Source organism: Pseudomonas canadensis (genome assembly GCF_030980095.1).
In the GTDB taxonomy this organism is placed as follows: domain Bacteria; phylum Pseudomonadota; class Gammaproteobacteria; order Pseudomonadales; family Pseudomonadaceae; genus Aquipseudomonas; species Aquipseudomonas canadensis.
On sequence record NZ_CP133298.1, the window covers coordinates 6223422 to 6280636 of the forward strand.

Annotated in this window: 51 protein-coding genes (2 of these 51 cut by a window edge); 25 read left to right on the top strand and 26 right to left on the bottom strand. The window is 61.8% G+C overall.

Annotated features, from left to right (window positions below):
• A protein-coding gene (locus RB216_RS29040; protein ID WP_028618533.1) for a LysR family transcriptional regulator crosses the window boundary here: on the top strand, nt 1-678 show its 3' portion. Its footprint begins 297 nt before the window's first position; only the last 678 of its 975 coding nucleotides appear in the window; its start codon lies off the left edge, out of view; the stop codon is at nt 676-678.
• On the opposite strand, the gene RB216_RS29045 is transcribed toward RB216_RS29040, so the two are convergent.
• The 3 genes from RB216_RS29045 to RB216_RS29055 form a co-directional block, all read right to left on the bottom strand.
• Nucleotides 608-805, bottom strand: a complete 198-nt coding sequence (locus RB216_RS29045) for a PA3496 family putative envelope integrity protein (RefSeq protein ID WP_073860054.1) — start codon at nt 803-805, stop codon at nt 608-610. The genes RB216_RS29040 and RB216_RS29045 overlap by 71 nt on opposite strands.
• Before the next feature lie 93 nt (nt 806-898).
• The gene (gene hexR, locus RB216_RS29050; protein WP_003177007.1) at nt 899-1765 is read right to left on the bottom strand and encodes a transcriptional regulator HexR; all 867 of its coding nucleotides are present in this window, start codon (nt 1763-1765) and stop codon (nt 899-901) included.
• A 161-nt stretch (nt 1766-1926) separates the two neighbouring features.
• Nucleotides 1927-4800 (bottom strand): EAL domain-containing protein, encoded by a 2874-nt coding sequence (locus tag RB216_RS29055; protein WP_308908157.1) that lies wholly within the window; start codon nt 4798-4800, stop codon nt 1927-1929.
• Between the two features lie 247 nt (nt 4801-5047).
• Here RB216_RS29055 and uvrD point away from each other — a divergent pair, with 247 nt between their 5' ends.
• The 3 genes from uvrD (at nt 5048) to RB216_RS29070 (ending at nt 8909) form a co-directional block, all read left to right on the top strand.
• Nucleotides 5048-7231, top strand: a complete 2184-nt coding sequence (gene uvrD / locus RB216_RS29060) for a DNA helicase II (protein ID WP_028618536.1) — start codon at nt 5048-5050, stop codon at nt 7229-7231.
• Nucleotides 7232-7492: 261 nt separating this feature from the next.
• Nucleotides 7493-8365, top strand: a complete 873-nt coding sequence (locus RB216_RS29065) for a Tim44 domain-containing protein (protein WP_028618537.1) — start codon at nt 7493-7495, stop codon at nt 8363-8365.
• 136 nt (nt 8366-8501) lie between these two features.
• A complete protein-coding gene (locus tag RB216_RS29070) occupies nt 8502-8909 on the top strand; it encodes an SMI1/KNR4 family protein (RefSeq protein ID WP_028618538.1) in 408 nt (135 codons plus the stop codon).
• Nucleotides 8910-9102: 193 nt separating this feature from the next.
• On the opposite strand, the gene RB216_RS29075 is transcribed toward RB216_RS29070, so the two are convergent.
• Nucleotides 9103-10866: a cation:proton antiporter gene (locus RB216_RS29075; protein ID WP_028618539.1), complete on the bottom strand. Its 1764-nt coding sequence runs from the start codon at nt 10864-10866 to the stop codon at nt 9103-9105.
• Between the two features lie 292 nt (nt 10867-11158).
• On the opposite strand from RB216_RS29075, the gene RB216_RS29080 reads away from it, so the two are divergent.
• Entirely contained in the window at nt 11159-11635 is a 477-nt protein-coding gene (locus tag RB216_RS29080) for an acyl-CoA thioesterase (protein ID WP_028618540.1), read from the top strand.
• A gap of 140 nt (nt 11636-11775) precedes the next feature.
• On the opposite strand, the gene pdxY is transcribed toward RB216_RS29080, so the two are convergent.
• On the bottom strand, nt 11776-12648 hold the full coding sequence (gene pdxY, locus RB216_RS29085) for a pyridoxal kinase PdxY (RefSeq protein ID WP_028618541.1): 873 nt from the start codon (nt 12646-12648) through the stop codon (nt 11776-11778).
• A 117-nt stretch (nt 12649-12765) separates the two neighbouring features.
• Here pdxY and RB216_RS29090 point away from each other — a divergent pair, with 117 nt between their 5' ends.
• The gene (locus tag RB216_RS29090; protein WP_016978674.1) at nt 12766-13158 is read left to right on the top strand and encodes a DUF3301 domain-containing protein; all 393 of its coding nucleotides are present in this window, start codon (nt 12766-12768) and stop codon (nt 13156-13158) included.
• Here RB216_RS29090 and RB216_RS29095 read toward each other — a convergent pair.
• From RB216_RS29095 to dksA, 4 genes are read right to left on the bottom strand one after another with little or no spacing between them, the layout of a single operon-like run.
• Nucleotides 13152-14114: a CobW family GTP-binding protein gene (locus tag RB216_RS29095; RefSeq protein WP_028618543.1), complete on the bottom strand. Its 963-nt coding sequence runs from the start codon at nt 14112-14114 to the stop codon at nt 13152-13154. The genes RB216_RS29090 and RB216_RS29095 overlap by 7 nt on opposite strands.
• A gap of 44 nt (nt 14115-14158) precedes the next feature.
• The gene (locus tag RB216_RS29100; RefSeq protein ID WP_028618544.1) at nt 14159-14803 is read right to left on the bottom strand and encodes a DUF1826 domain-containing protein; all 645 of its coding nucleotides are present in this window, start codon (nt 14801-14803) and stop codon (nt 14159-14161) included.
• Nucleotides 14803-16011 (bottom strand): zinc metallochaperone GTPase ZigA, encoded by a 1209-nt coding sequence (gene zigA / locus RB216_RS29105; RefSeq protein ID WP_122729979.1) that lies wholly within the window; start codon nt 16009-16011, stop codon nt 14803-14805. The genes RB216_RS29100 and zigA overlap by 1 nt, the downstream gene beginning before the upstream one ends.
• 27 nt (nt 16012-16038) lie before the next feature.
• Nucleotides 16039-16443 (bottom strand): RNA polymerase-binding protein DksA, encoded by a 405-nt coding sequence (gene dksA / locus RB216_RS29110; RefSeq protein WP_028618546.1) that lies wholly within the window; start codon nt 16441-16443, stop codon nt 16039-16041.
• A 127-nt stretch (nt 16444-16570) separates the two neighbouring features.
• Here dksA and RB216_RS29115 point away from each other — a divergent pair, with 127 nt between their 5' ends.
• On the top strand, nt 16571-16939 hold the full coding sequence (locus RB216_RS29115; RefSeq protein WP_028618547.1) for a hypothetical protein: 369 nt from the start codon (nt 16571-16573) through the stop codon (nt 16937-16939).
• On the opposite strand, the gene RB216_RS29120 is transcribed toward RB216_RS29115, so the two are convergent.
• A complete protein-coding gene (locus RB216_RS29120; RefSeq protein ID WP_028618548.1) occupies nt 16936-18138 on the bottom strand; it encodes an N-acetylmuramoyl-L-alanine amidase in 1203 nt (400 codons plus the stop codon). The two genes, RB216_RS29115 and RB216_RS29120, sit on opposite strands and share 4 nt — an antisense overlap.
• Nucleotides 18139-18266: 128 nt before the next feature.
• On the opposite strand from RB216_RS29120, the gene folE2 reads away from it, so the two are divergent.
• Genes folE2 through RB216_RS29160 form a run of 8 tightly spaced genes read left to right on the top strand, consistent with a single transcriptional unit; the run spans nt 18267 to nt 24731 of the window.
• Complete coding sequence (gene folE2, locus RB216_RS29125; RefSeq protein ID WP_068937791.1) at nt 18267-19157, top strand: GTP cyclohydrolase FolE2; 891 nt, start codon at nt 18267-18269, stop codon at nt 19155-19157.
• Nucleotides 19154-19822 (top strand): metal ABC transporter ATP-binding protein, encoded by a 669-nt coding sequence (locus RB216_RS29130; RefSeq protein ID WP_068937790.1) that lies wholly within the window; start codon nt 19154-19156, stop codon nt 19820-19822. Before folE2 ends, RB216_RS29130 begins: the two co-directional genes overlap by 4 nt.
• Nucleotides 19822-20688: a metal ABC transporter permease gene (locus tag RB216_RS29135; RefSeq protein ID WP_028618551.1), complete on the top strand. Its 867-nt coding sequence runs from the start codon at nt 19822-19824 to the stop codon at nt 20686-20688. Before RB216_RS29130 ends, RB216_RS29135 begins: the two co-directional genes overlap by 1 nt.
• A gap of 11 nt (nt 20689-20699) precedes the next feature.
• Complete coding sequence (locus tag RB216_RS29140; protein ID WP_122686995.1) at nt 20700-21593, top strand: metal ABC transporter substrate-binding protein; 894 nt, start codon at nt 20700-20702, stop codon at nt 21591-21593.
• Nucleotides 21590-22003, top strand: coding sequence for a phosphoribosyl-AMP cyclohydrolase (gene hisI / locus RB216_RS29145; RefSeq protein ID WP_122686994.1), 414 nt, complete (start codon nt 21590-21592; stop codon nt 22001-22003). The genes RB216_RS29140 and hisI overlap by 4 nt, the downstream gene beginning before the upstream one ends.
• Nucleotides 22000-22560 (top strand): gamma carbonic anhydrase family protein, encoded by a 561-nt coding sequence (locus RB216_RS29150; RefSeq protein WP_028618554.1) that lies wholly within the window; start codon nt 22000-22002, stop codon nt 22558-22560. Before hisI ends, RB216_RS29150 begins: the two co-directional genes overlap by 4 nt.
• A gap of 3 nt (nt 22561-22563) precedes the next feature.
• Nucleotides 22564-23901, top strand: a complete 1338-nt coding sequence (locus tag RB216_RS29155) for a dihydroorotase (protein WP_028618555.1) — start codon at nt 22564-22566, stop codon at nt 23899-23901.
• A gap of 11 nt (nt 23902-23912) precedes the next feature.
• A complete protein-coding gene (locus RB216_RS29160; protein ID WP_028618556.1) occupies nt 23913-24731 on the top strand; it encodes a His/Gly/Thr/Pro-type tRNA ligase C-terminal domain-containing protein in 819 nt (272 codons plus the stop codon).
• On the opposite strand, the gene RB216_RS29165 is transcribed toward RB216_RS29160, so the two are convergent.
• Nucleotides 24715-25236: a DUF3617 domain-containing protein gene (locus RB216_RS29165; protein ID WP_016978689.1), complete on the bottom strand. Its 522-nt coding sequence runs from the start codon at nt 25234-25236 to the stop codon at nt 24715-24717. The two genes, RB216_RS29160 and RB216_RS29165, sit on opposite strands and share 17 nt — an antisense overlap.
• Before the next feature lie 131 nt (nt 25237-25367).
• On the opposite strand from RB216_RS29165, the gene cls reads away from it, so the two are divergent.
• The gene (gene cls / locus RB216_RS29170; protein ID WP_068937786.1) at nt 25368-26807 is read left to right on the top strand and encodes a cardiolipin synthase; all 1440 of its coding nucleotides are present in this window, start codon (nt 25368-25370) and stop codon (nt 26805-26807) included.
• Between the two features lie 121 nt (nt 26808-26928).
• On the opposite strand, the gene cfaB is transcribed toward cls, so the two are convergent.
• The 8 genes from cfaB to hflK (RB216_RS29210) all read right to left on the bottom strand — a co-directional run bounded on the left by cfaB (nt 26929) and on the right by hflK (RB216_RS29210) (nt 36079).
• Complete coding sequence (gene cfaB, locus RB216_RS29175; RefSeq protein WP_028618558.1) at nt 26929-28113, bottom strand: C17 cyclopropane fatty acid synthase CfaB; 1185 nt, start codon at nt 28111-28113, stop codon at nt 26929-26931.
• Between the two features lie 87 nt (nt 28114-28200).
• Nucleotides 28201-28989, bottom strand: coding sequence for an HvfC/BufC N-terminal domain-containing protein (locus RB216_RS29180; protein ID WP_028618559.1), 789 nt, complete (start codon nt 28987-28989; stop codon nt 28201-28203).
• On the bottom strand, nt 28980-29825 hold the full coding sequence (gene bufB / locus RB216_RS29185) for an MNIO family bufferin maturase (protein WP_305383308.1): 846 nt from the start codon (nt 29823-29825) through the stop codon (nt 28980-28982). The genes RB216_RS29180 and bufB overlap by 10 nt, the downstream gene beginning before the upstream one ends.
• 63 nt (nt 29826-29888) lie before the next feature.
• Complete coding sequence (bufA2, locus tag RB216_RS29190; RefSeq protein ID WP_028618561.1) at nt 29889-30140, bottom strand: BufA2 family periplasmic bufferin-type metallophore; 252 nt, start codon at nt 30138-30140, stop codon at nt 29889-29891.
• Between the two features lie 118 nt (nt 30141-30258).
• A complete protein-coding gene (locus RB216_RS29195) occupies nt 30259-32145 on the bottom strand; it encodes a cation-translocating P-type ATPase (protein ID WP_308908158.1) in 1887 nt (628 codons plus the stop codon).
• Nucleotides 32142-33176 (bottom strand): protease modulator HflK, encoded by a 1035-nt coding sequence (gene hflK / locus RB216_RS29200; protein WP_068937783.1) that lies wholly within the window; start codon nt 33174-33176, stop codon nt 32142-32144. Before hflK (RB216_RS29200) ends, RB216_RS29195 begins: the two co-directional genes overlap by 4 nt.
• Nucleotides 33173-34162 (bottom strand): protease modulator HflC, encoded by a 990-nt coding sequence (gene hflC / locus RB216_RS29205; RefSeq protein WP_122686993.1) that lies wholly within the window; start codon nt 34160-34162, stop codon nt 33173-33175. The genes hflK (RB216_RS29200) and hflC overlap by 4 nt, the downstream gene beginning before the upstream one ends.
• Nucleotides 34163-34174: 12 nt before the next feature.
• Nucleotides 34175-36079, bottom strand: a complete 1905-nt coding sequence (gene hflK, locus RB216_RS29210; protein ID WP_236317338.1) for a protease modulator HflK — start codon at nt 36077-36079, stop codon at nt 34175-34177.
• A 186-nt stretch (nt 36080-36265) separates the two neighbouring features.
• Here hflK (RB216_RS29210) and RB216_RS29215 point away from each other — a divergent pair, with 186 nt between their 5' ends.
• Genes RB216_RS29215 through RB216_RS29240 form a run of 6 tightly spaced genes read left to right on the top strand, consistent with a single transcriptional unit; the run spans nt 36266 to nt 41947 of the window.
• Nucleotides 36266-36889: a CDP-alcohol phosphatidyltransferase family protein gene (locus RB216_RS29215; RefSeq protein ID WP_061434689.1), complete on the top strand. Its 624-nt coding sequence runs from the start codon at nt 36266-36268 to the stop codon at nt 36887-36889.
• Between the two features lie 11 nt (nt 36890-36900).
• Complete coding sequence (locus tag RB216_RS29220) at nt 36901-38649, top strand: bifunctional alpha/beta hydrolase/class I SAM-dependent methyltransferase (RefSeq protein ID WP_122686991.1); 1749 nt, start codon at nt 36901-36903, stop codon at nt 38647-38649.
• A 2-nt stretch (nt 38650-38651) separates the two neighbouring features.
• Entirely contained in the window at nt 38652-39950 is a 1299-nt protein-coding gene (locus tag RB216_RS29225) for a phosphatase PAP2/dual specificity phosphatase family protein (protein WP_308908159.1), read from the top strand.
• On the top strand, nt 39940-40383 hold the full coding sequence (locus RB216_RS29230) for a hypothetical protein (protein WP_028618569.1): 444 nt from the start codon (nt 39940-39942) through the stop codon (nt 40381-40383). Before RB216_RS29225 ends, RB216_RS29230 begins: the two co-directional genes overlap by 11 nt.
• A gap of 9 nt (nt 40384-40392) precedes the next feature.
• The gene (locus tag RB216_RS29235) at nt 40393-41013 is read left to right on the top strand and encodes a lysophospholipid acyltransferase family protein (protein ID WP_028618570.1); all 621 of its coding nucleotides are present in this window, start codon (nt 40393-40395) and stop codon (nt 41011-41013) included.
• Between the two features lies 1 nt (nt 41014).
• Nucleotides 41015-41947, top strand: coding sequence for a phosphatidate cytidylyltransferase (locus RB216_RS29240; protein ID WP_010207670.1), 933 nt, complete (start codon nt 41015-41017; stop codon nt 41945-41947).
• A gap of 97 nt (nt 41948-42044) precedes the next feature.
• Here RB216_RS29240 and RB216_RS29245 read toward each other — a convergent pair whose 3' ends face one another.
• A complete protein-coding gene (locus RB216_RS29245) occupies nt 42045-42518 on the bottom strand; it encodes an Lrp/AsnC family transcriptional regulator (protein WP_025854407.1) in 474 nt (157 codons plus the stop codon).
• Between the two features lie 135 nt (nt 42519-42653).
• On the opposite strand from RB216_RS29245, the gene RB216_RS29250 reads away from it, so the two are divergent.
• The 3 genes from RB216_RS29250 (at nt 42654) to pbpC (ending at nt 51440) form a co-directional block, all read left to right on the top strand.
• On the top strand, nt 42654-43283 hold the full coding sequence (locus RB216_RS29250; protein ID WP_308908160.1) for a LysE family translocator: 630 nt from the start codon (nt 42654-42656) through the stop codon (nt 43281-43283).
• Between the two features lie 77 nt (nt 43284-43360).
• A complete protein-coding gene (locus RB216_RS29255) occupies nt 43361-49159 on the top strand; it encodes an MG2 domain-containing protein (protein ID WP_308908161.1) in 5799 nt (1932 codons plus the stop codon).
• The gene (pbpC, locus tag RB216_RS29260; RefSeq protein WP_308908162.1) at nt 49140-51440 is read left to right on the top strand and encodes a penicillin-binding protein 1C; all 2301 of its coding nucleotides are present in this window, start codon (nt 49140-49142) and stop codon (nt 51438-51440) included. The genes RB216_RS29255 and pbpC overlap by 20 nt, the downstream gene beginning before the upstream one ends.
• Nucleotides 51441-51455: 15 nt before the next feature.
• On the opposite strand, the gene RB216_RS29265 is transcribed toward pbpC, so the two are convergent.
• From RB216_RS29265 to atpD, 6 genes are all read right to left on the bottom strand, one after another.
• Nucleotides 51456-51815 carry an avidin-fold protein gene (locus tag RB216_RS29265; RefSeq protein WP_308908163.1) on the bottom strand — a complete coding sequence of 120 codons (360 nt, stop codon included), beginning with the start codon at nt 51813-51815 and terminating at the stop codon, nt 51456-51458.
• A 60-nt stretch (nt 51816-51875) separates the two neighbouring features.
• On the bottom strand, nt 51876-53708 hold the full coding sequence (gene glmS, locus RB216_RS29270) for a glutamine--fructose-6-phosphate transaminase (isomerizing) (RefSeq protein WP_033900499.1): 1833 nt from the start codon (nt 53706-53708) through the stop codon (nt 51876-51878).
• A gap of 10 nt (nt 53709-53718) precedes the next feature.
• Nucleotides 53719-54486, bottom strand: a complete 768-nt coding sequence (locus RB216_RS29275; RefSeq protein WP_028618576.1) for a DeoR/GlpR family DNA-binding transcription regulator — start codon at nt 54484-54486, stop codon at nt 53719-53721.
• A gap of 193 nt (nt 54487-54679) precedes the next feature.
• The gene (glmU, locus tag RB216_RS29280) at nt 54680-56047 is read right to left on the bottom strand and encodes a bifunctional UDP-N-acetylglucosamine diphosphorylase/glucosamine-1-phosphate N-acetyltransferase GlmU (protein ID WP_028618577.1); all 1368 of its coding nucleotides are present in this window, start codon (nt 56045-56047) and stop codon (nt 54680-54682) included.
• Nucleotides 56048-56170: 123 nt separating this feature from the next.
• Nucleotides 56171-56587: a F0F1 ATP synthase subunit epsilon gene (locus RB216_RS29285; protein ID WP_003177061.1), complete on the bottom strand. Its 417-nt coding sequence runs from the start codon at nt 56585-56587 to the stop codon at nt 56171-56173.
• A gap of 44 nt (nt 56588-56631) precedes the next feature.
• Nucleotides 56632-57215, bottom strand: the 3' end of a protein-coding gene (gene atpD / locus RB216_RS29290) for a F0F1 ATP synthase subunit beta (RefSeq protein ID WP_010207684.1). 793 nt of this gene lie beyond the right edge of the window; only the last 584 of its 1377 coding nucleotides appear in the window; the start codon falls outside the window, past its right edge; the stop codon is at nt 56632-56634.

Here is a 57215-nt window from a genome sequence, read left to right on the forward strand (position 1 = left end):
TTGAAGCTGGCGATTGAGTCCAGCGCCAAGTACTTCGTGCCGCACCTGTTTGCCGCCTTCAAGCGCCAGCACCCGGAAGTGCAGTTACACCTCACGGTGGTGAACCGCGCCCAGGTGATCCGCAGGCTTTCGGACAATCGCGATGACTTGGTGATCATGTCCATGGTGCCTCAGGACATGGGCCTGGAATTCCTGCCGTTCCTCAACAACCCGATCGTCGCCGTGGCGCCACCCGATCACCCGCTGAGCCTGCAAGGGCCGCTGCGCCTGCAGGATCTGGAACCCTACACACTGCTAGTGCGCGAACCGGGTTCCGGTACGCGGCTGGCGTGCGAGGAGTATTTCAAGGAGAAACGCGTGCACTTCACCCAGACGGTGGAAGTGGCCTCGGCCGAGGCGCAGCGTGAGTGTGTATGCGCGGGGTTGGGCGTGGCGCTGATGACGCGTCACGCGGTCAACATGGAACTGGCCACCGGCGGGCTCAAGGAGCTGCCGGTGGAAGAGCTGCCGCTGTACCGCAGTTGGTGCCTGGTACAGGCCAAGGCCAAGCGCCTGTCACCGGTAGCCCATGCGTTCCTGGGCTTTATCCGCAGCGAAAGGGTGCAGATCAGCGCGCTGGCTGAGCGTTTCGCTGGGCAGCCGCGGGTGCCTGCCAGTGGAGTTCCGGGTAGTCACTGATGCTCTGGAGCAACTGGCGCTCCTCGCAACGGTCTTCGATTGCGCGACGGAACGCCATGCGGCGTTGGTCTTCCTGCTGACGACGGGTTTTAACGGAGCTGTTGCTGTCTTCGTAGGGCCGGGCCATTTGGAGTCTCCCAATGCGAGTGCGGGGAGTTCAGGATGGCCCTGGGCGATGACGGTTTGGCGGCGCGGGGATTACAAACTGATGAAAGTTTGATCAATCATCCAATGCTTTGACGGACTTGGGCGACAGGCGAAGGCTACGCAAACTGCGCTTCACGCTCTTGAGGTGGTTGACCAGGCTCGGCCCACGCGCCATCGCCACGCCCATCGCCAGCACGTCGATCACCACCAGGTGGGCGATGCGCGAAGTCAGTGGCGTGTAAATCTCGGTGTCTTCATGCACGTCGATCGCCAGATTGACCGTAGACAGTTCCGCCAACGGCGTCTGGCTCGGGCACAGGGTGATCAGCGACGCACCGCTTTCACGTACCAGGTTGGCGGTGATCAGCAGGTCTTTGGAGCGCCCCGACTGGGAAATGCAGATGGCCACGTCCGTAGGCTTCAAGGTCACCGCCGACATGGCTTGCATGTGCGGGTCGCTGTAGGCCGCGGCGGTGAGCAGCAAACGGAAGAATTTGTGCTGGGCATCGGCAGCCACCGCGCCCGAAGCACCAAAGCCATAGAACTCGACACGCTGGGCCTGGGACATGGCGGTCACGGCCTTTTGCAACTCCACCGGGTCGAGCTTCTCGCGCACTTCCATCAGGGTGTGCAAGGTGGTGTCGAAGATTTTCAGGCTGTAGTCGGCGACGGAGTCGTCTTCATGGATCGCAAATTGGCCGAAGCTGGCTCCAGCGGCCAGGCTTTGCGCCAGCTTGAGTTTCAAGTCCTGGAACCCGGAGCAACCAATAGCGCGGCAGAAGCGCACGATGGTCGGTTCGCTGATGCCCACGCTGTGCGCCAGGTCGGCCATGGAACTGTGCATCACAGCCGCAGGGTCAAGCAGCACGTGATCGGCAACCTTGAGTTCCGATTTGCGTAACAGGTGGCGCGACTGGGCGATATGTTGCAACAGGTTCAAAGGGCAGGACTCTTGTTATGGGCAGGGCCAGGGATGTAGCAAGCTTGTAGTTATACTACAAGAATTGTCGTTTTGCCCGTCCGACGCATCACTAAATCGCCCTGCTCCCCTTTGAATCTAAGGGCGGCCAAGTTGTAGCCACAGGGGCGCCCCAGGCATCACTAGGGAAAATCTGCATTTTTCCGTAACAAATCTGCCAGCCCTTCGGCCTGCATCGGCCGACTGATCAAATAGCCCTGCACTTCGTCACAACGCTCACCGCGCAGGAAATCCAACTGCTGCTGATCTTCCACGCCTTCAGCCACCACCTTGAGCGCAAGGCCGTGGGCCATAGCGATAATGGCGCGGGTGATAGCGGCGTCTTCACGCCCCTGGCCCAGCCCACGGATGAAGGTCTGGTCGATCTTCACGTAGTCCACGGGAATGCGCTTGAGGTAGCTGAGGGACGAATAACCGGTGCCGAAATCGTCGATCGCCAGCTTCACGCCCAGGTCCCGCAGTTGCTGGAAGGTCGCGATGATGTGTTCGACGCTGTCGAGCAATTGGCTTTCGGTCAGCTCCAACTCCAAGTACTGCGGATCCAGGCCGGTCTCTTCGAGCACCTGGCGCACCAGGCTGACCAGCTTGCCCTGGCGCAGCTGATGCACCGACAGGTTCACTGACACCCGGATCGGCGCCAGGCCCTGGCGCTGCCATTCACACGCCTGCCAGCAGGCCTCGCGCAGCACGAACTCGCCCAGCGGCACGATCAGGCCGGTCTCTTCGGCCAGGCCGATAAAGTCTCCCGGCGGCACCATGCCCCACTGCGGATGCTCCCAGCGGATCAACGCTTCAGCGGCATTCAACTTGCCGGTGGCCAGGCACAGTTTCGGCTGATAGAACACCGTGAGCTGGCGCTCCTCAATGGCTTTGCGCAAGTGGTTTTCCAGTTGCAAACGCTCCAGCGTGCTGGCTTGCAGGCTGTCGGTGTAGAACTGGAAGTTATTGCCGCCCAGGTGCTTGGCATGCTGCATGGCCATGTTGGATTGGCTGACCAGTGCGGAAATCTCCCGCGCATTGTCCGGCAACAGGCTGACGCCCATCGAGGCACTCACCACCAGCTCATGCCCTTCCACCGTCACCGGCACCCGAAGTTTGGCCAGCAGTCGCGTGGCGACCCGCGCCAGGCTCGACAGGTTGCCGTAGGCGTCGAACAGTACGGCGAACTCATCCCCGGACAGACGAGCGATAGTGTCAGCCTCGGGTAACGCATTGATCAGGCGACGCGCCATTTTTTGCAGCAGTTGGTCGGCGACTTCATGACCCAGGCTGTCATTGAGCAGCTTGAAGCGGTCGAGGTTGATGTGCAGCAGCGCCAGGCTACGCCCGCCCTGGCGGACCCGCTGGTGGGCCTCGCGCAGCCGTTCGCGGAACAGCGAGCGGTTGGCCAGGCCGGTCAATTCGTCGTAATGCGTGAGGTAGCGCATGCGCTCTTCGGACTCACGTCGCGCCGAGAGATCGGCGAAGAAGCCCACGATGTGGCTGACGTTTCCCCGGATATCGCGCACCACATTCAATTGCAGCCACTGCGGGTACAGCTCGCCGTTCTTGCGCGTTTCCACCAGCTCACCCTGCCAAGTGCCGTGGCTGAGCAACGCCTGGCGGATCACCGGGAAGTGGCGACGTGCATCGCGGCTGCTGGGCAGTTCGACCACATTGCGGCCGATCATGTCGTCGGTTTCAAAGCCGGTGACACGACTAAACGCCTGGTTGACCGCAATCAGCTTGTAGTCGGGGTCAAGGATCACGATGCCTTCGCTGGCGGCCTCGAATACCGTCGATGCCAAACGCTGCTGTTCTTCCAGGGCCTTGCCGGCAGTGATATCGCGGCGTGTACCGAGCATGCGCGTCACCCGCCCACTGGGCGCGCGCTCTACGGCGCGGCCACGGTCTTCGATCCACACCCAGTGCCCATCGCCGTGGCGCACGCGGTATTCCACCAAGTAGTCCTCGCTGCGACCCTTAAGGTGTTCCACCAAGGCACGCTTGAGCAGCGGCAGGTCTTCGGGATGCAGGCGCGGCTTGAGGTGGCTGAGCATCGCCGTGACGTATTCCGGCTCCAGGCCGAACAGTTCCTTGAGCTGCGTGTGATGGACTTCGTCGGTTTGCAGGTTCCAGTCCCACAGGCCCAACTCACTGGCCTGCAGGGCCATGGCCAGGCGCGCTTCGCTTTTATTCAGGGCCAGGCTGGCAGCGTCCAGCTCCTGGCTGCGTTGGGCCACACGGTCTTGCAGGCCGATCTGGGCTTCGCGCAGTTCTTGCTCGACCTGACGACGTTGTTCAACTTCGCGCACCAACTCCTGATTGAGCTGCTCGCTGCGCTGTTGTGCCTGTTGCAGATGCTCGATCAGCGCCTGATTCTGAAAACGGCGCAGCAGCCCGCGCTGGATCAGGCGATTGACCTGCCACGCCACCAGGCTCAAGGACGCCAGCAGGATCAGGCCAAGCACGCCCCAACCGCGCTGCTGCGGATCGCCCGTCCAGAACAAATAGACGATAGCCGGCACCAGGCACGGCAAGGCAAACGACAAGAACGCCGGCAAGCTCACGGCATAGGCCACGCTGGCCGACAGCGTCGCCGCGCCGATCAGGCCGAACACCCAGGCCTGTTGCATGAAGCTGTCCACCGGCACCAGCGCGATGGCGGCCGTAGCCAAGGTCAGGCCGCTGACGGCCGAGCCGAGCATGAACATACGCCGCCACACCGGTTGGGCCTGGCGACTGGGCATGGCCGAATCGAACGCCGCCACTTGGATCACGCGCATCGCCACCAGGGCCAGCAGCCAGACCAGCCAGATGCTGTCCAGCATGTATTGCTTGGGGTTCCACAACAGCCAGGCGCAGACCAGGCCATTGACCAGCATCAACAGGGTCGGCAGCAGCGAGCCTTGATACAGCAGGCGCGTACGCTCGACCGCCATCTCCGTGGCGTAGTGTTTGCGAAGAACCTGCGCGGGGGCCGCTGAGGGGCCGAGCAGGTCAGTGCTGAGGGTCATAGGCAGTGTTCTTATAATGGTGAGCCCGAAACGTCGACGGAGCATACACAAGCAAGCGCCTGGGCCAAACTGCTCTGCGTCATAAAAACTGCACGGTCGCGCAGCGCAAACTTCCGGGCCAGACGGCTTGAGCGAGACGCCGCGCGGGCTGTGGCCATTGACCGACCGGTCATCAGCCTGGCGGTTTTCCGTCGACCACCCGGCATTGGTATTTGCCCCACTCCCCCGGGCACCCTAGAATGCGCCGATGCGCGATGATCTCTCCCTTTTGCTGAACTCCCTCAACGATGCCCAACGCCAGGCCGTAGCGGCCCCCGTTGGCCGTCAGTTGGTCCTGGCCGGTGCTGGCTCCGGTAAAACCCGAGTGCTGGTGCACCGTATCGCCTGGTTGATCCAGGTCGAAAACGCGTCCCCGCATTCCATCCTGTCGGTGACCTTCACCAACAAGGCCGCTGCCGAGATGCGCCACCGCATCGAACAGTTGATGGGCATCAGCCCGGCCGGCATGTGGGTAGGCACCTTCCACGGCCTGGCGCACCGCCTGTTGCGGGCGCACTGGCAGGAGGCGGGCCTGGCCCAGACCTTCCAGATCCTCGACAGCGATGACCAACAGCGCCTGGTCAAGCGCGTGATCCGCGAGCTCGGCCTCGACGAACAGCGTTGGCCAGCGCGCCAGGCGCAATGGTTCATCAACGGCCAGAAAGACGAAGGCCTGCGCCCGCAACATATCCAGGCCAGCGGCGATTTGTTCCTGGCCACCATGCGCAGCATTTATGAAGCCTACGAGGCTGCCTGCGTGCGCGCCGGGGTCATCGACTTCTCCGAGCTGCTGCTGCGCGCCCTCGACCTGTGGCGCGACAACCCAGGCCTGTTGGCCCATTACCAGAAACGCTTCCGCCACATCCTGGTGGACGAGTTCCAAGACACCAACGCCGTGCAGTACGCCTGGTTGCGCCTGCTGGCCAAGGGCGGTGACAGCCTGATGGTGGTGGGCGACGACGACCAGTCGATCTACGGCTGGCGTGGCGCGAAAATCGAGAACATCTATCAGTATTCCGAAGACTTCCCGGACGCGGTGACCATCCGCCTGGAACAGAACTATCGCTCCACCGCCGGGATCCTCAAGGCCGCCAACGCCTTGATCGCCAATAACACCGGGCGCCTGGGCAAAGAGCTGTGGACCGACGGCGGCGAAGGCGAGGCGATCAACCTGTACGCCGCGTTCAACGAGCACGATGAAGCGCGTTACGTGGTGGAAACCATCGAAAGCGCGCTGAAGACCGGCTTGGCGCGCAGCGACATCGCGATTCTGTACCGTTCCAACGCCCAATCGCGGGTCTTGGAAGAAGCCTTGCTGCGCGAGCGCATTCCGTACCGCATCTATGGTGGCCAGCGCTTCTTCGAACGTGCGGAAATCAAGAACGCCATGGCTTACCTGCGCTTGCTGGAAGGCCGCGGCAACGATGCGGCGCTGGAGCGGGTGATCAACATCCCGGCGCGTGGCATCGGCGAGAAAACCGTCGAAGCGATTCGTGACCATGCGCGCCATGCCGATGTGTCGATGTGGGAAGCCATGCGCTTGCTCATCGTCAACAAAGGCCTGACCGGCCGCGCAGCCGGCGCTTTGGGCGTGTTTGTCGAGCTGATCGAGAACCTGGCGGCCAAGTGCGCGGAAATGCCGTTGCACCTGATGACCCAGACGGTGATCGAACAGTCCGGGCTGATCGCTTACCACGAAGCGGAAAAAGGCGAGAAAGGCCAGGCCAGGGTAGAAAACCTTGAAGAACTGGTGAGCGCCGCCCGTGCGTTCGAAAACACCGAGGAAGACGAGGAGCTGACCCCGCTGGCCGCATTCCTCGGTCATGCCTCGCTGGAAGCCGGCGATACTCAGGCGGATGAGCATGAAGACAGCATCCAGCTGATGACCTTGCACAGCGCCAAGGGCCTGGAATTCCCCTATGTGTTCCTGGTGGGCATGGAAGAAGGCCTGTTCCCGCACAAGATGAGCCTGGAAGAACCCGGCCGGCTTGAGGAAGAACGCCGCCTGGCCTACGTGGGCATCACCCGCGCCATGCAGAACCTGGTGATGACCTACGCCGAGACCCGACGCCTGTACGGCAGCGAGACCTACAACAAGGTGTCGCGCTTCGTACGTGAAGTGCCGAAGGGTCTGATCCAGGAAGTGCGCCTGTCCAACAGTGTCAGCCGCCCGTTCGGTGGTGGCCAGCAGCAGAGCGCCAGCACCTTGTTTGCCGGTTCCGAGATTCCGGAAACCCAGTTCAGCCTTGGCCAGCAGGTAAGGCACTCAGTGTTTGGCGAAGGCGTGATCCTCAATTTCGAGGGCGCGGGCGCCCAGGCGCGAGTGCAGGTGAATTTCGCCGAAGGCAGCAAATGGCTGATGATGGGTTACGCGAAGCTCGAAGCCATCTGAAACACTGCACCTTTATTGTAGGAGCCCGGCTTGCCGGCGATAGCGGCCTTAAGATTGCTATCGCCGGCAAGCCGGGCTCCAAAAGGTGAAGAATCGCGCCCCTCCCTTGTTTTTTACCCGCTCGGGCCAATATCTGTAATTAGTCCTACAGACCCTTCTGAATCGATCTTACGCAAAAGCCCGAAACATTATGTCGCTAGCCACTGTCACTCCACCTGTGCAACATGGCGCGCGTGCAATCCACAAATGGGAATTCCCTTTATGAAACGTTTTCTTAGCATCGCCATGGCGTTGTGCATCGGCCTGACGATGAGCATCGACGCCAACGCCAAACGCTTCGGTGGCGGCAAAAGTTCCGGTGCGGCACCGACTCACCAGACCAGCCAAATGGCTCCATCCGCCGGCGGCATGGGCGGTGCAGCCGCGACCGCAGGCGCAGCCGGTGCTGCTGGCGCCGCTGCCAAGGCCGGCGGTGCTTCGCGCTGGTTGGGCCCCCTGGCCGGTATCGCCGCCGGTGGCCTGCTCGCTTCCATGTTCATGGGTGGCGGCTTCCAGGGCATGCAGATCTTCGACATGCTGATCCTGGCGGTCATCGCCTTTGTGATCTTTCGCTTTATCGCCGCTCGTCGCCGCAAGCAGCAGGAGCACCTGGCTCCAGCCGGCGCGCCGATGCAACGTGAAGTGTTCGAGCAAAAACCAGCCATGGGTTCGATCTTCGGTGGTTCGGCAGCGCCTGCCGCGGCCCGTCCGGTGATCAACGCGCCGGCCTGGTTCAACGAAGAGCGTTTCGTCGAAGCGGCCCGTAGCCACTTCCAGTCCCTGCAGCAGCACTGGGACGCCAACGAAATGGACAAGATCGCCGAGTTCGTGACCCCGCAACTGCTGGAGTTCCTCAAGCGCGAACGTGCCGACATTGGCGATGCTTTCCAGTCGACCTACATCGACGACCTGCGCGTCCAGCTGGAAGGTGTGGATGACCGCGCCGACAAGACTATCGCCACCCTGACCTTCAGCGGTGTGTCGAAGACCTCGCGTTTCGACCAGGGCGAAGTGTTCAGCGAAAGCTGGAACATGGAACGTGCCCAGGGCGACAACCAGCCTTGGCTGGTCGCCGGTATCCGCCAGAACGGCTGATCCTTGCACGCGTGAGCAAGCAGTTACAAAAAACCCCGGACCTGTCCGGGGTTTTCTATTTCACGGTTGCACTTATAGCGAGCTACTGTATAAAACGCCCCTATAAACCGCGCCATCTAGCAAGAGGATCCCGGCCGTGGAAGAAATCATCGAACAATTGCGTGAAGCCAACGAACCGGTCCCGGTTCCTTTGGAGCTGCCTGACGAAGACCAACTGGTGGAAATCGAGGAACAACTGTTCATCGACATCCCGTTCGTCTTTCGTGAATTCCTGCTGACCGTCAGCGACGTGGTGTACGGCAGCCTGGAGCCGGTGACCGTCACCGACCCGCAATCCCACACCTACCTGCCGGACGTGGCCGCCAACGCCTGGGACGCCGGTGTTGATCGTAGCCTGATCCCGATCTGCCAGGACGGCGACGACTACTACTGCGTTGAGGAAGACGGCACTGTGGTGCTGTGGTCTGGCGAAGAAGAAATCGTCACCGAGGAAACCTGGGAATCGGTGTGGCACTGGGCGCGGGACGTCTGGCTGGAAAGCTGAGCCCTGCACCCATGGTGACCGGCTCGCTGTGGTGAGCGGGCTTGCCCCGCGCTGGGCTGCGTAGCGGCCCCATGCCTCACATCGCCAAACCTGAAAGAACGCGTCGCCTGGACTGGGGCTGCTACGCAGCCCAGCGCGAGCAAGCTCGCTCACCACAAAAAGCTCGCTCACCACAGTAAGTGGCCCGCTTACCTCAGTGTTCGGGCGTATCCTTGTGGTTATCCAGCGTCTCCAACAAGGCGACCTGCATCCGCGTATGCACGCGGATGAACCACCTCCAGAGCACCGCCGCCACTGCAGCCGTGACCACGGCGATCAGCACCAGCAACTTGTTGGTCGGCAGAATGCTGGCCGACAAGGCTGCCAATAGCAGGAAGATCACCAGCAACGAAAGAATCGGGATCAACTCCGCGATCACCCGTCGTACGCGCTGGGTATGCCGCCCGGCCATTTCCGGCTTCACACTCATCTCCGCCAACAGCATCGACAGCGCCTTGAGCTTGCGATACGCCGCGATCAGGAAGGGCAGCGACAATAGCAACGCCCCACCCCAGATCAACGCCTTCTGCCAACTTGGATCACTGATCCAGCCTTCCAGATACCCACCGATACGCGCCGCGAAAAAGCTGCCGGCAAAGAAGATCGCCACCACCAGCGCCAGGTTCACCCCGACTTGCAGGATGATCTTGCGGATCATCGACGCCAGCATCGCGCCTTCGCCCTGGGGCTGGATACTGCGCAGCCATTCACCGTACATGCCGAACACCCGGCTCAATCGCTTGGGCATGACCGCTGCAATCTTCAAGGACAGTGGGTCGGCACCACGAATCAGGTACGGCGTGAGCAGTGTGGTAATCGCTGAAACGGCTACGGCGACAGGGTAAAGGAAGTCGCTGGTCACCTGTAGCGTCATCCCCAACGCCGCAATGATGAAGGAAAACTCACCAATCTGTGACAGCCCCATGCCGACGCGCAGTGAGGTACGCCCGTCATTGCCGGCGATAAACGCCCCCAGGCCACAGGACAGCATTTTGCCCAGCACCACGGCCACAGTGATCACCGCGATCGGCCAGGCGTATTGCAGCAGGATCTGCGGGTCGATCATCAAGCCGATGGCCACGAAGAAGATGGCGCTGAACATGTCGCGGACTGGCTCGATCAGTCGCTCGATCTTAATCAATTGCTTGGATTCGGCCATGATCGCACCGATCAGGAACGCGCCCAGCACCATGCTGTACTCCAGCTTGACCACCAGCAGGCAGAAACCGAAACACAGGCCCAATACGGTGATCAGCAGCATCTCGTTGCTGTCGAACTTGGCCACGTAGGCCAGCAAACGCGGCACCAGCAAAATGCCGATGACCAACGCAACAATCATGAACAACGACAGTTTGCCGACCGTGGAAAACACCTCGCCGGAGCTGACCGTGCCGCTGACGGCAATGCTCGACAGCAAGGCGATGATGCCGATGCCGAGGATGTCCTCGACGATCAGCACGCCGAAAATAAGCTGGGCAAAGCGCTGGTTCTTCATCTTCAGGTCATTGAGCGCCTTGACGATGATGGTGGTGGAGGAAATCGCCAGGATCGCGCCGAGGAACAGTGAGTCCATGGTGCTCCAGTCAAACCAGCGGCCGATCTCGTAGCCGATCCAGATCATCAAGATGATTTCCAGGAAGGCCGCGATAAACGCAGTGGCGCCAACCTTGAACAATTTGCGCAGGCTGAACTCTAGGCCCAGGCAGAACATCAGGAAGATCACCCCCAACTCGGCGAGGGTCTTGATGGTGTCTTCGTCGTGGATCAGGCCGAATGGCGGGGTGTGGGGGCCGATGATGAACCCGGCGACGATGTAGCCCAGGACCACCGGCTGTTTGAGGCGGTGAAACAGGATGGTGACAACCCCAGCCACCAGCATGATCACGGCCAGGTCCTGGATAAAGCTGATGGCGTGCATGGCGAGGGGCTCCTTGAGGGTACTGGCACTTTTCCCACTTCCGCCCGCGCCTTTGAAATGTCGCAAAGAGCGAAAGGAAAAGTCTGCCTTGATCGTAAGAAATGCCCTGAGGTGGGCTTTTGAAGGTTAACACCGCGACTTCCGGCAGAAAGCCGGTGCAATATATGGAAACAGATCGGTGCACGCGTGACGGCAAGCCGCCTACCGGCGTCCCGTTAAGGAAGGCGCAGCAAAGAGTCCAGCACCCGCAGAGGTGTCCCCCAACCAAATGCCTACAACCCGTGAGTGTGCTATGGAACCCGGAAACGCCCAGCTGTCGATGACGGTATTGATGACCCCTGATATGGCCAACTTTTCAGGCAATGTCCACGGCGGCACCCTGCTCAAGTACCTCGACGAAGTGGCCTACGCCTGTGCGAGCCGTTATGCCGGCCGCTATGTCGTGACGTTGTCGGTGGACCAGGTGATTTTCCGCGAACCGATCCATGTCGGCGAGCTGGTGACCTTCCTCGCGTCGGTCAACTACACCGGCAACACCTCGATGGAGGTGGGCATCAAGGTGGTGACCGAGAACATCCGCGAACGCTCGGTGCGCCACACCAACAGCTGCTTCTTCACCATGGTGGCCGTGGACGACCAGCGCAAACCGGCCGCCGTGCCGCCGTTGCAGCCGCAGAACAGCGAAGATAAGCGCCGGTTCGTTCAGGCACAGCAGCGCCGGCAGATCCGCCAGGAGCTGGAGAAGCGGTATCAGGAAATCAAAGGCTGAAGCGCCGTAGATTTCAAACTGTAAACCCAATCAAACTGTGGGAGCGGGCTTGCTCGCGAAGGCAGTGTGTCAGCCGGCTCATCAGGGTCTGGTGCACCGCATTCGCGAGCAAGCCCGCTCCCACATGGAGTTTTGTGTACTTATAGATCTATAGGGGTGGCTTCAAACCGTACACGCGGATGGGCGATACGGTCCTGAGCACGCACCAACTCCAGTTCATAACTAGCGCAAGCCTGGGTTTCCAGCAGCACTTCATGCACCGCTGCGGCAGTGAACTCGAACGCCGCCAACAGGCTGTCGCCCAACAGTACCCGCGCCAGGAACAACCCCGAGGTCAGGTCGCCCACGCCCACGGGCTGACGCGGAAACGCCAGCAGCGGCCGGCGCAGGTGCCAACTGCCATCGGCGGTCACCAGCAGCATCTCAAAACCGTCCGGCAGCTTGCCGGGGTAATCCAGGTGCTTAACCAATACCGCCTTCGGCCCGCGCGCCAGCAACGCCTTGGCCATGGCCAGGCAGTCGAACAGCGATTGCGGCTTGCGCCCGGCAAAGCTGTCCAGCTCCAGCTGGTTGGGGCACAGGAAGTCAGCCATGGCCGCGGCTTCGTCCAGCAGAAAATCGCTGACTTCCTGGGGCACGATGCAGCCCTTTTCCGGATGGCCCATCACCGGGTCGCACAAATACAGGGCCTTGGGGTTGATGGCCTTGATGCGCGCCACACCGCTGAGAATCGCACGGCCCTGGTCTGCACTGCCCAGGTAACCGGACAGCACCGCATCGCAGTTGCCCAGCTCGCCAATCGCGGCGATGCCTTCTACCAGCGCCGGAATCTGTTGCGGCGCCAGCACTTCGCCCGCCCATTGGCCATACTGGGTGTGGTTGGAGAACTGCACCGTGTTCAACGGCCAGACGTTCACCCCGACGCGCTGCATGGGGAATACGGCGGCGCTGTTTCCGGCGTGGCCAAAGACCACATGAGACTGGATCGCAAGCAGATGAGGTGTGCGTTTCATGCGCGGGATTTCCGTAAAGCCATTGAAATTCTGGCCGCGCAGTATGCGACTAAACGCAGCCTGTACGACAGACCGGCGACACAGTTAAGCTGCTCTCACTTTGTTGGAGTCTTTCGCATGCTGACCCTGGGAAACATCTTCGTGTTGATGCTGCTGGCGACCGGTGCCGCCTGGGTGTGGCACAACCACGGCCTGCGCGAGCGGGCGCTGGAGCGGGTCAAGCAGCATTGCGCCAAGCTCGACATCGAACTGTTGGACGGCGCGGTGGCGCTCAAGCGCATCGGGTTTGTGAAAGATGCCAACGGGCGGCGGCGCCTGGCGCGTATCTACAACTTTGAATTCACCGTGACCGGCGAAACCCGCCACCCGGGCACCATCACCCAATTTGGCGCCCACAGTGCGCAGATCGAACTGGCGCCCTACCCGTTCGAGATCAAGACGCCGCTGCCCAGTGCCGAGGTGATCGAGCTGAGCCAGTGGCGCCAGGACCACGCCAAGAACCGTCAGTAACGGCAGGCCTTTAGTGCGGCCTGCAAGGCAGCCAGGTCCTGTGGCTCGCTGAAAATCAATTCGATACGTGAATCGCGGCGCCACTCGCTGGCCTGCCAAGTCAGCTCGCTGTTATCCACCGCGTTGGTCGAAACCCACCCTTCGGCGCTGTGGATAACCAGTTTGGCGCGGCGCCATTCAAGGCTTGTCAGCCACTGGTCGAGGCGGCGGGTATCGAACTGCTGGCTCGGGTGCCAGCGCCAGCCGACACTCCAACCACCCTCTTGGGCCTGACTCAGGCAGATCGGTTGAGTGGGATCGCTCCACACCGCCGGCATTTGCGCGAGGCCTTCGGGCACTTCGATGTTATCCACAGCGGCTGAAGCCTGCGCGTTCAGGCCGGGTAATTGTTGCAAGGGCAATTGCGCCTGACGGGTCCAGTAGAGCGGGCATTCTGGCAACTGCAGTTCGATCGCTCGGCGCTGCCCAGCGTCCACCCCTTCATCCTTGTTCAACACCAGCAACCCGGCACTCGTCAGAGCCTCTTGCTGCGCTGGCGGTAATGGTTTCCCTGCGGCCAGCGCCTGGGCATCCAATACCAGCACGCAAGGCTGGACGGCCAGCACGCCCTGCCAGGGCGCCTGTCGCAACTGCTTGAGCAATTGCGCCGGATGGCCCAGGCCCGACGGTTCGATAAACAGCCGGTCGGGCTTGGCCTTGCGCAACAGACGGCCCAGTCCTACCTGAAACGGTGCACCGTTCACACAACACAGACAGCCTCCGGCGACTTCGCCCAGGGCAATGCCGTCGTCATCCTGAGTGAGCAAGGCCGCGTCCAGGCCAATCTGCCCGAACTCGTTGATCAGCACGGCCCAGCGCTCGTTGGCCGGACGCTGGGCGAGCAGGTGCTTGATGAGGCTGGTCTTGCCGGCGCCCAAGGGCCCGGCAATCACGTGGGTGGGAATGTTCTGCAGCATGAAGGGCATCGTTCGGACCGTGTAGAGCGTTTGATCCTACGCGGTTATGCGAGCCAATCCAGTGTCAGGATCAATCGGCGCTCGTCGGCCTTGAGTGCCGGTGACCGGTGGATCAAGCCGTAATTCTCATTACCGTGCCATTTGGTGCCCTTGAGCAGGGCGACTTCGCCGCAGTGAATCTGTTCGACACGCTCGCTGGGCTCGGCCTCCGGCTGGCTCAGCCTGCGCCGGTCCATCACGCCTTCGCGCAACCACTGGCTGCCGACCCCCGCATAGGTGGTGATCAGCCGCACTGGAACATGGTCGACGTGAAAACGTGGGCACATCGCCTTATCCAGCAACCTCAAACGCACACCAATACGCTTGGCGCCCAGCAAGCAGGCGAATGCGCTGACCAGCCACGACACATCGGCAACAAAGCCTTCGTAGCCTTCAAGATCACGGCAACTGGACGCCAGACCCTGCAAGTCAGGCACGGCGTCTTCGTTGTTAAGGTCGATCACCATGGAATCGGCCAACGGCTCGTTGAGCGCCACCAGCAAGGCGCCGAACTCGGCGATGTGCAACGGCAACTGCCGCTCCCACACAGCCAGGTTGACGCCATCTTCCAGGATGTCGGACAGCGCCAGCGGGGTTTCGCCACGGGTCTGGCGAATCACGGGACGCAGGGGAATCACCGGGGCCAGCATCAGGCGGCTGCCTCCTCATACCAAGGGCCAAAAGGATCGGCCAGCAGGCGCCAACCGTCGACGCCCAGGGCCATTTCTTCATCGTTTAGCAGGCATGCGTCCAGCTCGGCACGCAGTTGGGTGAAGTCGATGTTCTGCCCGATAAACACCAGTTCCTGGCGGCAATCACCGGTGCTCAGTTGCCAGTTGCCCATGATCGCCGCGATGCTTTCTTCGTCCTGCGGCCACTGGCTTTTTGGCACAAAGCGCCACCAGCGTCCGGCAAAACCATGGCGCATCAAACCGCCGGCCTGGGACCAACTGCCCGCATCTTGGTGCTTGCTGGCCAGCCAGAAAAAACCCTTGGAGCGCAGCAGTTTGCCGTTGACCCACGGGCGGTCGATGAAGTCGAAGAAACGCTGTGGATGGAAGGGACGGCGCGCACGGTAAGCGGTGGAAGCAATACCGTATTCCTCGGTTTCCGGTACATGTTCACCACGCAATTCCTGCAACCAGCCCGGCGCTTGCGCGGCGCGTTCGAAGTCGAAACGGCCAGTGTTGAGAATCTTGTTCAGCGGTACTTCACCCATGACCATCGGGATGATTTCCGCCTGGGCGTTGAGGCGTTCAAGGATCGCCATCAACTCTTCGCGTTCGCGGCTGCTGATCAGGTCGATTTTGCTGATGAGGATCACGTCGGCGAATTCGATCTGCTCGATCAGCAGGTCGGTGATGGAGCGCTCGTCTTCTTCACCGAGGGTTTCACCACGTGACGCCAGGCTTTCGGCGGCCTGGTAGTCGAGCAGGAAGTTCATGCCGTCGACCACGGTGACCATGGTGTCCAGGCGTGCGATGTCGGCCAGGCTTTGCTCGTTTTCGTCGCGGAAGGTGAAAGTTTCGGCCACGGGCAAGGGTTCGGAGATGCCGGTGGACTCGATCAGCAAGTAATCGAAACGACCTTCCTTGGCGAGTTTTCCGACTTCTTCGAGCAAGTCTTCCCGCAAGGTGCAGCAGATGCAGCCGTTGCTCATCTCCACCAGTTTTTCTTCGGCGCGATTGAGCGTGACGTCGCGCTGGACTTCACTGCCGTCGATGTTGATTTCACTCATGTCGTTGACGATCACCGCCACCCGCAGGTTTTCGCGGTTGCGCAGGACATAGTTGAGCAGCGTGCTTTTACCGGCGCCGAGAAATCCGGACAACACAGTAACGGGGAGACGATTGGGCATCAGGTATTCCTTATCAGGGTTGGCCGGTCAAATCGCCCGTTTGTGGCGTTCGCGCAGCTCTTCACGTTCTTTGGCTTCGATACACAGGGTGGCGGTAGGACGCAGCAACAAGCGCTGTAGGCCGATGGGCTCGCCGGTTTCGCGGCACCAGCCGTATTCCCCGCGCGCGAGCAATTCGAGGGCGTCGTCGATCTTGTCCAACAGCTTCTTTTCCCGCTCCAGCAGGCGCAGTTGCCATTGGCGCTGTTCTTCGGCGCTGCCGACATCGGCGGGGTCGCTGTTGGTTTCCTGCTCGCGCAGTAACAGGAACTCGGCGTCGATGCGGGCTTGCAGCTCATTGCGCTGGGCCAGCAGCAACTCACGGAAGAACCCTTGCTGGGCTTCATTCATGTAGTTGGCGGAAGGCTGGGCCAGGAGGTCTTGTTCGGTCATGGGGAGCGGTTCACGGGTCAGGCTGTTTTTTAATGTTATAGTATAACAATACAAATAAGCCAATCCTCTCTTGCTCGCCACGACGAGGGGCGCAATGCTTGAATACTTCCCGACCTCGAGAAACCCTATGAAACGCTTGGTGTGCGCCCTGTTATTGATTGCCGCAGGACCTGTCTGCGCCCAGGTGCCGAGCCTGCTGGCCAACTGCACGCGCAGCGCCAACCTGCTTGCTTGCGTTGACCCTTCAGGCAACGCCTACAGCGTGGCGACGGTCGGCAGCACCACGTATTTGCGCGGGTACGAGGTGATCGGCAAACGCTATTGGGCACAGACCAACAGCCGCTACGGGCAACTGACGTTCTTTACCGGGTTGGCGTCGGATGGTGAGGCGTGGGTCGGCTACACACGGCGCGTGGGCTGGACCACCCTCAACCGGTTTTCCAGTTCAGGCGGCGCCAGCGCCAAATTCACCTGTAGCCGTATAACCGGCTGTTAGACCTGGCCGTTCTTCTGTTCCTGCACCCACGCCATGTAACTGTTCATCGGTGGGTTCTTCTGGAAGTATTTCTTCAGGCCTTCGAACAGGCCATCGGCAACCGCCTGTTGATGACGCGCGGTGACCAGCCGCGCACTGTCCCGCGCGTTGGAAATAAACCCGGTTTCCACCAGGATCGACGGCACGTCCGGTGACTTGAGCACGGCGAATCCGGCTTGTTCCACGCGCTTCTGATGCAGGCTGGTGATGCCTTCCAGGCTGCCCAGGATCGAGCTGCCCAGTTGCAGGCTGGACGCGATGGTGGCGTTCATCGACATATCCAGGATCACCCCGGCGAGCATCGGGTCCTTATCTTTCAGATTGAGCAGACTGGTGGCACCGAGCAGATCGGCGCCGTTCTCACGTTGCGCCATGAATCGCGCCGTAGCGGAAGTGGCGCCGCCTTCGGACAGGGCATACACCGAAGCGCCCGACGCCGTGATACGCGGCGCCGCGTCCGCATGCACCGAAATAAACATATCGGCATTGTGCTTGTGGGCGATTTCCACGCGCTTGCGCAGCGGTACGAAGAAATCGTCGTTGCGCACCAACTTCACGTCGAAACCTTTCTCGCGCTTCAAGCGCTTAGCCAGCAGTTGGGCGATGGACAGCACCACATCTTTTTCGCGCTGGCCTTTGGAGCCGACGGCGCCTGGGTCCTTGCCGCCATGGCCGGGGTCGACCACCACGATGATGTCGCGTTTGGGGTGGGCCTTGTCCACCAAAGGCTTGGGCTCGGCCGCAATCTGGCGAGGCGCCTGGGTGGCGCTGGTCAGGTCCAACACCAGGCGATGGCCTTGGCCATCCTGGGGCGGCAATAGAAAGCTGTTGAGCTGCATCGGTGCGGCAAGGTCCAGCACGATGCGCGTATCGCCTTTGCCGAAATGCCCGGAGCGGATCGAGGTGATCCCGCTGTTTTTCAGCGCCAACTGAGAGAAATCACCACTGAGCCCGGCGCCGCTGAGGTCGATGATCAAGCGTTCCGGCGCGCTTAAGGTGAAGGTCTTGTACTGGACCGGACCGCTGAGATCGAACACCAGCCGCAGCTTGTCGTCCGAGCGCCACAGGCGGGCGTTGCTGATCTGCGTGGCGTGGGCGGTAAACGGCAAGGTGAACAGCGGGCTGGCCAGAAGCAAGTTTAGGAGCTGACGTCTGTGCATGAAAAATACCGCAAATAAAGGAGCGTCCCTACTCGACATGACTGAAAAAAGGCTGGAGCAGAAAAATCATCGTCGACTCAATAGTTATAATATAACATGTCTTTTTATTTCCAACGATGGACCTGCTCATGAATGCGCTGACTCTGCCGGATATCGCCGCGCAGGCTTCACGCCAAGCCTTGCCACTCGACTGGGTGGGCATGTGCGGTATCGCCCTACCGATTCTTATCGACGGCCAGCGCTTGGCCGCAACCGCCGATGCCGGCGTGAGCCTGGACGATGGCGCCGCCCGTGGCATTCATATGTCTCGCCTGTACCTGGCGCTGGAGATGCTCGACCAGCAACCGCTTACGCCCGCACTTCTGCGTACTGTACTGCAGCGTTTTCTCGACAGTCATGAAGGTTTATCTAATAACGCCTACCTACGCGTCCACACCGATTTGCTGCTCAAACGCCCGGCGCTGGTCAGCCCGCTGGCCGGCTGGAAAGGCTACCCGGTGAGCATTGAAGCGCGCCTGGAAAACCAGATGTTCCACGTGGAACTAAAAATTGACGTTACTTATTCCTCAACGTGCCCATGCTCCGCTGCCCTCGCCAGGCAGTTGATTCAGCAACAATTTCTCGACGACTTCGCCAACACACCGTTGCAGCATGAAGACGTGTTGACCTGGCTTGGCAGCGCCAATGGCATCGTCGCCACGCCTCATAGCCAGCGCAGCAGTGCGCAGTTGCATGTCCAGTTAAATGGCGAGCAACTGCCGCTTACGGAGTTGATCGACACCGTCGAAGCAGCCCTGGGCACCGCCGTACAAACCGCCGTAAAGCGCGCGGACGAACAAGCATTCGCCCTGGCCAACGGGCAGAACCTGATGTTCTGCGAAGACGCCGCCCGCCGCCTGAACCTCGCCTTGAAACGCTCGGATGCCGTCAAAGCCTTCCACCTGAAAGTGGTCCATGCCGAAAGCCTGCACGCGCACGATGCCGTGGCTGAAAGCCGCTGGACGAGACACCCTGCATGATCACCTGCACCGCTTTACGCTGGGGCGCACCCGGCCAGCCGCTGACGCCCGCCATCAACCTCACCCTGGAAAAAGGCAGCCTCACCGGCATCATCGGCGCCAATGGCACCGGCAAAAGCAGCCTGCTTAAAGTCATCGCCGGCCTGCAGAAACCCCTGGCGGGTAAAGTCACGGTGGATGTTCCACGCCGTGGCGGGCTGTCGTTTCTGCCCCAGCAGCAACACTTGGACCGACAGTTTCCCATCAGCTTGCAGGAACTGGTCGCTGCCGGTTTCTGGGGGACGCAACTTTCCCCGCAACAACGCAGCCAGCGCCTGGAAGCGGTATTGGAAGACTGGTGCCTTGGCGGCCTCGAACACCGCCCCTTGATGGCGCTGTCCGGTGGCGAACTGCAACGCGCCCTGCTCGCCCGCATGAGCCTGGCCGAAGCGCCGGTTCTGCTACTTGACGAGCCCCACGCCGCCCTCGATGAAGAAGGCCAGGCGCTGTGCTGGAAGCATATCCACGCGTGGCATGAGCAAGGTCGCACGTTGATCGTGGTCTGCCATGACCTCGCCTCCGTGCGCCACCACACCCAGCAAGTGGTGCAGATCAAAAGCAGCGGCTGCGTGTTCGGCCCGAGCAAAGAGCTGATACGCCCGCAGCCACAGATGCAGGTGGCCTGATGCATTTCGCCGCCCACCTGTGGATGCCTTTTGTTGATTTCGTCTTTATGCGCCGCGCCCTCATCGGCGGGTTGGTGCTCGCCTGCAGCACCGCGCCACTGGGCGTGTTCCTGATCCTGCGACGCATGAGCCTGATCGGTGACGCCGTCGCCCACGGCATCCTGCCCGGCGCAGCCCTCGGCTTCTGGTTCGCCGGCCTCAGCCTGCCCGCCCTGACCATCGGCGGCCTCGGCGCGGGCCTGAGCATGGCAGGCCTGTCCGCGTGGATCACTCGTCGTACCGGCCTGCGCGAAGACGCCAGTCTCGCGGCCATCTACCCCATCTCCCTCGCCGCCGGCGTACTGATCCTGGGCCTCGCCGGCAAACGACTCGACCTGCTACACCTGCTGTTCGGCTCAGCCCTGGCGGTGGACGAAACCACCCTCACCGGCATGCTGTGGGTGTCCAGTTTCAGCCTGATCGCCATGGCCGTGATCTACAAACCCCTGCTGCTGGACACCCTCGACCCGTTGTTCCTGCAAACCGTCAGCCGCCTCGGTCCGCTGGCCCATGGTTTGTTCCTGACTTTGGTGGTGCTGAACCTGGTGATCGGCTTCCAGGCCATCGGCGCCTTGATGGTGGTGGGCCTGATGATGTTGCCGGCCATCGCTTCACGTTTCTGGAGCCGGCGCCTGCCGGTGTTGATCGCGGTATCGGCAGTGCTGGGATGCCTGTCGGTGTGGCTGGGTTTGTTGCTGTCGTTCTACTACTCGTTGCCCAGCGGCCCGGCGATCGTGCTGGTGGCGGGCGCCGGGTATCTGCTGTCCGTGGTCTTCGGTCCGGTGCACGGCTTGCTGCGCCGCCCGCCCTTGCTGTCATCCCAATGAGGTGTTTACCGATGCGCGCTCTACTCGTGCTGTTCAGTCTCGTCCTGTCGTTGTCGACGGCCCAGGCCGCCGACAAGCTTCAGGTGGTTACCAGCTTCAGTATCCTCGATGACATCACCCACCAGATTGGTGGTGATCACATCCAGATCAGCAACATGGTCGGCCCCGACGCTGACGCCCACACCTACGAGCCTACCCCGGACGATGCCAAGGCATTGCTCAAGGCCAAGGTGATCATCAAGAACGGCCTGGGCTTCGAACCCTGGCTGGACCGTCTGGTGACCAGCACCGAAACCAAAGCCACGGTGGTGACCGCCAGCAAAGGCGTGATATCCCACACCATGGACGAAGACGGCGAAACCATCCCCGACCCGCACGCCTGGCACAACCTGGCGAACGCTGAAATCTACGTGAATAACATCGCCAAGGCGCTGATCGCTGCCGACCCGGCCAACAAGGCCGACTACCAGCACAACAGCCAAACCTACCTGAAAGAAATCTATCGCCTGCTGGCCGAAGCCAAGACCAAGTTCGGCGCTCTACCCGCCGGTAACCGTCGCATCGTCACCTCCCACGACGCCTTCGGTTACCTGGGCCAGGCGTACGGCATCGAGTTCCTTGCGCCACAGGGCCTGTCCACCGAACGCGAGCCGTCCGCAGCCGAAGTGGCCGCACTGATCACCCAGATCCGCAAAGACAAAGTCAAAGCCGTGTTCATGGAAAACATCAAGGATTCGCGCCTGCTCAAGCAGATCGCTGACGAAAGCGGCGCGCAGATCGGCGGCACGCTTTACTCCGACGCCCTTGCCGCTGAAGGCCCGGCCAGCACCTTCACCGGGCTGTTCGAATACAACCTCAACACACTGTGCGCGGCCCTAAGCTCACCTGAAAAAGCCAAGCCATGACCTTGAGCATGCTCGACCTGGAAGGGGCTGCCGTCGGCAGCCGCTTTCCCCTCGAACCCGTGCTCGATGCCCTGCCGTGGAACAGCGATGGCCTGATCGCCGCCATCGCCCAGCAACATGGCAGCGGCGAGGTGTTGATGCTGGCCTGGATGAACCGCCAGGCCCTCAAGGAAACCCTGGGCACCGGGCAGGTCTGCTACTGGTCGCGCTCACGTCAGCGGTTGTGGCGCAAGGGCGAAAGCTCCGGTCATTGGCAACATCTGGTGGAAGCACGCCTGGATTGCGACGGCGACGCGGTCTTGCTGATCGTCGACCAGCAAGGTCCGGCCTGCCACACCGGTCGGCCGACCTGCTTCTACAACGCCATCGACGGCGACTACGTCCACATCATTACGGAGCCCTTAGCATGATCCGCAAAAACCCGTCCGGCGATCTGCCCGTGATTGCCGAGTCAGCCTACGTTGACAAGACCGCCATCATCTGCGGCAAGGTCATCATTGGCGAAAACGTTTTCGTCGGCCCCTACGCCGTGATCCGCGCCGACGAAGTCGACGCCAGCGGCGGCATGGACCCGATCATCATCGGCGCCAACTCCAATATCCAGGACGGCGTGGTCATCCACTCCAAATCCGGCGCGGCGGTGACCATCGGAGAATTCACCTCCATTGCGCACCGCTCCATCGTCCACGGCCCCTGCACCGTCGGCGACCGCGTGTTCATCGGTTTCAACAGCGTGCTGTTCAACTGCGCCGTGGGCGACGGCTGCGTGGTGCGCCACAACTCGGTGGTCGACGGCCGTGATTTGCCTGCGGCGTTCTATGTGCCCTCCACCACCCGCATCGGACCCAACACCGACCTCTCGCAATTCCCGCCGGTGAGCGTGAGTGCCTCGGAGTTTTCCGAAGACGTGGCGCGCACCAACGTTGATCTGGTGCGCGGCTACAAAGCCCTGCAAAACGAGTTCTGAACCATGAGCCGCCTGCTGATCCGCAACGCCCGCCTGGTGAACGAAGGCCAGGAATTCGACGCCGATGTATTGGTCGCCAATGGTCGTATCGAAAAGATCGCCAGCAGCATCCAGGACAGCAACGCGCCCGTCGCCATTGACGCCCAAGGTCACTGGCTGCTGCCCGGCATGATCGATGACCAAGTGCATTTTCGCGAACCTGGCGCGCCAGACAAAGGCAGTTTCTACAGCGAATCCCGCGCAGCGGTAGCCGGTGGTATCACCAGCTTCATGGACATGCCCAACACCCACCCGGCCACCCTCGACCTGGACGCCCTGGCCGACAAGAAACGCCGCGCCGCCCTGCACTCGGTGGCCAACTATGGCTTTCATTTCGGCGTGAGCAACGACAACCTCGACACCGTCGCCGCCCTCGACCCGCGCGAGGTGGCCGGAGTCAAAGTGTTCATGGGCGCTTCAACCGGCAATATGCTGGTGGACGACCCTCGGATCCTGGAACGCCTGTTCGCCGAAGTGCCCACCATCCTGCTGGCCCATTGCGAACACACGCCGAGCATCCAGGCCAACGAGCTGCGCCTGCGCGAGCGTTTCGGCGAGCACATCCCCGCCGTCGCGCATCCGCTGATCCGCGATGCCGAGGCGTGCTATCGCTCGTCATCCTTTGCCGTGGAATTGGCCAAGCGCCATGGCACCCGTCTGCATGTGCTGCACCTGACCAGCGCCCGCGAACTGGCGCTGTTCGAAGACAAGCCCCTTGCCGAAAAACGCATCACCGCCGAGGTCTGCCTGCACCACCTGCTGTTCGATGATCGTGACTATCATCGCCTCGGCCACCAGATCAAATGCAATCCGGCGATCAAGACCCGCGCCGACCGTGACGCCCTGCGCCTGGCGTTGCTGAGCGACCGCCTGGACGTGATCGGCAGCGACCACGCGCCGCATACCTGGGCGCAAAAACAGTTGGCTTATCGCGAGGCGCCGTCGGGATTGCCCCTGGTGCAGCACGCGCTGCCGGCGCTGCTGGAGCTGGTGGCCGATGGGCTGCTGCCGCTGACCACGCTGGTCGCAAAAACCAGCCACCGCGTCGCCGACCTGTTCGCCATCCCCGATCGCGGCTATCTGCGTGAAGGTTATTGGGCCGACCTGGTGCTGATCAAACCCGAGCCCGAGGGCAAGCCGGTCAGCAGCCAACCGATCCTGGCCCGCTGCGGCTGGACGCCCTTCGCCGACCGCAGTTTTCGTCACAGTGTCAGCACCACCCTGGTTTCCGGCCACTTGGCTTTTCATAACGGTCAGGTAATCGACAGCTGCCAAGGATTACCTTTGCATTTCCTGCGTTAGAGACGACGGCGATGATCCGCATCACCTTGCCAGACGGCACGCAACGCGAGTACGACGAGGCGCTGTCGGTTTACGAAGTTGCTGCCAGCATCGGCGTGGGGCTGGCCAAGACGTCGGTCGCCGGCCGCGTTGACGGTGTGCTGGTGGGCTGCGAACACCTGCTGGAGCAGGACGCCCGGCTCCAGATCATCACCACCCAGGATCCCGAGGGGTTGGAGATTCTGCGACGCTCCTGCGCGAGTCTGTTGGCGATGGCCACTCAGCAACTGTTTCCTATCGCTCAACTGACAGCCGGGTCGCCCATCGACGATGGTTTCTTCTACGACTTGGCCTACGAACGTGCCTTCACACCGGTCGACCTTGAACAGATCGAAGCACGCATGCGCCATTTGGCGAACACCAATCATTCGGTGCGGCGCCTGGGCGATTTTGAAGCCCTATGTCACGGTCTTCATGTGCCCAGCACCGGTGTGATCCGAGCCTTCAAGCTGACCAAGGTCACCATCAACGCGTCGCAGCAACGCATTTACGGCACCTGTTGGGCCAGCCAGCAGGCGGCGGTGCTCACCCTGAGTGAAAGCCAGGCTGACTTCGGCCAGCAGGTCTGTGAAGCATTGAGACGTGTGGGTATACGGGCGGTGGTGGACCGACGCAACGAGAAGGTCAGCTACAAGATGCGCGAGCACAGCCTGCATGAGGTGCCGTATCTGGTGATTGTTGGCGAGAGGGAAGAAGCCGGCGGCTACGTCAGCCTGCGTAGCCGCCTGGGGGAAGACCTCGGTCAGATGAGTGTCGAAGCCCTGTGCGAAAGGCTCAAGCGCGAGGCTTGACCGTCCCGCAATCGTTGCCCAGCCATTGGGCATGGCTGTCCAGGCTGCCCTTCTGCTGAATGCCGGTGGCATTGAAGGTGCCGTTGACGGTGGTGGTGAATTCTTTCTGGCTCTGGAAAGTTGCTACGCCAGTGCCTTGGGCTTTCGGGCAACTGAAACGGAATTTCCACTGGTTGCCGGTCTTGTCCGTCACTTCCTGCTTGCAGCCCGATTGCGGGTCGGTCAGCGGGATCGAATCGGAGGCAACCTGCGCCGGAGTCAGGCACACCTGAACACCTTTACCGGCCATGGTGATGCCTTGCTTTTCGAGCATGGCGCGTTGTTCCGGGGTCATCTGTTGCTTGAGCTGACCGAGGATCAGCGACAGGTCCGGCAGGTCCTGGTTATCGACTTTCATATTGCTGGTGGTCAGTTCCCACAAGCCCGGCGCCAGCATCTGCGCCTGCGCCGCCACCGGCAGCGACACACCAATCATCATGGCCAAAGACAGCAGACGAGCATTCATCGGGTAACTCCTGGGTAATGTTGGGCGTTAGACGCCGCAAAGGTGCCAGGGTTGCACGGCAAATAAAATAGCGACATTCCTGACCAGACATGGTCTGTTAGGCACTTGGATTGCCTGGAGTAACGTCGTCCATGGATTTCTTTGGCCCGCACCTGCTCGCCTACTTAATCGCCACGCTGCATTTTCTCGGGACCCTCGCCGCGATCCACGCGGTGCTGACCGTCAGGACCGCCCAAGGCTCAATCGCCTGGGCCTTGTCGCTGATGTTCATGCCCTACCTCACGCTGATCCCGTACCTGATCTTCGGCCGCAGCACGTTCGACGCCTACATCCAGGCCCGTCGCCAGGCCAACCAGGAAATGCACACCGCCATCACCGAGCTGAACTGGCGCCCATGGGTCGAAGAAGCCTTGGCGGCACGCAACTCCAGCGCCTACGCTTCGCTGCGCGCCATGCCCAAGCTGGGCCGCATGCCGTGCCTGGCCAACAACGAAGTGCGTTTGCTGATCAATGGCGACGCTACCTTCAGTGCGATCTTCGCGGCAATCCGCAGCGCCAAGACGGCGGTGCTGTTCCAGTTCTTCATCATTCATGACGACGAACTTGGCAGGCAGTTGCACGCCCTGTTGAAGGAAAAGGCCGCAGAAGGCGTCTCCATCTACGTGCTGTATGACCGCATCGGCAGCCATGCCCTGCCCCATCGTTATGTGCAATCGCTGCGCGACGCCGGGGTGAACGTCAAAGCCTTCGCCACCCGCAGCGGCTGGCTCAATCGCTTTCAGGTCAACTTCCGCAACCATCGCAAGATCGTGGTGGTGGACGGTATTACCGGGTTTGTCGGCGGGCATAACGTCGGCGATGAATACCTGGGCAAGAAACCACCACTGGCACCATGGCGCGATACCCATGTGCAGGTGACCGGCCCGGTTGTGGCGTGCTTGCAGGAATCGTTTGCCGAAGACTGGTTTTGGGCCGCGCGCGAACTACCGCCGCTGATATTGCCGGACGCCTACCCGGAAGACGGCGTGCTCTGCCAATTGCTCGCCAGCGGTCCGGCCGACCCCTATGAAACCTGCTCACTGTTCTTCGTCGAAGCCATCCACGCAGCGACGGAGCGGGTATGGATCACCAGCCCCTACTTCATCCCCGACGAAGCGGTGTTCTCGGCCCTGCGCCTGGCCGTGCTGCGCGGTGTCGACGTGCGTCTGCTGCTGCCTTCACGGCCCGATCACCGCATCGTCTACGCCGCGTCCAGCCTGTACGCAATCGAAGCCGTGCGCGCCGGCGTGCGGGTGTTCCGCTATATGCCGGGCTTCCTGCATCAGAAGGTGGTGTTGGTAGACGACGAAATCGCCGCTATCGGCAGTGCGAACATGGACAACCGTTCGTTCCGGTTGAATTTCGAAGTGATGTTGCTGACGGTCGACGAGGCCTTCGCCAAGGAAGTCGAGCACATGCTGCTGGGCGACTTCGCCCTGGCCCATGAAGTCAGCCAAGAAGAAAGCCGCGAAACCCGTCGCCTTCAGCAACTGGGCATGCGGGTTGCGCGGCTTATTTCACCGATTCTCTAACAAACAACCCAATACCCACTGTAGGAGCTGGCTTGCCAGCGATGGCGGTGTATCAGTACCGAATCAGTCGGCTGACACCACGCAATCGCCGGCAAGCCAGCTCCTACAGTGTTTTCAATAATCAGCGGTAGATATCTTCCCGTGTCCACGGCAGGTCATGGCTGCCATCGGCATGGGGTTTCACCGCCAGAATCTGGTGCAGGTTGATCCAGCCCCGGGCAAACGCATACGCGCAACCCGCCAGGTACAGCCGCCAGATGCGCAACGCTTGCTCCGGCACCATTTTCGCCGCCGCTTCCAGGTTGTCTTCCAGGCGCTCGCTCCAATGGTCCAGGGTGCGCGCGTAGTGCAGGCGCAGGCTTTCGACGTCGACCACTTCCAGCCCGACTTCGCTGATCTCGGCCGTCATCATCGCCAGGTGTGGCAGCTCGCCGTTGGGGAACACGTAACGCTCGATGAACTCCCCGGCGCCACGGCCCACAGGGCGACCATCGGTGTGCTTGGCGGTGATGCCGTGGTTCATCACCAGGCCGCCTTCGCGCACAGCGCCGAACAGGGTCTTGCAGTACTCCGCCAGGTTAGCGTGGCCGACGTGTTCGAACATGCCCACGCTGACAATTTTATCGAAACGGCCGTCTTGCGGCAGGTCACGGTAGTCGAGCAGTTGCAGGTCCACCTGGTCTTCCAGGCCTTCAGCTTTTACGCGCTCCCGGGCCAGCGCCAACTGTTCCTTGCTCAGGGTGATGCCAAACACCTTGACCCCGAACTCCCGCGCGGCAAACCGCGCCAACCCGCCCCAACCACAACCGACATCCAGCAGATACTCGCCCGGCTGCAGCCGCAGCTTGCGGCACAGGTGGCGGAATTTGTCTTGTTGGGCCTGGTCGATGGATTCGCTGCCGGTTTCGAAATAACCGCAGGAGTACACCATGTCCTGGTCCAGCCACAGCTGGTAGAAATCGTTGGACAGGTCGTAATGGTAGGAAATGGCCGCTGCGTCGGTGGCCTTGTCGTGGATCGAGCGCACCGGACGACTCCCCTCGTCATCCTCGATCAGGGCGTGACTCAATTCGTCACATACCCGGATGACCTCGGAAATGGAGCCTTCCAGCTCCAATTTGCCCTCGACGAAGGCTTCGCCCAGTGAGTTGAGCGTGGGATGGGTCAGCTGGCTGACAACCGTGGGGTCCTTGACCACGATGGTCACACTGGGCTCGGGGCCCAAATTGAATTCATGGCCGTCCCAGAGTCGAAGACGCAGCGGTAGCTGAAGATTCTGTAAGGCCGGTGGAAGTTGCGCGAGCATGAGTAGTCCCCCCTTGTTTCAGACGTCTGCTGAGAGGTTAGACCATCCAAAGACAAAGTAGGAGGCTATCGATTTGATAGCGCTCCTCTATGGGGCTCGACGTTCGAGCAACCCGTCCTGGACCCACTGCTTCAGCCATGTGACGGCCTGCAGTGGCGCACCCTCTGCATGAGTGACTGCCAACTCGGCGCACAGTTCGGCAAAGCTCCAACCGGTGGTCGCCATTCCTGTCAAGGCAGAGGCTTCGGCGGGCTCCAGGCTACGGTAATGGCAGACATTCTGATGGCGCCACACCAGGCACGTCTGCGCCGGGGCCAGTGCCTGGCTGTCGGGAAAGTCGGATTCGTCCTTACTGGCGCGCCAGATCGCTACGCTGTTGAACTGGCACAGCAGCGGTTGCACCGTCGGCGCCAGGGAAACCTGCAACACCGGCCACGCCTCCGGCGGTAACGACGCCATGTCGTTCAGCGTCAGCGGTTCGCCCTGCGGCGCATCAAATGCCAGGGTAAACGCCCATTCCAAACGCGCTAGCTCCGCCAATGGCGCACTCTGCTCCGCCACCAGATGCTCAAGGATAAACGCCGGAAAACGCTCGCCCAGCCAGCGCAGGCTGTAATGAGCCGAGGGGTAGCGGCGCAGGTAGGCCTCGGTCAACGCGGCAAACTCGTCATCACCCAGCCAATAAAGGACGGCACTGAAGTCATGCCGCAAGACTTCTTGCAACCGTGAGAGGTAGGCGTTGTGGTAAATCGCCAGGCCCGTGTCCACATCCAGCGTCGGTCCGCCCAGCAACGTGGCGGCGAAGTCACTGCGGGCACTCGGTGTGTCGGCTAATAGATGTTGTTCGAAGGCCAACTGCCAATCGGTCAGGCGCATAACGGCCTCCTGGCCAGGACCGTCGCGCCCAGTTCACGGGCCTTGCTCAGCTCGGTGAGCAGCTCTTCAAAGGGTGGGAAATGGTCGTCCCGCTCCAGTAGCGTCGACACAGGTCCCAGGTGCTCAAGCGTCTGTTGATAAAGCGCCCACACCGGATCACACACGGGATGGTCATGGGTGTCGACTACGTAGTCGCCGTAGTCCATATGCCCCGCCAGGTGTAGCTGGCGAATGCTTTCCGATGGCAGGTTGCGAATAAACGTCCAGGCGTCAAAACCATGATTGCGCGAGCTGACATACACATTGTTAACGTCCAGCAACAGCTGGCAGCCCGACAGGTGGGCCAGGGCATTGAGGAATTCCCATTCGGTGAATTCGTCCGCTTTCGAACGCACGTAACTGGAGACGTTTTCCAGCACCAATGGGCGTTGCAGCACGTCCTGCACTTGGCGCACACGGGCGGCCACGTGGTAGAGGCTTTCTTCGGTGTAAGGCAGCGGCAGCAGGTCATGCAACTGGTGGGCGCTGCCGCGGCTCCAGCACAGGTGATCGGAAACCCACGCCGGCTGGATACGCTCGGCGAGCTGTTTGATCTGCTTCAGGTAATCGGTATCAAGGGCATGCGGCCCGCCGATGGACAGGGAGACACCGTGCATGACCAAGGGATAACGCTCGGCTATCGCATCCAGGTAATACAAGGCTTTACCGCCCTGGACCAGGTAATTCTCGGAGATCACTTCGAACCAATCCACCGCAGGGGATTGCGCAAGGATCTGCTCATAGTATTCGTTGCGTAAACCAAGGCCGTAACCCAGAGAGGAGAAAGAGGTAGGCATGTGGACTCCTGGAAAGTGTCCGCAGCGGCTTGAAGGTCCGCTGCGGTTGCACTCGGCTAGCGATTACTCGCCGACTTTTCCGCCAGCAGCATCGCAGGCAGCCTTGGTCATCGCCTTGAAGCCATGACCCTTGCAGACAGCCTGGCCTTTGCAGGCGTTCTCGGCGGTCTTGCAGTCGTTCATGCCTTTGCAGGAGGTCACGCCGTAGCAATGAACAGTAGCGTCGGCGGCCTGTACCTGGGTGGCGACACCGGCAAACATGGTGGCGGCAGCGATGGCCAGAGCAGCACCGGAAACGGCGTTTTTGATGTTCATTTTTGTAGTCCTCAGAGATCAGTAAGGGTGTCGGTCTGAACGGATTGTTCAGTCTCGACACACCACTAGAGTGAGGTCCCTCATGCGCGTTACAGCGCTGTACAAAAATTTCTGAAAATTATTCCTCAAGCTTCAAAAGCGGTTCCTGAAAACGCAGTAATCGCCCGGCGTTGCCCAGTACCAGCAAGGTGCTGAGGTTATGCAACACCGCTGCAATCATGGCGCCCGCCGCACCCAACCAGCCAAACGCGGCAAACACGACAATGGCCAAGGTCCAGCCCAGGCCGATGATCACGTTGACCTGCAAGGTCTGCCGGCACTGGCGACTCAAGCGCACACAGGTGCCCAGGCGCCGCAGGTCGCTGCCGATCAGCACCACGTCCGCCGACGCCAAGGCAATATCCGCCCCGCCCGCGCCCATGGCCACGCCGACCACACCGGCCTTGAGCGCCAGGGAATCGTTGATGCCGTCGCCTACCACCATCGGACGGAAGCCGCTGCCGATCTCACCCAACACGCGGTTGAGCTTGTCCTCCGGCAGGGCCTGGGCTTCGACATCGCTGATGCCTACCTCCAGCGCCAGGCTGTTGGCCACGCTTTGACGATCGCCGGTAAGCAGCAGTTGGCGACCGAGACCGAGGTCACGCAGTTCTCGCAGGGCCTGGCGAGCCTCCGGCTTGACGCTGTCGGCCAGCAGCAACCAGGCGAGGAACTGCCCATTCAGCGCCAGCCCGGCGATGGGGCCATCGTGGTTCGGTACAACGGTGGTGACGATGCCCAGTTGCTCGAACAACTCCGGCCGCCCCAAGGCCGCTTCGCCCTGATCGGTCTGCGCCACGACGCCCAGCCCCTGGCGCTCACGAATATCCGTCAACGCCAGCAGTTGTTCCTGCGTTGCCAACCCCGCCAACGCGCGGCTGACCGGATGGCTGCTCGCCGAGCCCAGGCTGGCTGCCAGATTGAGCAGCACTTGCCGATCCGGCGCGGTGGTTTCGATGGATTGCAGGCGCAGGGTGCCGAAGGTCAGCGTCCCGGTCTTGTCGACCACCAACGAGGTCAGGTCCGCCAGCTCCTCCAGAAACGCCGAGCTGCGAATCAGAATCCCATGCCGCGCCGCCACCGCGATCCCGGCAATCGCCGTGGCCGGTGCCGACAGCACCAACGCGCACGGGCACGCCGCCACCAGCACCGCGAGCATCGCCTGGGCGTCGTTGGTTACAAACCAGGTCACCGCCGCCAGCAACAACACCAGCACCATATAGCTGCCGGCATAGCGTTCCAGCAGCCGCGTGATCGGCGGTTTTGACCGCTCGGCGTTCTGCATCAGCGCAATCACCTTGCCCAAGGTGGACTCATTGCCCGTGCGCGTCACTTGCAGGCGCAGCAAGCCATCCAGGTTGATCGCCCCGCCAAACACCTGCACACCCACACTGGCTTCCAACGGCACCGACTCACCGGTAATCGGCGCCGTGTCCAGGCTCGCCTGGCCCGACAACACCACGCCATCGGCGGGCACCCGGTCACCGGCACGCACCTCGACCACATCACCGGTATTCAGCGTGCCGTTATCCACTTCAACAATGCTGCCGTCGGCCTGCACCAACCGCGCATGGCTGCGCGTCAGTTTGCCCAACGCATGGATCGCTTCCTGCGAACCGATCACGCTGCGTTCTTCCAGCACATGGCCGAAGATCATGATGATCGGCAGCAACGCCGCCGTCAGCAGGTCCCCTGTGGCCCAGGCACCGAGCATCGCCAGGGCGATCAGTTGATCGGTGATGCCATGCAGGCTCGGAAACCGCAGGCTGTACCAGGCCGAACGCATCACCGGCACCGCCACCAGCAACGACGCGACGCCCAGCAGCAGTTGGCTCACGCCGGTCTGGTCCGGCGCCAGCCAGCGCCATATCAGGCCCAGCACCAGCAAACCCAAGGCCAGCATGGCAAGGGTCAATTGCCGGGCAGCGCTGCGCTGTTCGGCGGAGGTCAGCATGGGTGCGCTCATTGTTCGGCTCCCTGGATGATCAAACGGGAGTCGTCTTTAGGATCGACCGTGGTCACGGAACCGGCCTGGCCGAGAATTTTCGGCAAGCGCTCGCGGTACAGACGCAGCAGCAAACCCGGGTCTTTAACTTGGGCCAGGCTGGCAACGGTTGCGGTTTGCGCCTGGGCGTTGGCCAGGCGTTCGCTGGCCTGGGCGTGGGCGACTTGCACCAGGCGGTCGGCCTGCTGGGTCGCGGTCTGGGTGAGTTTTTCCGCGTCGGTACGCGCGTTGGCCACGGCCTTGTCGGCTTGTTGGCTGGCCGTCAGCACGGCGTTGAAGGCATTCACCGCCGGGGCCGGCAGGCTGGATTGCACATCGACACGGGTCACTTGGATACCCAATCCCAAGCCTGTGGAAGCCAATTCCACCAGGCGCTTGTTGATGCCTTGCACCAAGTCGCCACGCAACCGCTCACGGCGCTCGGCGGCGCCATTGTCGGTGCCGATCAGTTCAGGTCGCGCCACCAGAATCGTGTCCAAGTCCCGCGCCGCGGTGAGGGCTACCGCGCTGCGCGTCACCAGTCGATCCAGGGCCGGCAGCACATGGTCGCCCTGCAACACAAAGGCATAGGGTTCAGTGACTTTGTAGAACACCCGCACATCCAGTTGCACCACGCCGGCATCGCCGGTCAGCAGGTAACCGGAACCGGCCAGCGCATCACTCAAGGGCGTGGCGAAGCTGGCTACACGGTCGGCCTGGAGCGCCGCGTCGGAGCGCAGCAGGTTCTCCACCCGGCGTTCGATCACGCGATCAGCTGCCGGTAGCAGCACCACCTGCTCGAACGGCTGCGGCCATGCCAGCAAGAGTCCGGCATTCTGGATACGGTCTAGTGCGCCAAAATGCAGGACCACCGCACGGTTCTGCGGGTCGATCTGGCGCACATTGGAAAACGCCCAGGCCAACGCCGCCAATACCGTCACCGCGTACAACGCCAGGAAGGTCAGGCGCCCGGCCTGGATCCAGGGGCTGTCCGGGCTGTCACGCTCGGTCATGGCTGGACGTCCTTCGGCCCGTCCACCAAGGCGCGGAACGGCGCCGCGTCGGTGCGCAGGATGATCTTGGTGCCTGGCGTGACCACAGTGCCCAAGGTATCCAGAGAGCGCAGCAGGTTGTATAGCTGTGGATTACCCGCGTAGGCGCGGCCATAAATCTGCGCCGCTTCGACCCGCGACTGGGCCTCGATATCGGCAGCCTTCACCGTGGCATCGGCCTGCACGATGCGCGCATCACGCTCGGCGGCGGAGCGGATCTGCGCGGCTTCACGCTTGCCCACGGCGGTGCGTTCGGTGGCGATGGTTTCACGCTCGGCGCGCATACGGTCGACGGTGGCCGTGAGGGTGACGGATGGCAAGGTCAGGCGTTCAACGCCGATCTGGGCCACGCGCACGCCATAGGTGGTGAGCAATTGTTGATCAATCTGCTGGCGCAACTGCGCTTCGAAATCAGCGATGCGCACCTGGCTGGCATCGGTGTTGATCAGGCTGGACAGGTCGAAGCTGGCGGCCGTGGTTTCCAGCGCCGAACCCACGAAGGTACGAATCTGCCGCGCCGCTTCATCCGGCTGGTTCTGCACAGCGCGCATGAAACGCTGCACGTTGTCTGCGTCGCCCTGCACCTGCCAGGCCACATAGGCCTGCACGATAATCCGCAGGCCATCGCGGGTGCCCACATCCTGCAAACCACTGGAGGTGGTGCGCAGGCGCAAATCCACCGGGATCGCCGCTTCGAACGGCGCCGGCCAACGCCAGCCCAAGCCCGGTTCCAACAACACCCGCGACGGGTTACCGAAACGGGTAATCACCGTGGCCTCGCCGGAACGCACCTGCACCAGGCTGGCGGCAGCGACCGCAAACAGCACCAGCAACAGCGCCCAGGCCATACGCCGCCAGGGGAAAGGGCCGGCCGCTTGTTCGTCACCGTGATGATGGTGGTGGTGATGGCCGTGATGATGAACGTGATCGTGAGAATGAGCGCTCAACAGACAGACTCCTTATTGAACGGCTTTACGCGGCACCGAAGGATCGGCCGGCAAGGTAAAAGAACGCAGATCGATCGTCGGCGCGCCGTCGGCACCCAGGCGATGATCCAGAATCAGCAGCTTGGCGTGGGCCAGGCCCTGGCTGAGTTGGCCGAGGTACTGTTCCAGCACGAACGCCTGCCCGGCGGTGGCGTAGGCCTTTTGTTCGGCGGTGAAGCGCAGGTTGGCCGCTTGCGCGCCCGCGTTCACTTCGCGGGCCGTGGCCGTGGCCTGGTCGCGGGCGGTGCTGGCTTGCAGCAACGCCTGGTTGGTTTGCTCACTGGCCGCGCCGCGTTCGCGGGAGATCAGGGCCTGGGCGCCGATCTGTGCAGCCTGCACACCGTGGTAAGCGTTGGCGGCACCGGCCGGCGGGTGGATCGCCTCTACCACCGTGGCGAGGATTTCCACGCCGCTGTCGAGCTTTTGCAGGTCGGCCTGCACGGCGCGGCCGATTTCCTCGGCCAGGCGAGTGCGTTGTTCGCCGAGCAATTCGTCGAGGGTGCGCGAGGCGAAGTCATGCACAAGGATGCGGCTGGCGGTGCTGCGGATCAGCGTCGGCACGTCCGCGCTGTTATAGGTGGCGGCGAGCGCGGCCTGGTCGGTGAGGCCGATGCGGTAGACGAACCGCACATCCATATTGACGATCTGGAAGCTCTGTTTGTCGCCGCTGCTGCTGGCGATCACCTGGGACTTGTCATTCACATGGCTGGCGTCCCACAAACGGTTGGCGATCAGCGGGGCCGGGCCTTCGGCAGGCGCCAGCTCCGGTGTAGCGGCTTCGCTGACGCTGGTGGCCAGTTCATGCACCACGCCGTTTTCCACACTGATCACGCGGCCCAATGGCCATGGCAATCCCGCATGCAAGCCAGGGCCGAAGACCTGCACCGGCTTGCCGAAACGTTCATAGATCCCACGGCCTTGCAGGGGCACTTCGTGCACGCCAGTGAGCGCCCAGCCTACCGCCAGTACCACCAGCAACACCGGCAGGAACGCCCGGCGCATGTAGGTAAATGCCCAGATCTGGCGCAAGTCGATGCCGAAGCGGTTGTGCAATTCATGCTGCAGCGCGAGCAAGGGTTGCGGCGGCCAGCGTAACAATCCGGCAATAAAGCTTTGCGCCATCAGACGCGGCTCGAGGCGTGGCTGGCGTGGGCTGAACAGGGACAGCACGGCTCTTAATAAAAATTCGAGCGAGACCAAGGCCGGCAGCAAACCGATCAACACAGCCAACCTCAGTGGCCAGACTGAGTTAGCCCCGGCAAACAGCAGACACACCGCACTGACCACCAGGCAAATAATCGCTACTCGGCTCAACTGCGCCAGTTGCGAGGCTTCCGGCCATTGCGCGGCGGTCTCCTGGGCCAGACGGCGTTCAAACACCAGCAAACCAAACGCCAATCCCAACGCCAGCGCGGTGCCGATGCTTGCCGATTGACCGACCGGTGCGGCGGGCAGCGCCAGGTTCCAGAACTCGACAATGCTGACCAGCGCCAGCAACGACCAGCCGCCGAGCCACAACACCGGCGTACCGATCTGTTTGCCAAAACGCTCCACAAGGCGCGCGTACCGGCTTGCGTCTTCAACCGGCGCATCAGCCGACGGTTCTTCCAACGCCTGGGCACGCCAATCCGCCACCCACCACGCCGATTGCAAGCCGGCCACCAACAACAGCAACGCCGACGCACAGTTGATCAGCACCACCGGCCAGATCGACAGCGGCGCAAACAGCGCGACAAACAGCGCCAGCACCCAGCCGGCAACCGCCAACACCGTCAGGCTGGTACCGGCCTGGCGCAATCGGCGGGCATGGAACAGCCCCTGTTGAAAACGCGGAAGGCCTTCCACCGAAGCGCCGTCAGCTTCCAGATCCACTTGCATCCACTTACGTCCGCTCGAACACAATTAGTTACGATATAACACAAGGCGTGAAATTTTTGTTCGCTTAGAAGCAGACCGTGACTAAACCCCCAGAAACACGCGCCATCACTGGTGCAGGCCACGAAGAATCGGGCACACTCCAGAACAGTTTTTCGCGGGTCCACGGACAAGGAAGCGTCACTCCCCATGATTTCGATCTATCAGCTCAAGCCGCGTTTTCAAAACTTGCTGCGCCCTCTTGTGCAGCGCCTCTATGACAATGGCACCACCGCCAACCAAATCACCGTGCTGGCCGGCGTGATTTCCTTGCTGGTCGGCCTGTTGATTGCCAGCTTCGCCCAACACCTGTGGCTGTTTGCGCTGATCCCGCTGTGGATGATCCTGCGCATGGCGCTCAACGCTATCGACGGCATGCTTGCCCGTGAATTCGGCCAACAGTCGCGCCTGGGCGCCTACCTGAATGAACTGTGTGATGTGATCGCCGACAGTGCGTTGATCCTGCCGTTTGCACTGATCCCCGGCGTGAGCCTGGCGCCGGTGCTGCTGGTGGCGCTACTGGCGGTGTTCAGCGAATACGCCGGCGTGCTGGGGCCGATGGTGGGCGCATCGCGACGCTATGACGGGCCGATGGGCAAAAGCGATCGCGCGTTCGTGCTCGGCGTACTGGCCACCGGCGTGGCGCTGGGGTGGCTGGGCGCGGGTTGGGTCGACGCGGTGATGTGGCTGGTGGCCGCCCTGCTCGCCTACACCTTGGTCAACCGAGTGCGTCAGGGCCTCAAAGAACAACAAGAAACCTCACCGATTGCATAAGGATTTTTGCGATGCGCGAACAGCAACAGCACACCTTCAGTACCCACGACGGCGTCGAGCTTTTCTACCGGCACTGGCCGGCCACGGAGACCACCGGGCCGCGCAAGGCAATCGTGTTGTTCCATCGCGGCCATGAGCATTCGGGACGTATCGCCCACCTCGTGGATGAGCTGAACCTGCCGCAGTTTGATTGCTTCGCCTGGGACGCGCGTGGGCATGGCCAGTCTCCCGGCGAGCGCGGTGACAGCCCCAGCTTCGCCACCAGCGCCCGCGATGTGCAGACTTTCTGCGACCACATCGGCGCCACCTATGGCATCGAGGAAGACAACTTCGCCGTCATTGCGCAAAGCGTGGGCGCGGTGATTGCCGCGACATGGGTGCACGACTACGCGCCGAAGATTCGCGCGCTGGTGCTCGCGTCCCCCGCGTTCAAGGTCAAGCTCTACGTGCCATTTGCCCGGCCAGGCCTGGCGCTGATGCGCAAGTTCCGTGGCAACTTTTTCGTCAACAGTTACGTCAAGGCCAAGTTCCTCAGCCATGACCCGGAGCGCGTGGCGTCCTACGACAGCGATCCGCTGATTACCAAGGCCATTTCGGTGAATGTGCTGCTCGGCCTGTACGAAGCGGCCGACCGGGTTGTCGCCGATGCCCAGGCGATCCAAGTGCCGACGCAACTGCTGATCTCGGGTTCGGACTTTGTGGTGCACCGCAAACCCCAGCAGCAATTTTTCGACCGCCTCGGCAGCCTGAAAAAAGAGCTGCACATTCTCCCCGGTTTCTTCCACGACACCCTCGGCGAACGCGACCGCGCCACTGCGGTGAGCAGCGCCCGGCGTTTCATCCTGCAGAACTTCGAACACCCGCTGGACCGCGCGTCACTGCTGGACGCCGACAAGCTGGGCGCCACCTGCGCCGAGTCCGAAGCCCTCGCCGCGCCACTACCGCGCAACTCCTTGCGCGACCTGTACTGGCGCATGACCCGCGCCAGCATGGGCCTGGGCAAGAACCTGTCGGACGGCGTGAAGCTGGGCTTCGACACCGGTTTCGACTCCGGCAGCACCCTGGACTATGTGTACCGCAACACGCCCACCGGCAAGGGCGGGCTGGGGCGGATGATCGACACCAACTACCTCAACTCCATCGGCTGGCGCGGCATTCGCCAGCGCAAGCTGAATGTGGAGGAACTCCTGCGCCTGGCGATGGCCAAGTTGCGTGGAGATGATCGCGAAGTGCGTATCGTGGATATCGCCGCCGGTCATGGCCGCTACATCCTGGAAGCCTTGCAGGGTGTGTCGCCGCTGCCGGAATCGATCCTGCTGCGCGACTACAGCGACATCAACGTGCGCGACGGTGGCGCGCTGATTCGCGAGAAAGGCCTGGGGGATATTGCGCAGTTCGTCAAAGGTGACGCATTCGACCGTCTGGACCTGGCGGCACTGGACCCCAAGCCGACGCTGGCGGTGGTGTCCGGGTTGTATGAGCTGTTTGCCGATAACGGCATGGTCGGCGGTTCGCTGGCGGGCCTCGCTGAGGCCGTAGAGCCCGGCGGCTATCTGGTCTACACCGGCCAGCCATGGCACCCGCAACTGGAGCTGATCGCCCGTGCGCTGACCAGCCACCGCCAGGGCCAGGCTTGGGTGATGCGCCGCCGCAGCCAGGCGGAAATGGATCAACTGGTGGAAGCCGCCGGCTTTCGCAAGATCACCCAGCGAGTGGATGAGTGGGGCATTTTCACCGTGTCCCTGGCACAGAAGATCTGAGCATGCGCGAACCCGGCTTATTGAAACCTGCGTTCCTGTGGCTACTGCTGTTGGCGCCGCTGTTTTTTAGCACCTATGGCTTTGCCACCTGGGTCACCAGCCAGCGCAGCGACGTCGGCACGCTGGTGTTCGATTGGGAAACCCATATGCCGTTCTGGGCCTGGACCATCGTGCCCTACTGGTCCATCGACCTGCTCTACGGGTTTTCCCTGTTGCTGCCCAACACCCGGCATGAGTTGAAGCAACATGCGCTGCGTTTGCTGAGCGCCCAGGTGATCGCCGTGAGCTGCTTCCTGATCTGGCCGCTGCGCTTCACCTTCGAGCGGCCGGAACTGGACGGCGTGTTTGGCTGGCTGTTTGCAGTGCTGGCAGGGTTCGACAAGCCGTTCAACCAGGCGCCATCCCTGCATATCGCGTTGCTGGTGATCCTGTGGGTCATGTACCAACGCCATACCCAGGGAATCTGGCGTTGGCTCGTGCATGGCTGGTTCGCGTTGATCGGCATTTCGGTGCTGACCACTTATCAACATCACTTTATCGACTTACCCACAGGCGCCCTCGCCGGTTGGCTGTGTGTGTGGTTGTGGCCGGTGGAACATCCGAGCCCACTGTTGAATGCACGGCTCACGCGGGACCCCAAGCGCTGGCGGTTGGGTGTGCGCTATGGCGTTGGGGCCTTGCTGGTGGCGATTCTTGCGTTTGTACTGGGCGGTGGCTGGTTGTGGATACTTTGGCCTGCGGTTTCCCTCGCCTTGATCAAGGCCAATTACTTCGTGCTCGGCGCTGCGGGCTTCCAGAAACGCGCTGACGGCCAACTAACGCCCGCCGCGCGTTGGCTTTATGCACCCTATCTGGCCGCCGCCTGGGTCAACTCGCGCCTGTGGACACGCAAGCATCCACAACCCGACCTGATTGTGGATGACGTCTGGCTTGGGCGTATTCCTACAACGAGCGAGCAAGAACCCTTCAAGGCCATCGTCGATCTCTGTGCCGAATTGCCGATTAATCCACAGGGCCGCGCTTATCAATTGATTCCCGTGCTGGACCTGATTGCCCCGAGCCCCACCGAATGCCTGCAAGCCGCGCAAGCCATCGAGCACTTGCGCGCAAGTGGCCCATTGCTGGTGTGCTGCGCTCTCGGCTACTCGCGCAGCGCCACCGCCGTCGCGGCCTGGCTACTGCACACCGGGCGCGCCGCGACGATAGAGGATGCGCTGACTATCATTCGTACAGCGCGGGCCGATGTGGTCCTGCACCCCGCACACCGTGAAGCTTTGGAGGGTTTACCCCATGCCCGCTGATATGGAACTGCAGGTTGTCGCCAGCTTGCTGCGTCGTGGTCGCTCGCTGGATCAGTTATCCACAGGCCTGACCCTGGTTGGCGTCGCGTTCGGCCTGGCTCAACTGCTGATGGCGAGTATTGCGCCGATCTGCCTGCTGCTGAGCCTGTGGATGATTATCCTCGGGCTGCTGCAAAAATACTGGGCGCTGCGCGTGGCCTTCGACGCCGACCTGTTCACCCTGCTGGCCCGCGACATCGACCGCACCCCGGACCTCGACCAGGCCTTGCAGACTCTTGGCCTGCAATCGGCCAAGCGCATTGGCCGGCCCTGGACCGAGCGCCGTCGTGGCGCGCTCAAACTGTTGCGCAAACAAGCCTGGCTGCTGGGCGCGCAAGCGCTGCTGACCCTGGGCGTGATCCTCGCCAGCCCTTGGCTGCCTTTCGCCGGATAAGGAATCCTCATGTTCGAACCCGTGGTCGCCACGTTGATTACCTCCATGGCCCGCACCGTCACCGGTGCCCGCAGCCTGTGGCTGGGGTGCGCGCCGGTGCCGGTGCAACGCATCTACTTCGCCAACCACAGCAGCCACGGCGACTTCGTGTTGCTGTGGGCCTCGCTGCCGCAGAACCTGCGCAAATTCACGCGCCCGGTCGCCGGCAGCGATTACTGGACTAAAAGCGCCTTGCGCCGCTACATCATCAACCGCGTGTTCAACGGCGTGCTGATCGACCGCGAACGCAAGGACCCTGTGGATAACCCTTTGCAACCCATGCTCAACGCTCTGGAAGGCGGTGATTCGCTGATCATCTTCCCCGAAGGCACACGCAACCTTGAAGACGGCCTGCTGCCGTTCAAAAGTGGCTTGTATCACCTGGCGAAAAGTTACCCACAGGCCGAATTGGTCCCGGTGTGGATCGCCAATCTCAACCGGGTCATGCCCAAGGGCCGCGTCCTGCCGCTGCCCCTGCTGTGCACCACCAGCTTCGGCGCGCCGCTGCAACTGGAAGAAGGCGAAGACAAAACTGCCTTTCTCACCCGCACCCGCGATGCCCTGCTCGCCCTTGCCCCGGAGCATGTCTGACATGGATAGCCAAACCCTGATGCTGTTCGGCGGCATCGGCGCCATCCTGGTGCTCGCCTCGCTGATCGGCCTGATCCTCAAGCTGCGCACCCGTGGCAGCCCAAATGCCGTCATCGACAACCTCAACGCCCGCATCAACGCCTGGTGGGTGATGGTGGTGGTGATCGGCATTGCCTTCTGGCTCGGCACTGGCGCGGTGATCCTGCTGTTCTACGCGGTATCGTTCTACGCCCTGCGCGAATTCCTCACCCTCACACCTACCCGCCGCAGCGACTACCCGGCGCTGGTTGCCGCGTTCTACCTGGCGCTGCCGCTGCAATACCTGCTGATCTACTCGGACTGGTACGGGCTGTTCTCGATTTTCATCCCGGTGTACGTGTTCCTGCTACTGCCGATCCTCGCCTCCCTGGGTGGCGACAGCACGCACTTCCTGGAACGCGCGTCGAAAGTGCAGTGGGGCTTGATGATCGCAGTGTTCTGCGTGTCCTTCGTGCCGGCATTGCTGACGTTGGACATCCCCGGCTACGAAGGCCGCAACCTGCTGCTGATTGCCTATCTGGTGATCGTGGTGCAACTGTCGGACGTATTGCAGTACGTGTGTGGGAAGTTGTTCGGCAAGCACAAGATCGCGCCGAACCTGTCACCGTCGAAAACCGTGGAAGGCTTTGTCGGCGGCATCCTGTTGTCGTCCCTGATCGGCGCGGCACTGTGGTGGACCACTCCGTTCAACCCGTGGCAGTCGTTCTTGATTGCGCTGCTGATCAACCTGCTCGGGTTTGCCGGCGGCATCGTGATGTCGGCGATCAAACGTGATCGGGGCGTGAAGGACTGGGGCCATATGATCGAAGGGCACGGTGGGATGCTGGATCGGTTGGATTCGGTGTGCTTCGCCGCGCCCATCTTCTTCCACCTCGTGCGCTACTGGTGGACCTGAACAAGCCCCCTGTAGGAGACGGCTTGCCGGCGATGGCGACCCTGAACGTTCATAAAATTCACGGGCCTCATCGCCGGCAAGCTGGCTCCTACAGCCATTAGCCTGGCAAATGCCCCAGCGGCAATGCGCCTGGGGTTTTCACGGTCTGGATCGCGAAGTTGCTGCGGATATCCCTCACGCCCGGCAGCTTCAGCAAACTACCAGTGACGAACCGCTCATAGCCGCGCAAATCCGGAACCACCACCTGCAACAGAAAGTCCGACTCCCCCGACACCAGGAACGCCGAGATCACTTCCGGCAGCGCCGTCACTGCCTCGCGAAAGGCGTTGGCCTCGGTATCGTTATGCCGCTCCACCTTCACGCCCACGAACACCATCATCCCCAGGCCCACTTCATCGCGATCCAGTGTGGCCTGGTAGCCGCGAATCACACCGGCTTCTTCCAGCAACCGCACGCGTCGCAGGCAGGGTGAAGCAGACAGCCCGATCTCGTCCGCCAACTGCACATTGCTCAGGCGGCCGTCGCGTTGCAGGGCTTCGAGAATCTTGCGGTCAAAAGCATCGAGTTTCAGATTTGGCATAAATGGATGGCTTACAGAGCAATAAGTGGCAGATAGTGCCAAGAATAGACGCTTTTCTGACTGACTACGCAAGCACCTGTCCCGCCCTTCGGCCCTAGAATTGGCAGACACACAAGGGGGTGGAACATGGCGGAACTCTGGTTGTTTCTGGTGGCTCTTTCGGTGGCGTATCTGCTGCCAGGGCCGGACATGATCCTGCTGCTGCAGACCGGCGCGCGCCAAGGCAAAGCCTTGGCGCTGACCACCGCGATTGGCCTGGGACTGGCCCGCGCCTGCCATGTGGCCCTGGCAGGCATGGGCTTGGCGACCTTGTTCAAAGTGGCACCCTGGACCTTTGATGTGGTGCGGCTGGGTGGCGCGGCCTATCTGTTGTGGCTGGGCGTGCAGTGCCTGCGGGCAAATAGGCTGCCGACGCTCGATACGGCCAACGCCACCCTGAAAACCCACGCCTGGCGTGCCGCACTGCAACGCGGCTTGCTGACCAATCTGCTCAATCCCAAGGCGCTGCTGTTCTGCTCGGTGCTGCTGCCGCAATTCATCGACCCGCAAGCTGGCCCAGTGGCGGCGCAATTCGCGTTGCTGGGCGTGATCCTGGTCGCGGTCGGTTTCGCCTTCGACTGTTGCTACGCCCTGGCCGGCGCGTGCATCGGCCAGTGGCTGGCACGCAATCGCTCGGCGCAGCGTGTGCAGCAGTGGCTATTCGGCAGTCTTTTGATCGGTTTTGCGGTGCGCCTCACTTTTGTGCAACACGCCTAGCAGTGCGGCGTATCGGCGTCATCTTTTGTATCAAAGACGCGTGTAAGATACGCCGCACTTAGCCAGGGATGCTCACCATGTTCGATTCGTTCAAAGCGATCAGCCGCCGTATTGTCGGTGCGTTATTGACTGTGGTGGGGGCCGTCTTTGGCCAATGGCATCCGCCGTTCTGGCTGCGCGCCACCGGCCGTGGACTGGCGAACCTGGGCAGCAAGGCGCGCGCTTATCCGCGTCAAACCGGTGCCGGCTTAGTGGGCCTGGTGTTGCTGGCCGCCGCTGGTTTCTACGGCTGGCACTGGTATTCCAACCTGCCACAGCCGCATACCGTGAGCTACTCGCTGCATAAACCCAACCTCACCGACTACACCCAGCAAACCCCGGTTGTGGATAACTTGCAGGTGCGTTTCGGTGAATCCGTGGCTCCGTTGTCGGCCATCGGCAAACCGGTCACCGAAGGCATCACCCTCAAACCTGCGGTGGCGGGCACCTGGCGCTGGGCGGATGACCGCAGCCTGTTGTTCGTGCCGGAAAAAGACTGGCCCATCGACGCCCATTACACCTTGGATATGGCGAAGAAAAACCTGTTGGCGGATGGCGTGTTGCTGGACCAATACAGCACGCAGTTTTCCACCCAACCGTTCCGCGCCACCCTGGCGCAAAACGAGCTGTATCAGGACCCGTCCAACCCGACACTGAAACAGTTGGTGGCGACCTTCCATTTTTCCCACCCGGTGGATGAAGACAACCTACGCAAGCGCGTCACGGTAACCCTCGGCAAAGGCCTGGCTTACCGCGACGCCCAGTTGCCCAACCGCCCGGAAATCACCTTCGACGAGAAAAAACTCAACGCCTACGTGCGCTCCGCCGCCCTGGCCACGCCACTGGAAAGCACGCCAGTCAGCGCCAAGCTCGACGAAGGCATCAAGGCCCGCGATGGTGGCAACGCCAGCACCGCGCCGCTGGTGTCGGAAGTCACCGTGCCCGGGCGCTATCGCCTGACCTTTACCGGCGCCGAAGTGAGTTTTGTCGACAACGAACGTGGTGAGCCGGAACCCGTGCTGATGTTCAGCAGCTCCAGCGCCGTGGCTGACGAAACCATCGCCGGCAAGGTCCAGGCCTGGCTGTTACCGGAAAAAGCCCAGGACGACACGCGCCCCTACAGCAGCAACGAGATCGACGACGCCCTGCTCGCCCGCAGCACCAAGCTCAACCTGACCCACGTGCCCAGCGTCGAGCCGCTGAACACCCTGCATGCCTTCAAATTCAAGGCCCCGGCCGGTCGGGCCGTGTATGTGCGCGTACCTGCCAACCTAGAAGCCATCGGCGGCTACCTGGCGAAGAATCCTACGCCGTCGCTGATCAGCATGCCGGCTTACCCACGCACCCTGCAGTTCCTGTCTGACGGCGCCTTGCTCAGCCTCAACGGCGAAAAACGCCTGGGCTTCATGGCCCGCGGTGTGCCTGGCGCCCATGTGGAAATCGCTCGCCTGCTGCCCAACCAATTGCAACACCTGGTGGACCAAAGCAGCGGCAGCTTTGCCCGGCCGAACTTCGGCAACGAATACTTCGATCGCATGGTCGAGCGTCAATCGCTGGATATCCCGCTGTCATCCAATGACCCGGCGAAAACCGTCTACGACAACGTGGATCTCAGCCACTACCTCACCGCCAACGGCGGGCGGCGCGGCATTTTCGTGCTCAAGCTCAGCCCGCAGGATGACCCGGCCCCGCGAACGTTCGAGTACGACCGCAGCAGCACCAGCGACCTGCGCTTCATCGTGGTGACGGACCTGGGCATCATCGCCAAGCGCTCCAGCGATGGCAGCCATGACGTGTATGTGCAGTCCATCGGCAATGGTTCGCCGGTGTCCGATGCACAAGTCGACATCATTGGACGTAACGGTCTGCCGGTGAGCAGTGGCCGCACCGACGCCGAAGGTCACGCGCACTTCGCCAAGCTGGATGAGTTGCGCCGTGAGAAAACGCCGCTGATGTATGTCGTCACTCGCGGCAATGACCAGTCATTTTTACCGATCGCCCGTCAGTCCCAGCAACTGGATCTGTCGCGCTTCGATGTAGGCGGTTTGGAAGAAGACGGTGCGATTGATCGCCTCAGCGCCTACCTGTTTACGGACCGCGGCCTGTACCGTCCGGGCGAAACCGCGCACTTGGGCATGATCGTGCGCAGCGGCAACTGGAAAGGCGCCCTGCTGGGCCTGCCGGTGGAACTGCAAATCACCGACCCCCGTGGCCTGGAAGTGATTCGCCAACCGTTGAAGCTGTCCGCCAGCGGTTTTGAAAGCTTTGATTTCCCCAGCAGCGAAGTCGCCCCCGCCGGGGAATACACCGCGACCTTGCAGTTGATCGGCCAGAAGCAGACCCGCACCGACCTGGGCAGCGTGAGCTTCAAGGTCCGTGACTTCGAACCGGACCGCATGAAGGTCAGCCTGAGCCTGCGCGACACGCCGGTGCAGGGCTGGATCCCACCGGATCAGGTGGTCGCCAAGGTCACCGCGATGCATCTGTTTGGCGCCCCGGCGTCCGGCCGTCGTGTGACCGCCAAAATGTCCCTGAGCCCAACACTCGCTGCGTTTGATCGTTACCCGGATTACCGTTTCCGTCTCAACGACTCCCTGGAAGACGCCACCACTGAAGACCTAGCCGAAACCACCGTCGACGATAACGGCCAGGCCGTGCTCGACCTCAACCTGCAACGCTTCGCCAACAGCACCTATCGCCTGCAGGTGATGAGCCAGGTGTTCGAAGCCGAAGGCGGGCGCAATGTGGCGGCGCAAAGTGCCTTGCTGGTGTCGTCCGCACCCTACCTTGTGGGTGTGAAAAGTCAGGACTCGCTGTCGTACGTCGCCAAGGATGCGCCGCGCCAAGTGCAATGGCTGGCCGTCGCGCCGGACCTTTCGCCCCAGGCGGTGGACGGCCTGACTACAGAGGTAGTCGAGCACCGTTATGTGTCGGTGCTGGTGAAACAATCCAACGGCACCTACAAGTACGAGTCGCGCATCAAGAACATCAGCCAGCCGGCCTCACCGCTGCTGATGACCAAGGAGGGCGCCAAGCAGGCCTTGAACACCGGCACACCGGGTGACTTCACCCTGCAATTGAAAGACGCCAACGGCAACCTGCTCAACCAGATCGACTACAGCGTGGCCGGGCGTGGCAACACATCGCGCTCCCTGGAACGCAATGCCGAGTTGCAACTGCGTCTGGATAAACGCAGCTACGCCACCGGTGACGAAATCGCCATCAGCATTCGTGCGCCGTATACCGGCGCCGGCTTGATCACCATCGAACGCGACAAGGTCTACACCCAGCAGTGGTTCAAGGCCGACAGCACCAACAGCGTGCAGCACATCCGTGTGCCGGCAGGGCTTGAGGGCAATGCCTACGTGAACGTGCAGTTTGTGCGCGACATGGGCTCGGCCGAGGTGTACATGAGCCCGCTGTCCTACGGCGTGGTGCCGTTCAGCATCAACCTGGATGCGCGGCGCATGGCCTTGAAGGTTGAAGGCCCGGCGAAGATCGAGCCGGGGCAGATGCTGGATATCAAGGTCAACGCCGACCGCCCAGGTCGCGCGGTGGTGTACGCGGTGGACGAAGGCATCCTGCAAGTGGCGCGCTACCAGACGCCGGACCCGCTGGGCTTTTTCTTCCAGAAACGCGCGCTGGAAGTCGGCACCAGTCAGATCCTTGACCTGATCCTGCCGGAATTCAGCCGTCTGCTCAGTGGGGCGGCGCCCGGTGGTGATACGGAAGGCGCCCTGGCCAATCACCTCAACCCGTTCAAGCGTAAACACCAGCCGCCCGTGGCTTGGTGGTCTGGACTGGTCGACCTGCCAGTTGGCGAAACCGTGCTGAATTACCAGGTGCCGGACAGCTTCAACGGCAAGCTTCACCTGTTTGCAGTGGCGGTAGACAGCGACAGCGTGGGCGTCAGCGAAGCCAATACCGAAGTCCGCGGTCCGATCGTGATCACGCCAAACGTGCCGGCGTTTGTGGCGCCGGGGGATGTGTTCAACGTCAGCGCCGGGGTGTTCAGCAACCTCGACGCGGCGGCAGAGGTGAAGTTTGAACTGCAGACCAGCGATGGCCTGAAGGTACAGGGCGACAAGGGCAGCACCTTGTCCCTGCAACCGCGCAAGGAAGGCACCGCCGAGTTCAAGATCAAGGTCGGTGAAACCCTGGGGTCGGCGGACCTGCGTTTTGTCGCAGTGCTGCCGGACGGCAAACGTATCCAGGTGGCCGAAACCACTTCGATCCGCCCACTGAGCGAACATCGCGTCGCCCTGAGCCTGGGTCGCTTTGAGAGCGCCAGCAAAGAGCTCAAGCCGACCCGCGAGCTGTTCAGCCAATTGCGCGACGTACAGTTGAGTGTGGCGGCCTCGCCACTGGTATGGGCCAACGGCCTCAAGCATTACCTGGACGACTACGGCTACGCCTGCACCGAGCAACTGGTGTCCAAGGCCATGCCGGCGTTGATCTGGGGCGGTAACGCACCTGAAGCCGAACAGGCCTTCGCCAGTGCAGTGCGCATGCTGCGCCAGCGTCAGAACCAGGCCGGGGGCTTTGGTTTGTGGGCAGCAAACCCGGACGTAGCGCCGTACGCCAGCCTGTACGCCACCGACTTCTTGATCGAAGCCAAGGAGCGCGGCTTGCCGGTGCCGGAAGACCTGTTGGTGCGCTCGAATGCGTACCTGACGGATCTGGCCAATGGCCCTAGCGAAGGCCTGTCGGAATTGCGCAACCGGGCCTACGCCAGTTACCTGCTGAGCCGTCAGGGGATTCTGGTAAGCGGCGCCTTGAGCGATATCCGCGAGCGCTACGAGGGCTACTTCAAGGATAGCTGGCAGGACGACTTGGGCGCCGCTTACCTGGCGGCCAGCTACAAGCTGCTCAAGCAGGATCGCCAGGCTGACACACTGTTCCGCAAAATCCCCTGGCGTTCGCTTGTGGATAAGTGGGACAGCGACGGTTTGTACTACGACCCGCTGGTGCACGACGCCGAACACCTGCACCTGCTGGCCCGACATTTCCCAGAGCTGATGGACGCTGTGCCTACAGCGCTGCTGGATAAACTCGGTAAGCGCCTCAACGAGCAGCGTTACAACTCGCTGTCGGCCGCCCTGCTGTTGCGCGCCTTGGACAACTACGGCCAGCGTGCGCAAAGCGACATGACGCTCAAGGCCACCGCCTGGCTGGGGGACAAGCAGCAGCAATTGCTGGAGATGGCCGGCCAGCCACCCCGCGCCGCCGTGCCGGGCGCTACGCAGAAGCTGGTGATGGAAAAATCCGACGGCCCGGCAGCGTTCTTCATGCTCAGCGAAGCCGGTTTCGACAAGGGCGCCAAGCTCAAGCCGATCAACAATGGCCTGGAAATCATCCACGAATACCTCGACCTCAAGGGCGAGCCGGTGAGCAAGGTCGCGGTAGGCGATGAGTTCCTGGTGCGCCTGCGTCTGCGCGCGACCGACCGTGACCAGGTGCAGCAAGTGGCCGTGGTCGACCTGCTGCCGGGTGGCGTCGAGCCTGTGTATAACTTGCCGCCGGAGCCAGAAGCCGCGAGCAGCGAGGAAGGCGAAGAGTCCGAGTACGTGGAAGAGGACAGCCAGGAAGAAGAAAGCTGGCAAGCCCCCATCGGCGAAACCGAGCTGAGCAACTGGCAGCCGGAGTACGTCGATGTGCGCGATGATCGAGTGGTGCTGTACGGTACCGCGCTGCGCGATGTAGGCACTTTCGTCTACCGCGTGCGCGCTACCAACGCGGGCACCTTCAATACGCCACCGGCCTACGCCGAGGGCATGTACGAAACCACCCTGCAAGGGCGCGGCAAAGTAGGCCAGCTTGAAATTACCAAGCCTTAAGCGCCTGACACTGCCGCTGTTCGCAGCGGCGGTGGTCCTGGTGGGGCTGCGGGTGTGGCCCCATGCTCCGCTGGAAAAGGCCGTGACCTCATCGCGGGTGGTGTTGGCCGATGACGGCGCGCTGCTGCGCATGACCTTGGCGGATGACGGGCAATACCGTCTTTGGCTACCGTTGGAGCGGATTTCTCCTTCATTGGTCGAAGCCTTGCTGCTCAAGGAAGACCGCAATTTCTACTGGCACCCGGGGATCAATCCCCCGGCGTTGCTTCGCGCGGCCATCGCCACCTACAGCGGTGGCCAGCGCCAGGGCGGCTCGACCTTGAGCATGCAATTGGCACGGCGCCTGTGGGACTTGAACACCCGCCAGGTGCCGGGCAAGTTGCAACAGATAGCCTTGGCCCTGTGGCTGGAGGCGCGCTACAGCAAGCACGACATCCTTGAGGCCTATCTGAACCTGGCGCCCATGGGAGGCAATATCGAAGGTGCCGAAGCGGCCAGCCGTATCTACTTCGGCAAGTCGGCGGCGCAACTGTCATTGTCCGAAGCACTGGCACTGGCGGTGATCCCGCAACACCCAGGGCGGCGGGCGCGCTTCGGGCCGTCGCTGCAAAACGCCCGGCTGCGCTTGATGAACGACTGGCGCGAGACTTATCCACAGGACCCGCGTAACGACAGTTTGCTGGAGTTGCCCCTCGAAGCACGCGACCGCCAGCACATTCCGTTCCTGGCGCCGCATTTGAGTGAGCAACTGCTGGCATCCCAGCCCGGCACTGAGCTGAACAGCACCCTCAACCTGCCGCTGCAACAATTGCTCGAACGCCTGATTACCGGCTTTATCGCCGAACGGCGCAGTACAGGTGTGGAAAACGCCACGGCGATCTTGATCGACAGTCGCGACCAGAGCGTCAAGGCATTGGTCGGGTCGGCGGATTACTTATCCACAAGCCTTCACGGCCAGGTCAATGGCGTGCTGTCGCGGCGCTCGCCAGGGTCGACACTCAAGCCGTTCCTGTACGGGCTGGCGCTGGACCAAGGGGTGATCCACCCCATGAGCATCCTCAAGGACCTGCCGAGTAACTTCGGCTACTTCCAACCGGAAAATTTCGACGGCAGTTTTGTCGGGCCACTGACAGCGCGGGATGCGCTGATCCGTAGTCGCAACATCCCGGCGGTGTGGCTCGCCAGCCAGGTCAAGTCACCCTCTTTGTATGGACTGTTGCAACGCGCCGGGATCAAAGGCCTGCGAGACGAAAGCCATTACGGCCTGGCCCTGGCCCTCGGTGGGGGTGAAATGACCCCGGAAGAGCTGGCGCGGCTGTATGTGATGCTGGCCGGTGATGGGCATCTGCGGCCGTTGCGCTATTTGCAGGAACAGCCCCAGACCACCGGCGCCCAACTGCTGACGCCCCAGGCAGCGTTCATGGTGCGCGACATGCTGCGTCGTAACCCACGCCCGGATGGCCTGCCTGGACGTCACTGGCGCACCGCCTGGAAAACCGGCACCTCCTGGGGTTTTCACGATGCGTGGAGTGCAGGACTGGTCGGCCCCTACGTGCTGGTGGTGTGGGTGGGCAACTTCGATGGTCGTCCAAACCCAGCCTTCATCGGGGCCAAGACCGCCGCGCCGTTGTTCTTCCGCATCGCCGACGCCCTGCCTTTGGCCTTGCCCAACGTGGTGATCAAAACCGACAAACCGCCCGCCGGATTAGTACGCATTGCTGTCTGCGCCGCGTCCGGCGAGTTGCCCAACCGCTGGTGCCCGCAAACCCGCAAGACCTGGTACATCCCCGGCGTATCGCCGATTCGCGTGTCGAACCTGCACCGCCCGGTGCTGATCGACACCCGCACCGGCAAGGCCGCCTGCCCGCCGTTTGACGCGCAATACACCCGCGAAGAAGTCTTCGAATTCTGGCCCAGCGACGTGCAACGCCTGTACCGCGCCGCCGGCCTGCCGCGACGTACCCCGCCAACCGTGATGAAAAACTGCCAGCCCAACCGCCTCAGCGACCAGAGCGAAGCCCCGCAGATCCGCTCGCCACTGACCCAGGTGAGCTATCAACTGCGCCTGTCCCAGCCCCAGGAAAGCATCCCGCTGAATGCCAACGCCGCCAGCGATGCAACGACGCTGTACTGGTTTGCCGATCAAACCCTGATCGGCCAGGGGCCACCGCAAACCACGTTGAATTGGCGGCCGGGCAAGTCGGGGGAGTATCGGTTGCGGGTCAGTGATGATCAGGGGCGCAGTGCGAGCCGGGGGTTGCGGGTGGAGTTTGTGCCTTAGGAGTGGTTGTCGCACTCAAGCAAGCTCAACGTAGCTTGACTCCCCGCCTCCCGTCGCCCCCGACAACCAACCCCAGACAAAACTCAGCGTGGTAACCCCGGCAACATCCAAGCCGACCGTGCCACGCGACCAACCGGACAGCAGCTCACCGTCCAAGGTCAGGCACTGAAACAGCAATTCGATAGTGTCCGGGCCTGTCACTCGTCCCACTTGCGTGCCCAGGCGAATGCGCCCGCCTTGGTAAGTGCTGGAGATGGCATCACCCTCGACAAGGTAATGAAACACCGTGCCCGAGCCGGAAAGCCCCTGGGCATTGTTGGCGACGGTGAAGCGACGGTTGTTCAAGCGTTGGTGAAGCTGGGAGGGGGTTTGCATTGAGGGCGCGTCCTTTCGCGGGAGCCTGGAGACCCGGGCGGGCCTCCAGGGTGTGGCGGATTACTCCACGGTCACCGACTTCGCTAGGTTACGCGGCTGGTCGACGTCAGTACCCTTGAGCACGGCGACGTAGTACGAGAGCAACTGCAGCGGGATGGTGTAGAGGATCGGCGACAGGGTGTCGTTGATGTGCGGCATGTTGATGACGTGGGTGCCTTCACCGTTGGTCATGCCGGCTTTTTCGTCGGCGAACACCACCAGTTGGCCGCCACGGGCGCGGACTTCCTGCAGGTTGGACTTGAGCTTCTCCAGCAGTTCGTTGTTCGGCGCCACGGTAACCACCGGCATGTCGTCATCCACCAGGGCCAATGGGCCATGCTTGAGTTCACCGGCCGGGTAGGCTTCGGCGTGGATGTATGAGATTTCCTTGAGCTTGAGCGAACCCTCCATCGCCACCGGGTATTGCGCGCCACGGCCGAGGAACAGGGTGTGGTTCTTGTCGGCGAACAGCTCGGCGACTTTTTCCACGGTGCTGTCCATGGCCAGGGCTTCGCCCAGACGGGTCGGCAGGCGGCGCAATTCTTCGACCAGCGTGGCTTCAACGCCTTCGGCCAGGGTGCCGCGCACTTGACCCAGGGACAGGGTCAGCAGCAACAGACCCACCAGCTGGGTGGTGAAGGCTTTGGTGGACGCCACACCAATTTCACGACCGGCCTGGGTCAGCAGGGTCAGGTCGGACTCACGCACCAGGGAGCTGATGCTGACGTTGCAGATCGCCAGGCTGGCCAGGAAGCCCAGCTCCTTGGCATTGCGCAGGGCGGCCAGGGTGTCGGCGGTTTCGCCGGACTGGGAGATGGTCACGAACAGGGTGTCGGGCTGCACCACCACCTTGCGGTAGCGGAATTCGCTGGCGACTTCGACCTGGCACGGGATGCCGGCCAGTTCTTCCAGCCAGTAACGCGCAACCATGCCAGCGTGGTAGCTGGTGCCACAGGCAACGATCTGCACGTTCCGCACTTTGGCGAACAGCTCGGCGGCCTGTGGGCCGAAGGCGTTGACCAGCACTTGGTTCTGGCTCAGGCGACCTTCCAGGGTGCGTTGCACCACCGCTGGCTGCTCGTGGATTTCCTTGAGCATGAAGTGGCGGTATTCACCTTTGTCGGCCGCTTCGGCGCCGTCGCGGTATTGCACGGCTTCGCGCTCGACGGACTGACCGTTAACGTCCCAGATCGCCACGCTTTCACGGCGGATGTCGGCGATATCGCCTTCTTCCAGGTACATGAAGCGGTCGGTGACCTGGCGCAGGGCCAATTGGTCGGAGGCGAGGAAGTTTTCGCCCAGGCCCAGGCCGATCACCAGCGGGCTGCCACTGCGAGCAGCGACTACGCGGTCCGGTTGGCTGGCACTGACCACGGCCAGGCCGTAAGCGCCGTGAAGCTCTTTGACGGTGGCCTTGAGGGCAACGGTCAGGTCGCCCAGATCCTTGAGTTTATGGTTGAGCAGATGGGCGATGACTTCAGTGTCGGTGTCCGAAGTGAACACGTAGCCCAGGCCCTTGAGTTGTTCACGCAGCACTTCGTGGTTTTCGATGATGCCGTTGTGCACCACGGCCAGGTCGCCCGAGAAGTGCGGGTGGGCGTTGCGTTCGCAGGGCGCACCGTGAGTCGCCCAACGGGTGTGGGCAATACCCAGGCGGCCAACCAGCGGCTCGCCGGCCAGGGCCTGCTCCAACTCGCTGACCTTGCCCGGACGGCGCATGCGCTCCAGCTTGCCGGCGTTGGTGAAGACCGCCACACCAGCGCTATCATAGCCGCGGTATTCCAGGCGCTTGAGGCCTTCGAGCAGGATCGGGGTGATGTTGCGTTCAGCGACTGCGCCTACGATGCCACACATGGTGTTTCTCCTAGATGATTGCCGCGCATATCAGCGTAATGCCGCGGGCTTGGATCTGGTCGCGGGCCTCAAGCGGCAGGCGATCATCGGTGATAAGGGTATGGACGCTGCTCCAGGGCAGTTCCAGGTTGGGAATCTTGCGGCCGATCTTGTCGGATTCGACCATCACTACCACTTCACGGGCGACCTCGGCCATGACGCGGCTCAGGCCCAGCAATTCGTTGAAGGTGGTGGTGCCGCGTTCCAAGTCGATGCCGTCGGCACCGATGAACAGTTGATCGAAGTCGTAAGAACGCAGCACCTGCTCGGCAACCTGGCCCTGGAACGAGTCCGAATGCGGATCCCAGGTGCCGCCGGTCATCAACAGCACCGGCTCGTGTTCCAGTTCGCTCAAGGCGCGGGCCACGTGCAGGGAGTTGGTCATCACCACCAGGCCTGGCTGGTGGCCCAGTTCGGGGATCATGGCGGCGGTGGTGCTGCCACTGTCGATGATGATGCGAGCGTGTTCACGCAGGCGCATCACGGCGGCACGGGCGATGGCGCGCTTGTACACCGAGATGGGCTGGGCAGCGTCGCCCACCAACTCCTGGGGCATGGTGATGGCGCCCCCGTAGCGACGCAGCAGCAGGCCGTTGCTTTCGAGTGCGGCCAGGTCCTTACGGATCGTAACTTCCGACGTCTCGAAACGCTTGGCCAATTCGTCCACGCTGACTTCGCCCTGTTCATTGAGCAAGGTCAGGATGTTGTGGCGTCGTTGGGGTGTATTTCGTTTCGACATTTTGACTTTAAGTTTCGTTTCGAAAGATAACGAAAGCAATCAAAACCTATTGCCGAAAGATCGTCAAGCGGGAGACACAAAAAAACCTGTAGGAGCCGGCTTGCCGGCGATAGCGTCGCTTTGTTCGGCGGTGAACATTCGGGCGCTATCGCTGGCAAGCCGGCTCCTACAGGTTGTGCGGGTTGTGGATAACTCAAGTCTTTTTGATTTTGACCGGGCGCTTCCAGCCGTCGATGTTGCGTTGGCGGGCGCGGGCTACCGCCAGTTGAGACTTATCCACATCCTGGTTGATGGTTGAGCCCGCTGCGGTGTTCGAGCCATCTCCGATAGAAACGGGGGCGATCAGCGAGTTGTTGGAGCCGATAAATACGTCTTCACCAATGGTAGTCTGGTACTTGTTCGCGCCGTCGTAATTACAGGTAATGGCACCAGCGCCAATGTTGCTGCGAGCCCCAATCACCGCATCACCGAGGTAGGCCAAGTGGCCGGCCTTCGCATCGTCACCCATTTTGGCGTTTTTCAGCTCTACGAAATTGCCCACGTGCGCCCTGGCGCCCATGACGGTTCCGGGGCGCAGTCGCGCAAACGGACCCGCATCGCTGCCCTCCCCCATCACCGCACCGTCCAAGTGACTGTTGGCCTTGACCACCACGCCTTTGCGCAGGGTACTGTCCTTGATCACGCAGTTAGGGCCAATCACCACGTCGTCCTCGATGATCACGCGGCCTTCGAGGATCACGTTGATGTCGATCAGCACATCGCGGCCGACGGTCACTTCACCGCGTACATCGAAGCGTGCCGGGTCACGCAAGGTCACGCCTTGGGCCATCAGGCGACGGCCTTCGCGCAATTGGTAGTGACGTTCCAGTTCGGCGAGTTGCTTGCGGTCGTTGGCGCCCTGCACTTCCATCGGGTCGTGGGGCTGCTCGGTGGCGACCAGCAGGCCATCGCTTACTGCCATCTCGATGACGTCGGTGAGGTAGTACTCGCCCTGGGCGTTGTTATTGGACAGGCGGCTCATCCAGTCGCCGAGCTTATCGGCGGGGACCGCCAGGATCCCGGTGTTGCCCTCGGTAATGGCGCGCTGGGCTTCGCTGGCATCTTTGTGCTCGACAATAGCGGCAACCTTGCCATCGGCGTTACGCACGATGCGCCCGTAACCGGTGGGATCATCCAGTTCAACCGTCAGCAGGCCCATCTGGCCAGGCACGACGTGCTTGAGCAGGCGTTGCAGGGTTTGGACTTCGATCAGCGGTACGTCGCCGTAGAGGATCAGCACAGTGTCGGCGGTGATGAACGGCACGGCTTGGGCGGTGGCATGGCCGGTGCCCAGTTGTTTGTCTTGCAATACGAAATTCAGATCGTCCGCGGCGAGGCGCTCACGTACCACATCGGCGCCATGGCCGATCACTACATGAATGCGTTGCGGATCGAGTTGCCGGGCGCTGTGGATAACATGGCCCAGCATGGAATTGCCGGCAACCGGGTGCAGCACCTTGGGCAGGGCCGAACGCATGCGGGTGCCCTGGCCTGCGGCGAGAATGACGATTTCAAGAGACATGAGTGGCTACCAATCCTGGGCGGTCCGGCTTCAGACCAAAGAAGTGTTGTGCTGAAAAAGAAAAAGGGTAGCCGAGGCTACCCTTTTTAATCAATCGCGCATGAAGCATGACGGCGTGGCCGGTTACTTCTTGCGGATCTGCTGGAGCGTGCGCAGCTGAGCTGCAGCCTCGGCCAGACGTACAGCAGCAGCGCTGTAGTCGAAGTCCGCACCCTTTTCGTTCAGGGCCTTCTCAGCAGCCTTGACGGCTTCCTGAGCGGAGGCTTCATCCAGGTCGCCAGCACGTTGCACGGTGTCGGCAAGAACCTTGACCATGTTCGGCTGAACCTCGAGGAAACCACCAGAGATGTAAAACACCTCTTTTTCCCCGCCTTGCTTGGTCAGAGTGATCGGACCTGGCTTCAAGCTGGTGATCAACGGCGCGTGACCCATGGCAATACCAAGGTCACCGAGTTCGCCGTGTGCAATCACCATCTCTACCAGACCGGAGAAGATTTCCCCTTCCGCGCTGACGATATCGCAATGGACTGTCATAGCCATCTGATTGCCTCAACCTGATGAGCGCCCGTTTCCGGGCGCCTGGATTACAGTTTCTTGGCTTTCTCGATCGCTTCTTCGATGCCGCCGACCATGTAGAACGCTTGTTCTGGCAGGTGGTCGTAGTCACCGTTGAGGATGCCTTTGAAGCCAGCAATGGTGTCTTTCAGGGAAACGTATTTACCCGATGCACCGGTGAAGACTTCAGCCACGAAGAACGGCTGCGACAAGAAACGCTGGATCTTACGAGCACGGTTTACCAACTGCTTGTCGGCTTCCGACAGCTCGTCCATACCCAGGATCGCAATGATGTCCTTCAGTTCTTTGTAACGCTGCAGCACGTACTGAACGCCGCGAGCGGTGTCGTAGTGCTCCTGGCCGATCACGTTCGGGTCCAGCTGGCGCGATGTCGAGTCGAGTGGATCGACCGCTGGGTAGATACCCAGGGAAGCGATGTCACGGGACAGAACGACGGTGGCGTCCAAGTGGGCGAAGGTGGTCGCTGGCGACGGGTCGGTCAAGTCATCCGCAGGTACGTATACCGCTTGGATCGACGTGATCGAACCTTCCTTGGTCGAAGTGATACGTTCTTGCAGAACGCCCATCTCTTCAGCCAGGGTCGGCTGGTAAC

Excerpts from the sequence above, each read along its gene's own strand:
- RB216_RS29130 (WP_068937790.1), top strand. The coding sequence starts at position 19,154 with ATGATCACCTGCACCGCTTTACGCTGGGGCGCACCCGGCCAGCCGCTG.
- bufB (WP_305383308.1), bottom strand. The coding sequence starts at position 29,825 with ATGCCTACCTCTTTCTCCTCTCTGGGTTACGGCCTTGGTTTACGCAAC.
- RB216_RS29165 (WP_016978689.1), bottom strand. The coding sequence starts at position 25,236 with ATGAATGCTCGTCTGCTGTCTTTGGCCATGATGATTGGTGTGTCGCTG.
- RB216_RS29180 (WP_028618559.1), bottom strand. The coding sequence starts at position 28,989 with ATGCGCCTGACCGATTGGCAGTTGGCCTTCGAACAACATCTATTAGCC.
- hisI (WP_122686994.1), top strand. The coding sequence starts at position 21,590 with ATGACCTTGAGCATGCTCGACCTGGAAGGGGCTGCCGTCGGCAGCCGC.
- cls (WP_068937786.1), top strand. The coding sequence starts at position 25,368 with ATGGATTTCTTTGGCCCGCACCTGCTCGCCTACTTAATCGCCACGCTG.
- RB216_RS29195 (WP_308908158.1), bottom strand. The coding sequence starts at position 32,145 with ATGAGCGCACCCATGCTGACCTCCGCCGAACAGCGCAGCGCTGCCCGG.
- RB216_RS29100 (WP_028618544.1), bottom strand. The coding sequence starts at position 14,803 with ATGCTGGCCCCGGTGATTCCCCTGCGTCCCGTGATTCGCCAGACCCGT.
- RB216_RS29235 (WP_028618570.1), top strand. The coding sequence starts at position 40,393 with ATGTTCGAACCCGTGGTCGCCACGTTGATTACCTCCATGGCCCGCACC.
- RB216_RS29095 (WP_028618543.1), bottom strand. The coding sequence starts at position 14,114 with ATGCTGCAGAACATTCCCACCCACGTGATTGCCGGGCCCTTGGGCGCC.
- bufA2 (WP_028618561.1), bottom strand. The coding sequence starts at position 30,140 with ATGAACATCAAAAACGCCGTTTCCGGTGCTGCTCTGGCCATCGCTGCC.
- RB216_RS29265 (WP_308908163.1), bottom strand. The coding sequence starts at position 51,815 with ATGCAAACCCCCTCCCAGCTTCACCAACGCTTGAACAACCGTCGCTTC.
- RB216_RS29220 (WP_122686991.1), top strand. The coding sequence starts at position 36,901 with ATGCGCGAACAGCAACAGCACACCTTCAGTACCCACGACGGCGTCGAG.
- glmU (WP_028618577.1), bottom strand. The coding sequence starts at position 56,047 with ATGTCTCTTGAAATCGTCATTCTCGCCGCAGGCCAGGGCACCCGCATG.
- RB216_RS29160 (WP_028618556.1), top strand. The coding sequence starts at position 23,913 with ATGATCCGCATCACCTTGCCAGACGGCACGCAACGCGAGTACGACGAG.
- RB216_RS29285 (WP_003177061.1), bottom strand. The coding sequence starts at position 56,587 with ATGGCTATGACAGTCCATTGCGATATCGTCAGCGCGGAAGGGGAAATC.
- RB216_RS29225 (WP_308908159.1), top strand. The coding sequence starts at position 38,652 with ATGCGCGAACCCGGCTTATTGAAACCTGCGTTCCTGTGGCTACTGCTG.
- RB216_RS29075 (WP_028618539.1), bottom strand. The coding sequence starts at position 10,866 with ATGCACGCCATCAGCTTTATCCAGGACCTGGCCGTGATCATGCTGGTG.
- hflK (WP_236317338.1), bottom strand. The coding sequence starts at position 36,079 with ATGCAAGTGGATCTGGAAGCTGACGGCGCTTCGGTGGAAGGCCTTCCG.
- RB216_RS29230 (WP_028618569.1), top strand. The coding sequence starts at position 39,940 with ATGCCCGCTGATATGGAACTGCAGGTTGTCGCCAGCTTGCTGCGTCGT.
- RB216_RS29255 (WP_308908161.1), top strand. The coding sequence starts at position 43,361 with ATGTTCGATTCGTTCAAAGCGATCAGCCGCCGTATTGTCGGTGCGTTA.
- zigA (WP_122729979.1), bottom strand. The coding sequence starts at position 16,011 with ATGCCCAATCGTCTCCCCGTTACTGTGTTGTCCGGATTTCTCGGCGCC.
- RB216_RS29055 (WP_308908157.1), bottom strand. The coding sequence starts at position 4,800 with ATGACCCTCAGCACTGACCTGCTCGGCCCCTCAGCGGCCCCCGCGCAG.
- RB216_RS29275 (WP_028618576.1), bottom strand. The coding sequence starts at position 54,486 with ATGTCGAAACGAAATACACCCCAACGACGCCACAACATCCTGACCTTG.
- RB216_RS29115 (WP_028618547.1), top strand. The coding sequence starts at position 16,571 with ATGAAACGCTTGGTGTGCGCCCTGTTATTGATTGCCGCAGGACCTGTC.
- hflK (WP_068937783.1), bottom strand. The coding sequence starts at position 33,176 with ATGACCGAGCGTGACAGCCCGGACAGCCCCTGGATCCAGGCCGGGCGC.
- RB216_RS29155 (WP_028618555.1), top strand. The coding sequence starts at position 22,564 with ATGAGCCGCCTGCTGATCCGCAACGCCCGCCTGGTGAACGAAGGCCAG.
- RB216_RS29150 (WP_028618554.1), top strand. The coding sequence starts at position 22,000 with ATGATCCGCAAAAACCCGTCCGGCGATCTGCCCGTGATTGCCGAGTCA.
- RB216_RS29080 (WP_028618540.1), top strand. The coding sequence starts at position 11,159 with ATGGAACCCGGAAACGCCCAGCTGTCGATGACGGTATTGATGACCCCT.
- RB216_RS29045 (WP_073860054.1), bottom strand. The coding sequence starts at position 805 with ATGGCCCGGCCCTACGAAGACAGCAACAGCTCCGTTAAAACCCGTCGT.
- folE2 (WP_068937791.1), top strand. The coding sequence starts at position 18,267 with ATGAATGCGCTGACTCTGCCGGATATCGCCGCGCAGGCTTCACGCCAA.
- pdxY (WP_028618541.1), bottom strand. The coding sequence starts at position 12,648 with ATGAAACGCACACCTCATCTGCTTGCGATCCAGTCTCATGTGGTCTTT.
- RB216_RS29215 (WP_061434689.1), top strand. The coding sequence starts at position 36,266 with ATGATTTCGATCTATCAGCTCAAGCCGCGTTTTCAAAACTTGCTGCGC.
- RB216_RS29250 (WP_308908160.1), top strand. The coding sequence starts at position 42,654 with ATGGCGGAACTCTGGTTGTTTCTGGTGGCTCTTTCGGTGGCGTATCTG.
- RB216_RS29120 (WP_028618548.1), bottom strand. The coding sequence starts at position 18,138 with ATGCACAGACGTCAGCTCCTAAACTTGCTTCTGGCCAGCCCGCTGTTC.
- cfaB (WP_028618558.1), bottom strand. The coding sequence starts at position 28,113 with ATGCTCGCGCAACTTCCACCGGCCTTACAGAATCTTCAGCTACCGCTG.
- dksA (WP_028618546.1), bottom strand. The coding sequence starts at position 16,443 with ATGACCGAACAAGACCTCCTGGCCCAGCCTTCCGCCAACTACATGAAT.
- RB216_RS29065 (WP_028618537.1), top strand. The coding sequence starts at position 7,493 with ATGAAACGTTTTCTTAGCATCGCCATGGCGTTGTGCATCGGCCTGACG.
- RB216_RS29140 (WP_122686995.1), top strand. The coding sequence starts at position 20,700 with ATGCGCGCTCTACTCGTGCTGTTCAGTCTCGTCCTGTCGTTGTCGACG.
- uvrD (WP_028618536.1), top strand. The coding sequence starts at position 5,048 with ATGCGCGATGATCTCTCCCTTTTGCTGAACTCCCTCAACGATGCCCAA.
- RB216_RS29240 (WP_010207670.1), top strand. The coding sequence starts at position 41,015 with ATGGATAGCCAAACCCTGATGCTGTTCGGCGGCATCGGCGCCATCCTG.
- glmS (WP_033900499.1), bottom strand. The coding sequence starts at position 53,708 with ATGTGTGGCATCGTAGGCGCAGTCGCTGAACGCAACATCACCCCGATC.
- RB216_RS29090 (WP_016978674.1), top strand. The coding sequence starts at position 12,766 with ATGCTGACCCTGGGAAACATCTTCGTGTTGATGCTGCTGGCGACCGGT.
- RB216_RS29135 (WP_028618551.1), top strand. The coding sequence starts at position 19,822 with ATGCATTTCGCCGCCCACCTGTGGATGCCTTTTGTTGATTTCGTCTTT.